General features: G+C 63.2%; 44 protein-coding genes. 25 read left to right on the top strand and 19 right to left on the bottom strand.

What is annotated here, in order from left to right; translation table 11 throughout:
• On the top strand, positions 1-411 hold a 411-nt coding region (locus AC3WN8_RS20100; protein ID WP_492671257.1), incomplete at its 5' end, for a calcium-binding protein.
• Positions 412-464: 53 nt separating this feature from the next.
• On the opposite strand, the gene AC3WN8_RS20105 is transcribed toward AC3WN8_RS20100, so the two are convergent.
• From AC3WN8_RS20105 to argJ, 7 genes are all read right to left on the bottom strand, one after another.
• A complete protein-coding gene (locus AC3WN8_RS20105; RefSeq protein ID WP_492671258.1) occupies positions 465-941 on the bottom strand; it encodes an SRPBCC domain-containing protein in 477 nt (158 codons plus the stop codon).
• Entirely contained in the window at positions 938-1282 is a 345-nt protein-coding gene (locus AC3WN8_RS20110; RefSeq protein ID WP_492671259.1) for an ArsR/SmtB family transcription factor, read from the bottom strand. The genes AC3WN8_RS20105 and AC3WN8_RS20110 overlap by 4 nt, the downstream gene beginning before the upstream one ends.
• Complete coding sequence (locus tag AC3WN8_RS20115) at positions 1279-1740, bottom strand: VOC family protein (protein ID WP_492671260.1); 462 nt, start codon at positions 1738-1740, stop codon at positions 1279-1281. The genes AC3WN8_RS20110 and AC3WN8_RS20115 overlap by 4 nt, the downstream gene beginning before the upstream one ends.
• A 109-nt stretch (positions 1741-1849) precedes the next feature.
• Positions 1850-2233 (bottom strand): SEC-C metal-binding domain-containing protein, encoded by a 384-nt coding sequence (locus AC3WN8_RS20120; protein ID WP_492671261.1) that lies wholly within the window; start codon positions 2231-2233, stop codon positions 1850-1852.
• Positions 2181-2975 carry an inositol monophosphatase family protein gene (locus tag AC3WN8_RS20125; RefSeq protein WP_492671262.1) on the bottom strand — a complete coding sequence of 265 codons (795 nt, stop codon included), beginning with the start codon at positions 2973-2975 and terminating at the stop codon, positions 2181-2183. The genes AC3WN8_RS20120 and AC3WN8_RS20125 overlap by 53 nt, the downstream gene beginning before the upstream one ends.
• Positions 2976-2989: 14 nt before the next feature.
• Entirely contained in the window at positions 2990-3601 is a 612-nt protein-coding gene (locus AC3WN8_RS20130; RefSeq protein WP_492671263.1) for a glutathione S-transferase family protein, read from the bottom strand.
• 4 nt (positions 3602-3605) lie between these two features.
• On the bottom strand, positions 3606-4838 hold the full coding sequence (argJ, locus tag AC3WN8_RS20135; RefSeq protein WP_492671264.1) for a bifunctional glutamate N-acetyltransferase/amino-acid acetyltransferase ArgJ: 1233 nt from the start codon (positions 4836-4838) through the stop codon (positions 3606-3608).
• Positions 4839-4957: 119 nt separating this feature from the next.
• Here argJ and AC3WN8_RS20140 point away from each other — a divergent pair, with 119 nt between their 5' ends.
• Both AC3WN8_RS20140 and secA read left to right on the top strand, forming a co-directional pair.
• Positions 4958-5251 (top strand): hypothetical protein, encoded by a 294-nt coding sequence (locus tag AC3WN8_RS20140; protein WP_492671265.1) that lies wholly within the window; start codon positions 4958-4960, stop codon positions 5249-5251.
• 114 nt (positions 5252-5365) lie between these two features.
• Entirely contained in the window at positions 5366-8104 is a 2739-nt protein-coding gene (secA, locus tag AC3WN8_RS20145; RefSeq protein ID WP_492671266.1) for a preprotein translocase subunit SecA, read from the top strand.
• Positions 8105-8252: 148 nt separating this feature from the next.
• Here secA and AC3WN8_RS20150 read toward each other — a convergent pair whose 3' ends face one another.
• A complete protein-coding gene (locus AC3WN8_RS20150) occupies positions 8253-9284 on the bottom strand; it encodes a LacI family DNA-binding transcriptional regulator (RefSeq protein WP_492671267.1) in 1032 nt (343 codons plus the stop codon).
• A 146-nt stretch (positions 9285-9430) separates the two neighbouring features.
• Here AC3WN8_RS20150 and AC3WN8_RS20155 point away from each other — a divergent pair, with 146 nt between their 5' ends.
• Positions 9431-11467, top strand: coding sequence for a S9 family peptidase (locus AC3WN8_RS20155; protein WP_492671268.1), 2037 nt, complete (start codon positions 9431-9433; stop codon positions 11465-11467).
• A 6-nt stretch (positions 11468-11473) separates the two neighbouring features.
• Here AC3WN8_RS20155 and soxR read toward each other — a convergent pair whose 3' ends face one another.
• The 7 genes from soxR to AC3WN8_RS20190 form a co-directional block, all read right to left on the bottom strand.
• A complete protein-coding gene (gene soxR / locus AC3WN8_RS20160) occupies positions 11474-11944 on the bottom strand; it encodes a redox-sensitive transcriptional activator SoxR (protein ID WP_492671269.1) in 471 nt (156 codons plus the stop codon).
• 14 nt (positions 11945-11958) lie between these two features.
• Positions 11959-12255, bottom strand: coding sequence for a DUF1330 domain-containing protein (locus tag AC3WN8_RS20165; protein ID WP_492671270.1), 297 nt, complete (start codon positions 12253-12255; stop codon positions 11959-11961).
• A gap of 42 nt (positions 12256-12297) precedes the next feature.
• A complete protein-coding gene (locus tag AC3WN8_RS20170) occupies positions 12298-12810 on the bottom strand; it encodes a nuclear transport factor 2 family protein (protein ID WP_492671271.1) in 513 nt (170 codons plus the stop codon).
• 35 nt (positions 12811-12845) lie between these two features.
• Positions 12846-13163, bottom strand: a complete 318-nt coding sequence (locus tag AC3WN8_RS20175) for a 2Fe-2S iron-sulfur cluster-binding protein (RefSeq protein WP_492671272.1) — start codon at positions 13161-13163, stop codon at positions 12846-12848.
• 44 nt (positions 13164-13207) lie between these two features.
• The gene (locus tag AC3WN8_RS20180) at positions 13208-14413 is read right to left on the bottom strand and encodes a M24 family metallopeptidase (RefSeq protein ID WP_492671273.1); all 1206 of its coding nucleotides are present in this window, start codon (positions 14411-14413) and stop codon (positions 13208-13210) included.
• 104 nt (positions 14414-14517) lie between these two features.
• Positions 14518-15600, bottom strand: coding sequence for a hypothetical protein (locus AC3WN8_RS20185; RefSeq protein ID WP_492671274.1), 1083 nt, complete (start codon positions 15598-15600; stop codon positions 14518-14520).
• 126 nt (positions 15601-15726) lie between these two features.
• Positions 15727-16590 (bottom strand): IclR family transcriptional regulator, encoded by an 864-nt coding sequence (locus AC3WN8_RS20190; RefSeq protein WP_492671275.1) that lies wholly within the window; start codon positions 16588-16590, stop codon positions 15727-15729.
• A gap of 171 nt (positions 16591-16761) precedes the next feature.
• Between AC3WN8_RS20190 and AC3WN8_RS20195 the strand changes: the two genes are divergently transcribed.
• From AC3WN8_RS20195 to AC3WN8_RS20220, 6 genes are all read left to right on the top strand, one after another.
• Complete coding sequence (locus AC3WN8_RS20195) at positions 16762-19143, top strand: TonB-dependent receptor (protein ID WP_492671276.1); 2382 nt, start codon at positions 16762-16764, stop codon at positions 19141-19143.
• 126 nt (positions 19144-19269) lie between these two features.
• Entirely contained in the window at positions 19270-20319 is a 1050-nt protein-coding gene (locus AC3WN8_RS20200; protein WP_492671277.1) for a Rieske 2Fe-2S domain-containing protein, read from the top strand.
• A 65-nt stretch (positions 20320-20384) separates the two neighbouring features.
• A complete protein-coding gene (locus tag AC3WN8_RS20205; RefSeq protein ID WP_492671278.1) occupies positions 20385-22325 on the top strand; it encodes an oxidoreductase in 1941 nt (646 codons plus the stop codon).
• Positions 22326-22345: 20 nt separating this feature from the next.
• On the top strand, positions 22346-22756 hold the full coding sequence (locus AC3WN8_RS20210) for an ester cyclase (protein ID WP_492671279.1): 411 nt from the start codon (positions 22346-22348) through the stop codon (positions 22754-22756).
• A gap of 62 nt (positions 22757-22818) precedes the next feature.
• On the top strand, positions 22819-23229 hold the full coding sequence (locus AC3WN8_RS20215; protein WP_492671280.1) for a MerR family transcriptional regulator: 411 nt from the start codon (positions 22819-22821) through the stop codon (positions 23227-23229).
• Entirely contained in the window at positions 23219-23932 is a 714-nt protein-coding gene (locus tag AC3WN8_RS20220; protein ID WP_492671281.1) for a glutathione binding-like protein, read from the top strand. Before AC3WN8_RS20215 ends, AC3WN8_RS20220 begins: the two co-directional genes overlap by 11 nt.
• Here the strand turns inward: AC3WN8_RS20220 and AC3WN8_RS20225 are convergent, their stop codons facing one another.
• Both AC3WN8_RS20225 and AC3WN8_RS20230 read right to left on the bottom strand, forming a co-directional pair.
• Positions 23933-24553, bottom strand: a complete 621-nt coding sequence (locus AC3WN8_RS20225) for a superoxide dismutase (protein ID WP_492671282.1) — start codon at positions 24551-24553, stop codon at positions 23933-23935.
• A gap of 56 nt (positions 24554-24609) precedes the next feature.
• Positions 24610-25071 (bottom strand): nuclear transport factor 2 family protein, encoded by a 462-nt coding sequence (locus AC3WN8_RS20230; protein WP_492671283.1) that lies wholly within the window; start codon positions 25069-25071, stop codon positions 24610-24612.
• A gap of 231 nt (positions 25072-25302) precedes the next feature.
• On the opposite strand from AC3WN8_RS20230, the gene AC3WN8_RS20235 reads away from it, so the two are divergent.
• From AC3WN8_RS20235 to AC3WN8_RS20250, 4 genes are all read left to right on the top strand, one after another.
• Positions 25303-25968, top strand: coding sequence for an EthD domain-containing protein (locus AC3WN8_RS20235; protein ID WP_492671284.1), 666 nt, complete (start codon positions 25303-25305; stop codon positions 25966-25968).
• A gap of 197 nt (positions 25969-26165) precedes the next feature.
• A complete protein-coding gene (locus AC3WN8_RS20240) occupies positions 26166-26915 on the top strand; it encodes an SDR family NAD(P)-dependent oxidoreductase (protein ID WP_492671285.1) in 750 nt (249 codons plus the stop codon).
• Positions 26916-26946: 31 nt separating this feature from the next.
• Positions 26947-28137 (top strand): cytochrome P450, encoded by a 1191-nt coding sequence (locus AC3WN8_RS20245; RefSeq protein WP_492671286.1) that lies wholly within the window; start codon positions 26947-26949, stop codon positions 28135-28137.
• 5 nt (positions 28138-28142) lie between these two features.
• A complete protein-coding gene (locus AC3WN8_RS20250) occupies positions 28143-28604 on the top strand; it encodes a pyridoxamine 5'-phosphate oxidase family protein (RefSeq protein ID WP_492671287.1) in 462 nt (153 codons plus the stop codon).
• A gap of 3 nt (positions 28605-28607) precedes the next feature.
• On the opposite strand, the gene AC3WN8_RS20255 is transcribed toward AC3WN8_RS20250, so the two are convergent.
• The gene (locus tag AC3WN8_RS20255; protein WP_492671288.1) at positions 28608-28943 is read right to left on the bottom strand and encodes a DoxX family protein; all 336 of its coding nucleotides are present in this window, start codon (positions 28941-28943) and stop codon (positions 28608-28610) included.
• Between the two features lie 88 nt (positions 28944-29031).
• A complete protein-coding gene (locus tag AC3WN8_RS20260) occupies positions 29032-29376 on the bottom strand; it encodes an SCP2 sterol-binding domain-containing protein (protein ID WP_492671289.1) in 345 nt (114 codons plus the stop codon).
• A gap of 332 nt (positions 29377-29708) precedes the next feature.
• Here AC3WN8_RS20260 and AC3WN8_RS20265 point away from each other — a divergent pair, with 332 nt between their 5' ends.
• The 11 genes from AC3WN8_RS20265 (at position 29709) to AC3WN8_RS20315 (ending at position 42391) form a co-directional block, all read left to right on the top strand.
• Positions 29709-30734: a 3-keto-5-aminohexanoate cleavage protein gene (locus AC3WN8_RS20265; RefSeq protein WP_492671290.1), complete on the top strand. Its 1026-nt coding sequence runs from the start codon at positions 29709-29711 to the stop codon at positions 30732-30734.
• A gap of 49 nt (positions 30735-30783) precedes the next feature.
• Positions 30784-31833 carry a hypothetical protein gene (locus AC3WN8_RS20270; protein WP_492671291.1) on the top strand — a complete coding sequence of 350 codons (1050 nt, stop codon included), beginning with the start codon at positions 30784-30786 and terminating at the stop codon, positions 31831-31833.
• Positions 31834-31849: 16 nt separating this feature from the next.
• Positions 31850-33064, top strand: coding sequence for an acyl-CoA dehydrogenase family protein (locus tag AC3WN8_RS20275; RefSeq protein WP_492671292.1), 1215 nt, complete (start codon positions 31850-31852; stop codon positions 33062-33064).
• A gap of 88 nt (positions 33065-33152) precedes the next feature.
• Positions 33153-33710: a carboxymuconolactone decarboxylase family protein gene (locus AC3WN8_RS20280; protein ID WP_492671293.1), complete on the top strand. Its 558-nt coding sequence runs from the start codon at positions 33153-33155 to the stop codon at positions 33708-33710.
• Positions 33707-34720 carry an ornithine cyclodeaminase family protein gene (locus tag AC3WN8_RS20285; RefSeq protein WP_492671294.1) on the top strand — a complete coding sequence of 338 codons (1014 nt, stop codon included), beginning with the start codon at positions 33707-33709 and terminating at the stop codon, positions 34718-34720. The genes AC3WN8_RS20280 and AC3WN8_RS20285 overlap by 4 nt, the downstream gene beginning before the upstream one ends.
• On the top strand, positions 34717-35832 hold the full coding sequence (locus tag AC3WN8_RS20290; protein ID WP_492671295.1) for a cupin domain-containing protein: 1116 nt from the start codon (positions 34717-34719) through the stop codon (positions 35830-35832). The genes AC3WN8_RS20285 and AC3WN8_RS20290 overlap by 4 nt, the downstream gene beginning before the upstream one ends.
• A gap of 2 nt (positions 35833-35834) precedes the next feature.
• On the top strand, positions 35835-36752 hold the full coding sequence (gene dapA, locus AC3WN8_RS20295) for a 4-hydroxy-tetrahydrodipicolinate synthase (protein WP_492671296.1): 918 nt from the start codon (positions 35835-35837) through the stop codon (positions 36750-36752).
• Entirely contained in the window at positions 36749-37450 is a 702-nt protein-coding gene (locus AC3WN8_RS20300; protein WP_492671297.1) for a dienelactone hydrolase family protein, read from the top strand. Before dapA ends, AC3WN8_RS20300 begins: the two co-directional genes overlap by 4 nt.
• A 45-nt stretch (positions 37451-37495) precedes the next feature.
• Complete coding sequence (locus AC3WN8_RS20305) at positions 37496-38947, top strand: NAD-dependent succinate-semialdehyde dehydrogenase (protein WP_492671298.1); 1452 nt, start codon at positions 37496-37498, stop codon at positions 38945-38947.
• Positions 38948-39074: 127 nt separating this feature from the next.
• Positions 39075-39272 (top strand): hypothetical protein, encoded by a 198-nt coding sequence (locus AC3WN8_RS20310; protein WP_492671299.1) that lies wholly within the window; start codon positions 39075-39077, stop codon positions 39270-39272.
• Positions 39269-42391 carry a TonB-dependent receptor domain-containing protein gene (locus AC3WN8_RS20315; RefSeq protein ID WP_492671300.1) on the top strand — a complete coding sequence of 1041 codons (3123 nt, stop codon included), beginning with the start codon at positions 39269-39271 and terminating at the stop codon, positions 42389-42391. The genes AC3WN8_RS20310 and AC3WN8_RS20315 overlap by 4 nt, the downstream gene beginning before the upstream one ends.
• Positions 42392-42473: the final 82 nt, after the last annotated feature.

A 42473-nucleotide genomic window follows, 5' to 3' on the forward strand; every position in this document is an offset into this window, starting at 1 on the left:
ATGACGATCACCACGCTGGCCGATGGCGTGCAGGTGGTGGGCGGCGGCCGCAGCGGCAATGTGCTGACCGGCACGGCGGATGAGGACCGGCTCTACGGCTTTGCGGGCAATCAGAGCCTCAATGGCGCGGGCGGTGACGATGTGCTGATCGGCGGTGGTGGCAACGACACGCTGACCGGTGGTGCCGGCAAGGATGTCTTCATCATCAACTTCCAGGACGGGCATGATGTCATCACCGACTATACCCCCGGACAGGATGTCATCGATCTTGCCGTCGGCATGGACATCCTGAGCAGCGTCGCCGCCGACACCAATGGCGACACCATCGTCGATCTCACCATCAATCTCGAACTCGGCGGCTCGGTCACTCTGCTCGGTATCTCCAGCATCGGGCAGGTCACCTTCGCCTGATGCTTTAACGCCCCTCCCGCTCGCGGGAGGGGGGGATGCCTGAGCCAGGCCGGTCAGGCGATATGCGCCCTGAGCGATGACAGCAGCATCCGCCACCATTCGCCGTGGCGCTGATCGAACAGCATGGCGGGCATGCCGTGCTTGGCGACATGGGTTTGCGGTACGCTGTCCCAGCCATAATGCTGCACCGTCACGCGGGTTTCGTCGCCGACCGGCTCGAAAATGATCTCGACCTCGGTGTGCTGATCCGGCCTGAATGTCGCCTGGCGCCAGCCGAACACAAGGCGTCGCCCGACATCCCATATCGCGACTTCGCCGATCAGGAAGGTCTTGCCGTTCGGCAGCTTCTCGACAAAGCGGCCGGGTGCGCCGTCGCCCGGTGGTTCGAATGCCACCTCACCGGGGCTACGCGGCGTGAAGCGGAACAGCGGGGCGTCGCGCCACCAACTGCCGATGTCCTCGGTGAAGACGCGAAAGGCGCGTTCGGGCGGCCCCGGCACGCGCATCGCCACCAGGATGCGCGAGGTCATTCGCCGCTGTCCAGCGCTTCGATATGCGCCTTGAACGCGGTGAGTTGACCGGCCCACATATCCTCGGTTTCCTGCAACCAGCGCGTCAGCTCCGCCATGGGTGCCGGCGTGAGTTGATAGACGCGCACACGCGCATCGAAGCCATCATGACGTTCCTCCACCAGCCCCGACGCACGCAGCGTGCGAAGATGCCGGCTCATCGCGGGCGGGCTCAACCCGGTCGCTGCAGCCAGTTCGCCTGCACGCCGTGGCTGTCGACGCAGCAGCTCGACGACCTGGCGGCGATGCGGATCAGCCAGCGCCGCCAATGTCCGGTCGAGCCGCGCAGCCGCTGCGCTCACGGCCAGATCTTGGTCTTCAGGCCGGTATCCCTGTCCCAATCCTCGGGCTCGACCTGTTGCACCGTTTGCCCGAAGGTCCAGATATGCCCTTCGGGATCGCGCGCGCGATAGGTGCGGTCGCCATAGAATTGGGTTTCGGGCTCCATCAGGATCTCCGCACCGGCATTGCGCGCATGTTCGCAATGGGCGTCGATATCGGTCGTCATCTGGAGATGGACGGTCTGGGTATTCTTGCCGCCCATATTGGCGGGGCTGCGATGATCGTCGCTCCATTCATTGCCGACCATGATCCAGCCGTCGCCGAAGATCATCTCGGAATGGGCCAGATTGCCCTCCGCATCGGTGATCAGCATCGCGGGCTCGAAGCCGAAGGCGGCCTGAAGCCATTCGAAAGCGGCCATCGCATCCTTGTAGACGATCGCGGAAACGACCGCCGGGCGTTTTGACATATCGACCATTTCGATTCTCCTATCTGTTAATATTTAACGCAGATGTAAACTAAATCGTCAAGAGCTATGACGCCGATCACCACCGGCATCCGAACTACACCGGTGGTGAAAGCGTTCACTAAGGCTCAATCGCGCCAATAGTCATGCCGCTCCGACCCATCGAAACCGGCCAGATGTGAGGCAGCAGGATTTGAAATCTCAGGCCCGAGCCGCAGGGGCAGGGATCCTTTCGGCCGAGCTTCTCGATGAGCTCGACATCGCCATGGACGAAGCGCAGCCCGCGCTTGACCTGAGTCTCGGAGGGGTAACCCTTACGCCGCTTCGCGATCACCTCGAAAGCAGGGCAGATCGGTGAAATCGTCTTGATGTGCCATGACGGCCTCCCATCGCTGATGCACGCCCGATTGCGCGCCGCGCGGCAATGGCGTCGGCGGTTGTGGGTGTAAAGCTCAGCCGAAGAGGATCCTGGCGCTTTCGTCCCACAGACGCGGCGATGCGGCACCGATCAGTCCTTTGCGGCCGTCGCCGACGATATAGGGCGATCCGTCGGGCCGGGCGATGCGGCCCCCGGATTCGGCCAGGAAGAGCGCGCCGGGGGCATGGTCCCAGGGCAAAGTGCGCTCGAACAGCGCGACATCGTTCAGGCCGAGCACGAGGCGGGGATATTGTTCCGCCGCGCAGCGCGGAATGTCGACCAGGGTCAGCCGGCCGCGCGCACGTTCGACGATGTCGGCGCGGCGCTCGGGCGTCATGAAATAGACGGCGAGCGCGGCGATGGGCAGGGCGGATCCGCTCTCCCGTGCCGATATGCGCTCTCCGTCGAGAAATGCGCCGCCGCTTGCCACCGCGTGGCAGATCCGGCCGTCGAGCGGATCGAGGATCCAGCCGGCCTGGATGGCACCGTCCGCAACCAGTGCCACCATCATGCCGAAGGGCGGGCGGCCTGCCGCGAAATTGCCGGTGCCGTCGATCGGATCGATGATCCAGTTGAGCCCAATGCCCGCGCGATCGAGGATTGCGGGATCGGCCGCGGCGGCTTCTTCGCCGATCATGCCGGCTTCCGGCAAGATTCGGGCAAGCCCCTCGATCAGCCGCAATTCGCTTTCCTTGTCGGCGATGGTGACGAAATCGTCGGCCGCCTTTTCGCTGATCTCGTCTTCGGCAAGATTCTGATAGCGCGGCAGGACAACGTCCGCCGCGACCTGTTCCATCAGTTCGGCGACCTGACGATAGAGGCTGTGCATGTGGATTACGGCTCCTAGGTCAGCGGAATCATGACCTGATCGGCATAGCCCGGGCGGGCCTGAAGCGCCGCATACCATCTTTGTACATTCGGCATGTCCGGACGCTCGATGTCGAGCGTCATCCAGCTATGCACATAGACACCCATTGGAATGTCACCCAGGCCAAAGCTCTGGCCGGACAGCCAGGGCTGCTCGGCCAATGCCTCGTCGATCCGCACCATCATCCGGGCGCATGATTGCGCGGATCGCGCGATCGCGGCCGGATCGCGCGCTTCGGGCGCATGGCGGATCAGGTTGAGAAAGGCGTCGCGTTGCGCATCGGCATAGCCGAACTGCCAGTCCATCCATTTGTCGGCCTGCGCGCGCAGGGCGGGGTCTTCCGGCCAGAATGCCTCCGGCGCGTAGCGTGCGGCCAGATACCGCAGGATCGCGTTCGATTCCCACAGCACCAGATCGCCGTCCTCGATCGTTGGGATCAGCGCATTGGGATTGAGCGCGAGATAGGCCGCGTCCATGCCGAACGCGCCGCCGACATCCCGGCGGACATGCGGAATGCCGATCTCCTGCGCGAACCAGGCGACTTTCTTCACATTGTGCGAATTGAGCCGGCCCCAGATCGTCAGCATCGCCTCAGCTCCGATAATCGGCGTTGATCGAGATATAACCGTGCGTCAGATCGCAGGTCCAAACCGTCGCACGGCCATCGCCCAGCCCGAGATCGACGCCGACCTCGATCTCCTTGCCCTTCAGATGCGCGGCGACGGGGGCTTCGTCATAGCCCTCGACCGCGAGGCCGCCCGTCGCGACCTGGGTCGTGCCGAAGCGGATGGAGAGCCTGTCGCGCTCGGCCGGCTCACCGGCTTTGCCGACCGCCATCACGACGCGGCCCCAATTGGCGTCCTCGCCTGCGATCGCGGTCTTCACCAGCGGCGAATTGGCGATGCTGAGCGCGATCCGGTGGGCGCTGTCGTCGGATTCGGCGCCGGTGACATTGATCTCGATGAATTTCGACGCACCCTCGCCGTCACGGACGACGAGATGGGCGAGCTGGCGGCACATGTCGGTGAGCGCGGCCTGGACAGCGTCCGCACCGTCGTCGTCGAACGACGCGAGCGGCGCATTGCCCGCCTTGCCCGTGGCGAAGGCGAGCACGGTGTCGCTGGTCGAGGTGTCGCTGTCGACGGTGATCGACGAGAAGGTGGCGCGATTGGCCGCACTCAGCATCGCCTGGAGCAGCCCGGGCTCGATCGCGGCGTCGGTGAAGACGAAGCCGAGCATCGTCGCCATGTCGGGCGCGATCATGCCCGATCCCTTGACGATGCCGACGAAGCTGACGGTGCGATCGCCGATCACCGCCCGTGTCACTGCCGCCTTTTCGAAAGTGTCGGTGGTCATGATCGTGGCGGCGGCATCCTGCCAGCCACAAGGGGCGGCGGTGAAGGCCGCATCGAGCCCGGCCTCCGCCTTGTCGATCGGCAGAGGCACGCCGATCACGCCGGTCGAAGCGACGAAGATGTCCGAAGGCTGGCAGCCGAGATGTCCGGCGGCGCGCGCGGCGATCGCCTCGACCGCGGCACGGCCGCGATTGCCGGTGAAGGCATTGGAATTGCCCGCATTGACCACCAGCGCACGCGCATTGCCGAGCGTCAGTGCAGCGCGGCACCATTCGACTTCGGGAGAGGGGCATTTGCTTTTGGTCAGCACGCCCGCGACCGACGTGCCCGGATCGAGCGTGACGAAGGTCAGGTCGCAGCGATCCCAGCTCTTGTAGCGCGCGCGTGCGACGCGCAGCGCAACGCCGGAAATGGCGGGGAGGTCGGGAAAGCCTTGGGGCGCGAGCGGGGAGCGTGCGGGTTGGGTCATGGTGACGTCGCTATAGCCTCGCTTCGGTGCGGATCAATGCAGCGTTAAGCTGGATACGCTATGGATATCCCGTCGACATGAGCTTTTGATTAGACGAACGGCACGACAGCACCTATGTCGTGGCGGTTCGAACCTGGGACGCGCATTTGCAACTGCTGCTTTTCCTTTCCGCATTGCTGACCTGTTTCACCGGCATCATCTCCGGTGAGCGGGTGGCGGAGCGTGTGCAGGTGCAAAGCAGCACAGCCGGTGCCGCCGTCGATGCTCTGACCGAAATCGCGGCGCCTATGCCCCGCATAGCGCACGATCTGGTTCGACCTGCCGCCGCCTTTCCCGCCGCCTTGCCACTTGCGCCTGTCCAGGCCGGTGCGCTCCGCGCGGTGCTTCTGGTGAACGGAAGCCGGCTGGAATAGCCGCCGGCCCGGCCTCGATTCAGGCCGTTCTTCTCGATATTTCGCGCGTGTCATGCGTGCAGGCGAAGCCGGGCAGCCGGCGTTCAAACTCTCGATTCAAGACAGGATTTCATCATGTTCGCTGGCGTTGCCAAAGCCATTTTCGGATCGTCCAACGATCGTTACGTCAAATCGCTCGACAAGATCGTCGCCCGCATCGCCGGCTTCGAGCCCGCCGTGTCCGCGCTTTCGGACGAGGATCTCTCGGCGCAGACCGCGGCATTCCGCGCCCGGCTCGAGGCAGGCGAAACGCTCGACGACCTTCTGCCCGAGGCGTTTGCGACGGTGCGCGAAGCGGCGAAGCGCGTGCTGGGGCAACGGCATTACGACGTCCAGATGGTCGGCGGCATCGTCCTCCATCGTGGCGAGATCGCGGAGATGCGGACGGGCGAGGGCAAGACGCTGGTGGCGACGCTCGCCACCTATCTGAACGCATTGCCCGGCACGGGCGTCCATGTCGTCACCGTCAACGATTATCTCGCCCGGCGCGACGCCGAATGGATGGGGCAGGTCTATCGCTTCCTCGGCCTGACCGTCGGCGTCATCGTGCCCAATATCGGCGATCAGGCGCGCCGCGACGCCTATGCCGCGGACATCACCTATGGCACGAACAACGAGTTCGGTTTCGACTATCTGCGCGACAATATGAAATATGAGCGCCAGCAGATGGTGCAGCGCCCCTTCAACTACGCGATCGTCGACGAGGTCGATTCGATCCTGATCGACGAAGCGCGCACGCCGCTGATCATCTCCGGCCCGACCGACGACAAGTCCGAACTCTATATGCGCGTCGATGTGGTGGTGAAGCAGCTCGTCGCCGAGGATTACGAAGTCGACGAGAAGCAGCGCTCGATCATCCTGACCGAGGACGGCACCGAAAAGGTCGAGCGGATGCTGGAAGCCGCCGATCTGCTCGAGGGCAGCAATCTCTACGATTACGAGAACACCCAGGTCGTCCATCACCTGAACCAGGCGCTGCGCGCCAATGTGCTGTTCAAGCGCGACACCGATTATATCGTCAAGGAAGGCAAGGTGATCATCATCGATGAATTCACCGGCCGCATGATGGACGGACGGCGCTGGTCCGACGGTCTTCACCAGGCGGTGGAGGCCAAGGAAGGCGTCAATATCGAACCCGAGAACCAGACGCTCGCATCGATCACCTTCCAGAATTATTTCCGCATGTATCCCAAGCTGTCGGGCATGACGGGTACCGCCGCGACCGAGGCGGCCGAATTCTACGACATCTACAAGATGAATGTCGTGACCATCCCCACCAACGTGCCGGTCAAGCGCGTCGATGAGGAGGACGAGTTCTACAAGAGCCTCGAAGAGAAGTTCGCGGCGATCTCCAAAAGGATCAAGGCGCAGGCCGAGAATGGCCAGCCCGTGCTGGTCGGCACCGTCTCGATCGAGAAATCCGAACTGCTCTCGGACTTCCTGACCAAAGATGGGGTGAAGCACGAAGTGCTCAATGCGCGCTTCCACGAAAGCGAAGCGCATATCGTCGCGCAGGCCGGACGCATCGGCGTCGTGACGATCGCCACCAACATGGCGGGTCGCGGCACCGACATCCAGCTTGGCGGCAATCTCGAGTTCCGCATCGGCGACGAACTGGCGGAAATGCCCGAGGGGCCCGAGCGTGACGCCGCGATCGAGACGATCCGCCAGGAGATCGAGGTCGAAAAGGCCGCGGTGCTCGCCGCCGGCGGCCTGTTCGTGCTCGGCACCGAGCGTCACGAAAGCCGCCGCATCGACAATCAGCTGCGCGGCCGTTCGGGCCGTCAGGGCGATCCCGGCCTCAGCCGCTTCTACCTGTCGCTCGACGACGATCTGCTGCGGATCTTCGGGCCCAACACGATGTTCGCCAAGATGATGCGGAGCAATCTGCAGGAAGGCGAGGCGATCGGATCCAAATGGCTGTCCAAGGCGATCGAGACCGCGCAGAAGAAGGTCGAGGCGCGCAACTACGACATCCGCAAGCAGGTCGTCGAATATGACGACGTGATGAACGACCAGCGCAAGGTGATTTACGAGCAGCGTTCCGACATCATGGATGCGGGCACGGTCGACGATGTCGTCGCCGATATGCGCGCCGAGACGGTCAATGGCATCGTTGCCGATGCCTGCCCGCCCGACACCTATCCCGAGCAGTGGAATATCGCGCAGCTCAAGGAACGCACGCTGGAAGTGCTCGGCATCGAGCCCGATTTCGATGCGTGGCTGACCGAGGAAGCGATCGATCCCGAACTGATCGAGCAACGGCTCCAGGCACTTGCCGACGAAGCGATCACCGCCAAATCGGCCGACATCGAGGCCGATAGCTGGGCGCAGGTGGAAAAGAGCATCCTCCTCCAGAGCCTCGACCACCACTGGAAAGAGCATCTTGCGACGCTCGACGCGCTTCGCCAGGTGATTCACCTGCGCGCCTATGCGCAGAAGACGCCGATCAACGAATATAAGCAGGAAGCGTTCGCGCTGTTCGAGCGGATGCTGTCGGCGATCCGCGAGGACGTCACCCGCGTGCTCGCCCATGCCCAGTTCATGCCGCAGGAAGCGCCGCCGCTTCCGCAGATGCCCGATTTCATCACCTCGCATTTCGATCCGCTGACCGGAGACGACAATAGCGCGGACATCGATGGCGGCAGCCTGGGCCTGATCACCACGCGGTTGCCGCCGCTCCAGATCGTCCAGCCAGATATTGCCGATGATCTGGGCGACGATCCCGCGGAATGGGGCGACAAGGTCAGCCGCAATGCGCCGTGCCCCTGTGGATCGGGCAGCAAGTACAAGCACTGCCACGGAGCGCTCTGAACCCGCTCATTGTCATTCCCGCATTCGCGGGAACGACATGGGGCGGGTCTGCGAGCCTACCGCCGAACCCCCATCTCTGCCCACGCGGTTGGAGCTTTGTGCTTCGGTCGAGGGCAGGCGGTATCGGCTCGGCCGGCCGCACGCAGCATCATTGCTGGAGTGGCGGCGCCACCGATGCGCGGCGGATGAGCGCCGACAGGAAAAGCGACGGTTCCCGGACCGCGCTGCCCGGTTCGATCGTGTCGCCGACCAGCTTGAGCGCGGCCGAGCGCGCCATCGTCGCCATCGGCCAGCGCACCGTGGTCATCGGTGGCCAGATATGCGCAGCGATCGGATTGTCGTCGAACCCGATGATCGACAGGTCGACGGGCACGTCCAGTCCGCGCTGGCGCGCCGTATGAAGCACGCCCGCCGCCATTTCGTCGTTCGATGCGAAGATCGCGGTGGGGCGGGGGAGCAGGTCGAGCAATCGCCCACCCGCATGCGTGCCTGAGTCGAACGTATAATTGCCGTCGGCGATCAGGCTGCGCGGTAGCGCGATGCCGGCGCCGGCCAATGCATCCTCGAAGCCGAGCCGCCGTTCCAGTGCCGAGCGGAAGCCGTGGGGGCCCTGTACCAGCCCGATCCGGCGATGCCCCGCCTTGATCAGATATTCGGTCGCCTCCCGCACCGCCTCGCGATCGTTCGAGGCGACGGTGTGTTCCGGATCGTCAAGCTGCGCAGAGCCCATGCGGACATAGCGGCAGCCGATTTCATCGCAGAGCCTGGCGAGCGAATCATTCTCGGAGATCGGGGGCATCAGCAGCACGCCGAACAGTCGCTGGCGTTCGAGGAAGTGGCGCAGGTCGGTGAGCATGTCGGGCGATCCGCGATCGACAGGGCGCACCACCAGTTCGAATTCGGTGTCGCGCAACGCTTCCAATATGCCCTGCTGCACGTTGAGCACGGTCTGCGCGTTGGGATTGTCGTGGACCAGTCCGATCAGGAAATTGCGGCGCAGCGCCAGTGCGCGCGCCTGCGGGTTTGGGATGTAACCCAGATCCTTGATCACGCCCAGAACGCGCGCTCGCGTGTCGTTATTGAGCAGGGGGGAGCGGTTGATCACCCGGCTGACCGTTTTTTTCGAGACGCCGGCGAGGCGGGCGACGTCGTTGATGGTCGGCTGCGATGATTTCTTCATCGGCGCATTTAGACCGAAGCCAGGGCGGCCGCCAATGACAGAAGTCGAGGAAAATGCTCGCTTTTCGAGGAAAATCATTGGACAATTGCCAAGCAGTCCGCCGCTCGCCCATATGATGCATATCGAAAGCCGATGCGGGAGAGGGCATGACGCGATCCATTTTCGGTGGCCTGGCGCTGCTTGCTTTGCCGTCAGCACTTGCAGCGGAGCCTGCACCGATCGCGCTGGAAGATTTTTACAAACTTGCCGACGTCGCCGGTCCAAGCTTCTCGCCGGACGGGAGCCGGATCGTCTATAGCGTGTCGTTGAGCGACGCGAAGCAGGATGCGGCGAAAAGCGATCTCTGGACGGTGCCGTGGCAGGGCGGCGCGCCGGAGCGGATCACCGATACCGCCGAGACCAGTGAATCGCAGCCGCGTTATACCGCCGATGGCGGCTGGATCGTCTTTCTGAGCGATGCGGGGCTGAAAAAGGCTGCCGCGGACGCCGATCCGGAGGACAAGAAGGCGGCGGCGGACGAGAATACGCAATTGTGGCGGATGCCCGCAAAGGGCGGCCCGGGACAGAGGATTACGACGCTGCCCGGCGGCATCAACGATTATGCGCTGTCCCCTGACGGCAGAAGGGCAGTGGTGGTGGCCGAGGTCGGCCGGGCCGTCGGCAGCACCGCGAAGACGCCGCCGCCGATCGAGACCGAGCGCTTCTTCTTCAAACAGGATGGTCGCGGTTATCTCGACGATCGCGCGATGCAGTTGTTCGTGGTCGATCTCGCCACCGGCAAGGCGCGCCAGCTCACCCAAGGCGCACGCGATCACTGGCATCCCGCATGGTCACCCGACGGTCGTCTGATCGCCTATGTCGCAAAGGATCAGGGTGAAGCCGATCGCACGCTCAACTACGACATCTTCGTCGTTGCGCCGGACGGCGCCGCGCCGCGCCGGATCAGCGCGTCGCAGGGTGCGGACGGCGATCCGGACTGGGGCGCGGGACCATCCTGGTCGCCCGATTCACGCCGGCTGGTCTGGCTGGAAGGGCCGGAGGACAAATGGATCTATTACGGACCGCATCAACTGGCGGTCGCCGACGTCGCGACCGGCGCGATCACGCGGCCGGCGCGGATCGATCGCTGGTTCTACCAGCCGCGCTGGACAGCTGACGGCAGGCTGCTCGCGCTGATCGAGCAGGACCGCGACACCTGGCTCGCGCGGATCGATCCGGAGAGTGGCGCGATCGCCTATCTCACCCAGGGCAAGCGCTTCGGCTATGATTATGCGGTGGCGGGCAATGGCAATATCGCGCTGCTCGACAGCAATGACCTCATGCCGTCCGAACTTTATGCACTCGGCAATGCCCCCGGTTCCTGGCGTGCGCTGACGCGGCACAATGCGTGGCTCGCGGATCGCGCGCTGGGTGAAGTGAGCGACATATCCTTCAGGAGCGGCGATGCCGGGATCCACGGTTTCCTGACGCTGCCGCCCGATTTCAATCCGGCAAAACGCTATCCGCTGATCGTCGATCTCCATGGTGGGCCGGTCTATCAGCACAGCCATGAATTCGATCTCGATGCGCGGCTTTATGCGGCGGCGGGCTATGTCGTGCTCAAGATCAACCCGCGCGGTTCATCGGGCCGCGGTTTCGATTTTGCGCGCGCCATCCATGCCGATTGGGGCAATCTCGATGCGAAGGACATCAGCGCAGGCATCACCCATGCGATCGATACCGGCGTCGCCGATCCGGCGCGGATCGGGGTCGGGGGCTGGAGCTATGGCGGCATATTGACGGATTATATGATCGCCAGCGATACGCGAATCAGGGCCGCGATCTCGGGCGCGGGCGCCGCCAATCCTCTCAGCCTGTTCGGCGTCGACATGTATGCCCGCGAATATCTGCTCGAACTGGGCGCGCCATGGGAGAATTTCGAAACCTGGCGAAAACTGGCCTATCCGTTCCTCCATCCCGAACGCATCACTGCGCCGACGCTGTTCCAATGCGCCGATGCCGACGACAATGTGCCGTGTGTGGGTGCCGAACAAATGTATCTCGCGCTCAAGACGCGGGGCGTACCGACCAGGCTGATCGTCTATCCCGGCGAAAATCACGGGCTGATCGTGCCGAGCTATCTGATCCACCGCATGCGCAGCAACATCGCCTGGTATGATCGCTGGCTGAAGCCGACCAAATGACGAGGTTCACAACGGATTGCACGATTGTTTCCGGTGAGACCCCGTCAATAGTCGCGGACCTGAACCTTGATCCGCCAAGGCATCGGAGGGGTTGCGTAGCGGGCAATCCGGAAGCGAGAGGCATCCGCATCCGATGCAGCTCTCGAGCTGGTCTCGCAGCTGCAAAAGGCTCGTGATCCGTTCATCCAGCAAAACGCGCCACGACTTTGCGAGACATTGCCAGTCCGTCGTCGACATGGTTGCCGGCATCCGGTTGAAATGTGCCTTGATCATCGCAAGCGGGATGCCGGCCTGTTGAGCGATGCGGATGACCGCCAACCGCCGCAGATCGGATCGTGCGAAGCGTCGCTGGTTCCCTTTCGTGCGAGATCCCGTGATCAGCCCCTTCGCCTCATAGAAATGCACCGTCGAAACGGCGATGCCGCTGCGTTTCGCGAATTCACCAACGGTCATTTGGGACGATATGTCGTCGAACATGGAAGCCGCCGCGATCAGTCCTCGAATATGACGATCCGTGTCTTGCCGGCCTTTTTGCGCAGCTCGAGCCAGGGTTCATATTCACTCGAATTGTAGAATTCGAGCAGCTTCTCCTTTGACGGAAACTCGACCAAGACCACCGGACCAGGTGTCCAGTCGCCCTCGATCACTTCGGCATCGCGGCGCTTCAGCAGGTATTTTCCACCAAAGGCTTCGACCATCTGCGGTACGGTCTGCCCATATCGGGTGATACCATCGATATCGGTATACCATTCGCCTTCGGGATCGAGTGACATCAGATAGGCTGGCATGATTTCCGTCCTTCGCAATGATTGTGGTCGGAGGCGTTGTCGCTAGACGGCCTTGAGGTCGGGCGGTGGCGCGCCCGCGACGACCAGCCCGCCCGCCGTCGTCACGTGCCGTTTCGCGATCAGCCAGCGGCCGTCGCGTTCCTCGAATTCGTCGGTCACGATGCCGAGTGCCGTCCAGTCGGCGGGCCGAAGATCGCCCCGGTCCGCGAGTGCGCGGAACCAGTGCAGCGCGAAGACATGCGATGTCAGGCTCGGGCGCGGACCGTTCCAGTCGAAGACGGTTTGTCCGACCACATGCGCGTGGATCTGGATCTGGTGCCGGGTGACGTCGAGGAGATAGCGGGTCATCTCATCCCGGTTCGAAAAACGCAGGACGGCGCCGGATCCCTTGTCCGGCATCAGATCATATTCGACGACCGCATTTTCGGTGAAGCAGTCGGGTCCGACCCGGTCATAGTCCCTGCCATCGACCAGGCGGAACATCCGACAGGTCGTTTCGTACATGGCGCCTTCGGATATCATCCGAAGAACGGCCTTTTCGATCGTTTCGTTCATCCAGGGACTCCGTTCTGACTGGCGCTGTTGCCGCATCATTCGCCCGGTGCGATCGTCACGCGCAGTCCGTCGAGCGCTTCGGAAAAGGGCAATTGGCAGGAAAGGCGCGAATTGCCGCGACGATGGCTCGAACTGTCCAGCAGGTCGTCTTCGTCCTCGCTGAGCGGCGGCAGCTCGCCGGCGAAATCATTGTCGACATAGACATGACAGGTCGCGCAGGAACAGCATCCGCCGCACAGCGCGAGCAAATCGTCGAAACCATTCTCGCGGATGATCTCCATCACCGACAGTCCGCCGGGGCTGTCGACGGCTGTTTCGGTGCCGTCGGGCGATGTAACGAATAAAGTGGGCATCATCTCTTTCCGTTGGGGCCAGTTTCCCGGCTGTCGGGCGGCTTCTAACGAAGCGCGGATGGCAGGGCAGGGCGCTGCCCGAGCCGCTCGGCGCCACCGGCCCGCACCACGACGGAGTCTCCCCACATCACCTTGCGCATGCCGTCGGTCGTCGCGACGGTCGGCTTCACCACGAAGACCGAATTCTCCTCGATGATCCAGTTCGCGGTCCAGTCGTCGCGCGGTCGGTTCACCAGGACCGGCGCGTCGAGGCCAAGGCCTCGACTATGGATGATCGGGCTGCAGACATAGGGCGTGTCGGCGGCGATCTCGGCACAAAGCGCGACAAGATCGGCCAGCTTCCGGCCCGGGCGCATCGCCTGCCACAATTGCGTGGTCGCATGATATTGGAGTTCCGCCATCTCGCGCGCGATAGCGTCGGGGCCGCTTACCCAATGCGTGGCCGCGCCATGCCCCAGATAGCCGCACCATTTTGCGTCGACTTCGACCAGCACGACATCTTCGGGCGCAAGGGCGCGCCGGGAGGGCAGGGTGCCGACAAAGGGGGGCAGGGGGTTGCCGGCGGTGAAGAGCAGCAATGACGACGGCTCGCTGCCCTGTTCGATCAAGCTTGCCACCATGCGCGCATAGACGGCGGTCTCGGTGACCCCTGGCCGCGCTTCCCGTGCAAGAATGTCGAGCGCGTCTTCGACCATCTGCACGGCGTGGCGGAGCATGTCGATTTCTTCGTCGCCTTTCACGACGCGCGCTTCATACATGAGCGACGTCGCATTGACGAAATCGGCCTGAGGCAGTTGTTCTCGCAAAAGCGTCATCGCACCCTGGCTGACCAGCCCGTCGGGTTCGCGCGCCACGCCTTCGAGGCCGGCAATGCCAATGCGTGCTCCGGCAAGTCCGAGTTCGCGCAGCCGCTCCACCACCATCGGTGTCGCATTGAAGAAGGCGGTGCGGATATCCTGCACCCAATGCTGCGACTGAAGCCAGAAGGGCGGCGCAGGGACCGGACCGGTGATCGCGGTCACGTCCCCGTCATGCGGAAAGATCACCGAAACCGACGCGCAATTGCCGCCGATCGACGACAGATAGCGGCCATTGCCATTGCCCTGGTCCCAGCTCGAGCTGTTGTTGAGCGCAAGGATGACGTCGATCCCGTCGCGGCGCATCAGCGCGCGCACCTTGCTCCAGCGCCGGTCGCGTTCGGCGAGCGAAAGCCTGGGCAGATCGGGCTGCGGATAGCTGCCCTCAGCCATGATCGCGGCTCGCCCGGGAAATGCCGAACGACGTCGGCGGGCGCATCACGGCGCGATGATCCATGCAATCCATCCTGGTTTTCCTGTTCCGAACGACCGGCGCATCACCGGAAATATCTGAGGAGCTTGGGGATGAGCCGCGTCGGCGCGATCAGATAGCGATCGTCGGGACGCAGCGCATATTCGCGCAAGCACGCCTCGGTGAACTTGATGGCATGTTCGTCGCCATGTTCGACCGCGCGAGCGATGAGCGCATCGGGAGGAAGGGCGTCGAGCCCTTCGGGTATGGTCCGTAAAATTTCGCCGGGATTGGCGGGTGCGAAATTGGCCATGATCGCTGCGGTGGCTTCCCACACTGCGAGATAGGACGGGATATGAAGCGCCTCGGGAAGGTGAGGGAGCATGAGCCGAACCGCAGCCGGGGCGGAAACGCAATGGACCAGCGGTATCGGAAACGTCTTGTCATGCACCAGATTCACTTGCGCATAGCCAAGCGTCATGTCGCTCAGCGCCGATTGCAGATCGGCGGGGCCGGCGAGGCGACTGACGGCGTCGGCCCAGCCGTTGAGCTGTGGCATGTGCGCGAACAGACCCTTGTCGCGCGTGCTGAGCTTCACGTCGGGGCCGATCCGGGGAATCGTCGCGATGATTTCTGGAAAAGTCGCGTCGCCCAGCAGGCGATGCGCGCCGGGCTGCTCGACATAGAGTGACGCCCAATAGGCCAGGCCAGCGGCGAGTTCGTCGAGTTGCGGTTTCGACGGTTTGCCGTCGGCCAGATCGATGCTGCGCACCGCATGCATCGTACGGATCAGCCCGTGGGTGAGGCCCGATGCCATGCCGGGCAAAAGGCGCGACCACCAGCGCACGAGCACGTCGCGCCATGGGGCTTCGTCTAACTCGCGTTCCATCAGCGCACGCCAGTCGGATGCGCGTGGAAACTGCCCGAGCGCCGAACGCCAGTCATTCTCGTTCGTCGGGTCGATCCTGCCCACCGAGACCGGCATCGGCAGATGCTTGCGCTTCTGCGGGTAGAGCGAGGCCCATGTATGGACCATATCGGCATGGCCCAGGCTGATCAGCGCTTCCGACGCCATCGCCCAATGGGTCGAGAAACCGGGCACCATCTCGAAGCCGAGACCGGAACAGATTTCCAAAGCATCGTGCATCGCATCGATCGGCTTGACCACCATGCGCTCCTTGTCTGCAGCGACATTGGAAAATCCAATGTGCTAATAACGGTGCATGTGTGCGATAATAGGCAATGCGTATCGCCTGTCAATCACCGGGATCGATCGATCTTCCGGATTTAGATCCTAGAGATGATTGCCGATCCGCGCGGCGGCCGCCTTGGCTGCCTCGATCAGCCGCGGAAGCTCCGCCTCCAGCCGGGCGGACGGCGCGGCGATGCTGAGCGCGGCGCGCGATGCGCCGTTCCTGTCGACGATCGCGACGCCGACCGATCCGACGCCGGCCTCGCTTTCCTCGTTGCTGACCGCATAATTCTGATCGCGCACGACCTGGAGTTCCTTGAGCAGATCCGACCGCGTGGTCAGCGTGTTGGGTGCTGTACGATCGAGGCGCAGGCCCGGGTACAGCGCCTTGATCTCGTCATCCGACATCTGCGCCAGCAGCGCCTTGCCGACCGAGGTCGCATGGGCAGGCAGCGACCGGCCGACGCGCGAGACGACTCGCAATGCCCTGGGGCTTTCGAATGCGTCGATGAACAGGACGTCCGAACCGGTCAGTATGACCAGATGCACGGTCTCCTGCGTTTCTTCATTGAGGTCGGTGAGGAATGGCCGGGCAATGGTCCGCAATTCGCCGCCGATCGTGGCCGCAAGCCCTACCAGCCGCGTGCCGAGCCGGTATCGGCCGACAGGGGAGCGATTGACGAACTGGCGGTGCTGCAGCGTCGCGACGAGCCTGTGCGCGATCGTCCGATGGACGTCGAGGGTCGTGGCGATATCCGATATCGTCATATCCTCCTGTGACGCGGCCAGGATTTCGAGAATCTGCAATCCCCGATCGAGAGTCTGGGACGTGTGGGTCGGCGGCTGCATTGTCGGGATTTTCCTTCTGATATCCGCATTTGATTGGGCTATAATAGCACGCAATGCAAGCTTAATCCCGGCGCATGGGCGGTCAGCGGGAATGGCTGTCGCTGGCGAGGATCGCATGGTTGTCCAGTGAGGAAATGAGAGTGGAAGGCCGGTTTGTCGTGAGGTCGAGTGCGGAATTGTGGGCTTGAGCGGCCAAATGTCGAGTCAATGATGTTCTAATATCGCACCTATTGTGCGATCATAGCATTGATGTTATGGCCGGAGAACAAGCCTAGGGAGAGGAAAAAAATGGGAATCAATAATCCCGCACGCCTGATGACCGCCGCCGGTGTCTGCGCGCTTATGATTGGGGGCATCGCAGCCCCGGCCTTTGCGCAGGCGGCCGCCGAATCCGCGACGCCGGAGACCGGCATCGAGGAAATCATCGTCACCGCGCAAAAGCGTTCGGAGCGGCTCAGCGATATCGGCATGTCGATCACCGCGCAGACCGGCGATCAATTGAAGGTGAGCGGTGTTTCGTCGATCGACGATTTCGCGAAGGTCGACACGAGTTTTTCCTTCGGCCTGTCGCAGTCGGGTACGCCGATCTATACGATCCGCGGCGTCGGCTATTATGACTTCGCGCTCGCAGCGCCGCCGACGGTCAGCGTCTATGTCGATCAGGTGCCGCTCGCCTTTTCCGCCCTCACCAAGGGCACGACGCTCGATCTGGAGCGCGTCGAGATCCTCAAGGGGCCGCAAGGCACATTGTTCGGCCAGAACTCGACGGGGGGCGCGATCAATTTCATCGCGGCGAAGCCGACCGCGTCGTTCCAGGCGGGGCTGGAGGCCAGCATTGCCCGGTTCGAGGCGGTCAGCGTCAATGGCTATGTCAGTGGTCCGCTGTCGGATACATTGCGCGCGCGCCTCGCGTTCGGCGCCGATGCCGGTGGAGCCTGGCAGCAAAGCTATACGCGCAAGGACAGTCTGGGTGACCGCCGGTTCCAGACCGCGCGCCTGCTACTCGACTGGACGCCGACCGATGCGTTGACCGTCAGCTTCAACCTCAGCGGATGGCGCGATCGGTCGGACACCCAGGCGGGGCAATTGACGGGCTTTCCGCTGCCGAGCGCGTTGACCGATCCGGCGAAGAACGTGCCGGTGAGTGTCCAGAACGCCATCCTCAATTACCCGCTGGCCCCCCGAAATGCGCGCGCAGCGGATTGGGGTCCGGAAGACCCGCGCGCCGACGAGGATTTTTATCAGGCATCGTTGCGGATCGATTATGCGCTGTCGGACGACGTCACCATCACATCGATCTCGGCCTATTCCGATTTCAGGACGAACAGCGCCTTCGATATCGACGGTCTCGCCATCAGCAACAACACCACCACGCTCGACGGTGACAGCCAGTCCTTTTCGCAGGAGCTTCGCCTTGCCGGCAAGGCGATGGACTCCCGGCTCGACTGGGTGGTGGGTGCCAATTACGCTTCCGACAAGACGCTGGACGCCCAGATCCTCGACATGTCGGTCAGTGCGCCGACCTATTCCTTCATCGGGTCCGGCGGACCGCATTGGGAATTCATCCGCAACCAGTCGAGGACCGATATCGAGACTATCGCGGCCTTCGCCAACCTCAATTACAAGCTGACCGACACGCTGAGCGCGCATGCCGGCGCGCGTTACACCAATTCACGCAACCGGTTCGAAGGCTGCACCTTCGATACCGGGGACGGGCTGTGGGCGGCGGGGATGAATTCGCTCCAGTTCGTCGTGAAGAATTTCATCCTGACCAATCCGTCACCCTTCGTCCCGATATTGCCGGGCGGATGCGCGACGTTCGACGAGACCTTCACGCCGGAACTCGTCAGGAGCACGCTCGAAGAGGACAATATCTCATGGCGCGTCGGGCTCGACTGGAAAGCGACCTCGGACATCCTGCTCTATGCCAATGCCAGCAAGGGCTACAAGGCGGGCGCCTATCCGACGTCGGGTTTTCTCTCGGCCGCAGCGACCGAACCCGTGACCCAGGAATCGGTCATGGCCTATGAAGCCGGTTTCAAGACCTTCCTCTTCGATCGTTCGCTCCAGTTGGACGGCGCCTATTTCCATTATGACTATCGCGACAAGCAGGTGAATGGCGCGGTTCCGGAGCCGGTGGTCTTCGGCGCGCTGTTCGGGCTGATCAACGTCCCCAAATCGAAGCTCGACGGTTTCGAACTTTCGGCGCTCTGGCGGGCTTTCGGCGGACTGACGCTGCGCGGCAACGTCACTTATCTCGACTCGCGGGTCGTTGGCGATTTCGTCAATGTGAACCGCGTCGGCCAGACCGCGAACTTCAAGGGCGAAGCATTTCCGTTCACGCCGAAATGGTCGACCCTGCTGGGCGCGACCTATGAATTCCCGCTGGCAAGCGGATCGGTCGCTTATCTCGGCGGCGATTATTCCTATCGTTCGGCCACCCAGAACGGTTTTGGCGGGCTCGGCTTCGAACGGATCAAGGGATATGGTCTGCTCGATCTTCGGGCTGGCATCCGCTCGTCGGACAATGGCTGGACCGCCGAACTCTGGGGGCGCAACGTGACCAACAGCTATTATTGGAACGACGCCACCTATGTCACCGATACGTCCTATCGGCGCACTGGCATGCCGGCGACCTATGGCCTTCGCGTCGGCTACAAGTTCCGCTGACGATCATGTCGGGCCGGCGCTTCCATCGATCCGTGCGACGCCGGATCATGGAGCGCGGGCCCGGCATCCGCGCGTTCGCGTGGCGTCGAAAAACGGCGGCCGTCACCTGTGAGGGAAAAGCGTAATATGAACTATCTCAGAAACACCTGGTATCAGGCGGGGTGGGCGGAGGAGATCGACGACGGCCAGATGCTCGCCCGCACGATCCTGGGGACGCCGCTGCTCTTCTTTCGTGATGCCAAGGGGCAGCCGACCGCGATACTCGATCGCTGCCCGCATCGTTTTGCCCCGCTGTCCGCCGGCAAATTCGCCGATGGCGTCGTGACGTGCGGCTATCACGGCCTGGCCTTCGGCGGATCGGGCCAATGCGTGCATAATCCGCACGGCAAGGCGGCAAAATCCATTCGCGTCGAGAATTTCGTCACGGCCGAACGGCATCTCGTGCTCTGGGTCTGGATGGGCGATGCGGCGCTGGCCGATATCAGCCGGATTCCGGATATGTCGTTCATCGACGAGACGCCGGCGACCGCGATCATCATGGGGCTGATGCCGACGCGCGCGGACTATCGGCTGATGATCGACAATATCATGGATCTCAGCCACGCCGACTATCTGCATCCGACGACCCTGGGCGGGACTTTCACCGACGCGAAGATGAACGTCCTCCAGACGGGCGATGCGATCGTGGTGGAATATCTCTCGCATGACTGCGAGCCCGCGCCCGCTTTGCGCGTCATGGTGCCGCCGCCGCTCAGGGCCGATGTCCGGGTCGAAGCGCGCTGGTATCCGCCGGGGGTCATGGTGATCGGCGTTTCCGCCTATCCCACGGGCACGCCGCGCGACACGAGGAACGACAATTTCACGCTGCACAGCATGACGCCCGAAACCGAGGGCAGCACGCATTATTTCTATTGCAGCACGCGCCCGTTCCAGACCGACGATGTCGAGTTGAGCGCATCGTTGAAAGTCATCCTCGAACAGGCTTTTGTCCAGGAGGACAAGCCGATGCTGGAGAAGCAGCAGGAGCGGATCGGGAACGCCGAATTCTGGTCGCTCAAGCCGCTGTTGCTGCCGGTGGATTCCGCCGCCGTGCAGGTCCGGCGCAAGCTCGAGCAACTGATCGAGGACGAGGCGGCCACGGGCGATGTCGCCGCGCGACGGCACGCCTCGCTCTGATCCCGCGAGTAGAGCCGCCGCCGCGCTGCCCGATATCATGACCCATGAATTTCAGGATAGAATCCATGTCGTCGAAAACTGAATCGATGCTGTTGTCGCCGTTGCGCGTGGGGAGCTTCGAACTGGCGAACCGGGTAGTCTTTACCGCCCACGGCACGCAGTGGAGCCCTTGGACCGATGCGGGATCGCCGCGTTACATCGAATATCAACGCCGCCGCGCTGCGAACGGCGTCGGCATGATCGTTGCCGAAGGACTATGGGTCGACCGCGATGCGACGCCCGAGGCGCTGTCTGCCGCCGCTGGGCCGATGACGCGCTTCAACACGGTATTGCATGACACCGCGCCACGGATCGCCACCGTCCTCCAGCTGGTCGGGGCAGGCGCATCGGGCTCGTCGGAATATTATCCGGGCGATCAGACGCTTGCTTCGTTCGGTGGCATGCAATCCTCGACGGACGGGGAAGTGACGCACCGCATGTCGCCCGGCGAGATCGAGGCCCTTGTCGAAAATCATGCGAAGCTGGCGCGGATGGCGGTCGACAGCGGCATGGACGGTGTCGAACTGCTCGCCGGCTATGGCTATCTGATCCATCAGTCGCTCAGCCCTTGGGGCAATGGACGGGATGATCGCTGGGGAGAGCCGCTTGCATTCGCGCGCGCTGTGATCGACGCCGTTCGCGATGCGATCGGGCCGCAGAAGATCCTCGGTTTCCGTATGCCGGTGGACGACGACCGGACAGCTTATGAGGGCGGCGGACGACAGGAGGAGCTGGCTGACCTTGCCGCGCAGATCGTGGCGGGCGGCGGCGTCGACTATCTCAATCCCTGCATGGGCAGCAAGGTCTATGCCTATACCGCGCGCACCGCACGATCCTATCGGCACCAGCCCGGTGTCGATCTGCCTTTGGCGGCCAATCTGAAGCGGGCGATCGGCGGCGCGGTGCCCGTGATCGGCGTCAATCGCGTGTTGACGCCCGAGCAGGGCGAGGAAGCGCTGCAACGCGGCGATTGCGACCTGATTGCGCTGACCCGGGCGCATATGGTCGATGCCGATCTGCTTACCAAATTCCGCGACGGCCAGAGCAAACGCATCCGCCGATGCGTCGGCGCGAATGATTGCGGGTCGGTGGCGTTTCTCGGCTTGCCGCTGATGTGTTTCCACAACCCCGAGCTGGGACAAGAGGCCGAACTGAAGATCGTGCCCGCCGAAAAGGCCAGGAAGGTCGTGGTGATCGGGGCCGGGCCAGCGGGCCTGAAAGCCGCCGAGATCGCGGCGCGACGCGGCCATGATGTGCTGGTGGTTGACGCGGCCGACGAGCCGGGCGGGCAGCTCCGCCATGTCCGCGCCACCACCGCCCACGAACTTTATGGCGCGATCGACTGGCTGGTGGATGAACTCAGCGCGCTCGGCGTCGCGCCTCGCCTTGGCGCACGCATCGACGGCGCTGCCCTGAAAGCGCTGGCGCCCGATGTCGTGATCCTGGCGACCGGCGCACACCGTCAGGCCTTGCCGGCGATCCCCGGCGCCGGCGGCGTTCGGCTGGTCTCGGCGATCGACGTCCTGTCCGGCGCCGATATCGGCAGGGATGTGCTGGTGTTCGATCGCGCCGGCGACATGGAGGCCAGCCTCGTCGCCGAGACGCTGATCCGTCGCGGGATCGCGGTGACCTATGTGACGCCGCTCGACTCGTTCGCGCCGCGGGCGGGATTTCTCCAGCATCTCGATCTGCTGCCGATCTTCGAACGGGCCGGTTGCGAGATGCTTGTCCGCCACGAGATCGAGTCCGTCGACGGCAATATCGTGTCGCTGATCGACCGGCGCGGAATCGTCACGCAGCGAAAGGCCGATACCATCGTCGCTGCCCGGGCGCCCGAGGCCGATACCGACCTGCTGCCCGCCGTTCAGGCGATGGCTGTACCCTATCATGTGATCGGCGACGCCGCCGCGCCACGCCATGCCCGCGCGGCGATTCATCATGGCGACACCGTCGCCCGCACGTTGTGATCCCGGAAAGGAACATGTTCATGTCAGTGACCGAGAACGCCCGCATCTTCCGCCGTTATATCGAGGAAGTCGACCCCACGTCCGATGTCGCGGCGCTGCCCGATCTGATCCATCCCGACATCGCGCTGCCCGCCGATACGATCCCCAATGGCCGGCAGGGGATAGACGGGCTGCGCGAGCATCTCGAGTTCCTGCGCGACAAGCTGAGCTACCGCTCAACGATCGAGGATATCGTCGTTCAGGAAGACAAGGTGGCGGCGCGCGTCATTGTGCGGGGCAGGCTGATCGACGATTTCATGGGGTTTCCGGCCGATGGCAGGGAATTCGCGATCGAGGAATTCCTGATCGCGCATTTCCGCGACGGGAAGATCAGCCAGATCTGGCGATTGGTCGACCTGATGTCACTGACCGCCCAATTAAAAGGCGAGTGAGTGCAGATAATGCTTGACCCTGACATTGGTGTCAGGGGCTAAAAACTGTCGCGGAGGTCGATATGAAGATCGGCGATGTGGCAAGACAGAGCGGCGCTTCGGTGCGCTCCATTCGACATTATGAGCGGGTCGGGCTGATCCGCGCGATCCGCAACGGGAATGGTTATCGCGATTTCGATAGCGATAGCGCGCAACTGGTCCGGCGTATCCGCGGGCTCATCACGCTCGGCTTCTCCACCGCGGAGATCGCCATATTCCTGCCGCAGCTGATCGGCGAGGCGTCGTTGTCGAGCGATTGCTCGGCCGTGACGGCCGCGCATCGCGCCAAGCTTCTGGAAATAGAGCGGCAGATCGCCGAGCTGGAAAGCCGCAGGCGGCAGCTTGTCGCGACTTTAGCTTCGCCTCCATCCGCATGCGTCCCGATCGCGCCGGACGCCGCATCGCCAATGAAGAGGATCGAACATGCTGAGTGACCGGACCCAATCGCAGCCCATCGCGCTCTATTATTATCCGACCGCGAACCCGAAAAAGATATCGATCATGCTCGAGGAGTGCCGTGTTCCCTACGCCGTCCATCTGATCGATATCGGCCAGGGGGACCAGTTTGCGCCGGACTTCCTGCGGATCGCGCCCAATAATCGCGTGCCGGCGATCGTCGATCCGGCGGGCCCTGACGGGCGGCCGATCTCGATCTTCGAATCCGGCGCGATCCTTCAATATCTGGGTGACAGGACCGGGCTATTCTATCCGTCCGATCCGCGCGCCCGCACGGCCGTCAACATGTGGCTGTTCTGGCAGGTCGGCGGACTCGGGCCGATGTCGGGCCAAGCGCACCACTTCGCTTTCTTCGCCCAGGAAAAACTGCCCTATGCGATCGGGCGCTATGCCGACGAAGTGCATAGGCTCTACGGCGTGATGGACGGTCGGTTGGGCGAGGCCCAGTATCTGGCGGGTGATTATTCGATCGCGGATATCGCAGCCTATCCCTGGATCGTGCATCATGACGCGCCGGGGCAGCCGGGCCTGGCCGATTTTCCCAATCTCAGGCGCTGGTTCGATGAGATTTCCGCGCGCCCGGCGGTGGTGAGAGGATGCGCGGTCGCCGCGGAAAGCCGGGGCCAGATGGACGAGACGGCGCGCGCCGTCCTGCTGGGGCAGCGCGCGCGCCGATCCTGACTATTGCTGTTGATCGGCCCGTGTAGCGCCCTGTCCGTCGAGGTTTTGAGACACGAAATCCCAGTTCACGATGTTACCGAGCACGGTTTCCGCAAATCTGGGGCGCGCATTGCGATAATCGACATAATAAGCGTGTTCCCAGACATCGAGCGTCAGTAGCGGCACTTCATCATGCGCGACCGGCGTATCGGCATCGTGATGGGATGTGATCTTCAGCGTTTCGCCGTGCAATATCAGCCAGGCCCACCCGCTTCCGAAGTGGCCGACGGCTTGCTCGACCAGCTTTTCGACGAGCTGGCCGGTCGAACCGAAGCTGGCGTCGATCAGCTGCTGCAGCTTTACCGACGGCCTAGTGCCGGGCGGCGCGAGGCAGTTCCAGAAGAAGCTGTGGTTCCAGATTTGCGCGGCATTGTTGAACAACCCCTTGTCCTGTCTGGCCTGGGCCGTGCGGATGACCTCGATCAGGCTCTGCCCCCGCAGGTCCTTCTCGTCGATCCAGCCATTGACCTTGTCGACATAGGCCTTGTGGTGTTTGCCGTGATGATAGTCGAATGTCTCCGCGGACATGTGCGGAACCAGGGCGTCCGCCGCGAAAGGAAGCGGCGGTAATATGAAAGGCATGAAATGCTCCGTGCGATTATGGTGTATCGACGCGCCTGAGGCGCCGCGGTTCGTGTTCAGCTGAAGAATTTGATGCGCTTTTCCGGGGGCGTGGCGAACTGCGTATGGTCGAAATATTCCCGGATGCGGACGATCTTTCCGGCGCGGACCTGGGCGGTCGCGCAGAAATCGATCTCGAAGATGCTGCCTTCGGCCGGCGTATTGGGATCCGATGAGAAGCCCTGGGCCACCACGCCCCGGTGGAGGAATTCGATGCAAAGGCGATCCGCGCTGCGGAAGGATTCCTTGATCTGCACCTTGGCGGCGTCGGAATGGCTTCGTGCCTGCTGGACCTTGTCGTTGAGAACGCGGATTTCATCGAGCCCGGAGAAATGCTCTCCCGTCGCCATGATCGACCATTCGCAATCCGGCGCGATGATGGAATAGAGGAGCGGCAGATCGTCGTCCGCGAAAACCTTGGTGAATTTCGCCAGCAGACCGTCGTGATCTGCGCCGTCATGGTCGCGAGCCGATGTCATAGAGTGCCTCCAATGTGTCGATGGACTCGTGATATCCGAATATAGCACGATTGGTGCTATATAAGCATTCCATGGAGTCGTGTGCAAGATTGAACGACAGTTGGGTCAAGGATTGAGCGATTATAGGACGTATAGTGCTATATATTGACGTCTGTGATCGGTTCGCTAACATGATGGCGAAGGCGGCGTCCATCTGGGGCAGCTGCTCCGCCACGATGAGGAGAGCCGGTCATGACAGGTGTCAAGGTTTTCGTTGCCCTGACTCGCAAGGATGATGTGTCCGAGCAGTATTTCCACGACCATTGGCGTCATCCGCACGCCACCTGGGGTCTCGGTATGGCAGCGCGCAAACATTATGTGCAGAGCCACAAGATTGCTACGGCGCATCTCGACCTCGCGCTGCAGCGTTATGACGGGGTTGCCGAAATCTGGTTCGAGAATGTCTCCGATGCCGGCGCCTACAATCAGGATCCGGTCTATAAGGAGAAGCTCGCGCCCGACGAACCGGGCTTTATCAGCATGCGCCATGTCCGGTTCCTCGTCGCGGATCAGGAGGTGCTGGTGTCTGGCCCGGCCGGAGAGGATCTTGGCTGGCGCGAACAGGACCGGCCGGTGACGACCAAGCTGCTCCAGTTCTTCGATCCCGCCGAGGCGGGCTGGGCGAGCGATCGCGACATCGCGCTGGGCGGGGCGGTCGGTGCTTTCCGTCATGTGCGATCCACCCCCAATCAACTGGTCCACGCCAAGGGCGCGTTCGTCTCGGGCATTCGGGAATTGTGGTGGCCGACGCTCACGGCCTTTGAGGAGGGGGTTTCGGCTGCGCCCGCGGCCTGGGCGGAGCTGACGTCGCGCCGGACTGTGGCATCGATCCTGGCCGTCGCCGAGCGGCATCTCTGACACGCTATTCGGTCGATGAACGATCAAATATAGCACTGATAGTGCTATATTTGAGTTTTTTTGATTGACTTCTGTGTCCAGGAAACCCTAGCTAGGCAGACTGTCGTATCCACGGGATTTTCGATGAAGGGCGCTTGATCGCCTCCACGCCCCAGGTGCCGCAGCATCAATCATCATGGCCTCAGGAGGGGATGATCGTGCGTTTCAAGGATCAGGTTGCCGTCATTACCGGTGGTGCGCGTGGACTCGGTTTTGCGACCGCGCAGAGGCTGGCGTCGGAAGGTGCCACCATCGCCGTACTGGATCGTGACGGCGATGGTGCAGCCAGGGCCGCGGCGCGGCTATGTGAAACCGGCGCCACGGCCTCCGCCTTCGCTGTCGATGTGGCGGACGAAGCCCAGGTGCATGGCGTGATGAAGGCGATCGTCGACGAGTTCGGTGCGATCCAGATCCTGGTCAACTGCGCCGCGATCTTCCCCTTTGTTCCGTTCGACGAGATGCCGCTGGCGGAATGGCGGCGCGTCTTTTCGGTGAATGTGGAAGGCACGCTGATCTGTTGCCAGGCGGCCTATCCGTTCATGAAGGCGCAGGGCTATGGCCGCATCATCAATTTTTCGACCGGATCTTTCTACGAAGGCACGCTGAATTTCGGCGCCTATGTGGCGAGCAAGGGAGCGGTCGTCGGGCTGACCCGTGTCATGGCCACCGAATGCGGGCCGCATGGCGTGACCGTGAATGCAATTTCGCCCGGGATCATGGCGACGGAAGGCACGATGAGCGTGCCCAACGCCGATCAGTTCCTGGCGTGGATTCAGACGGTGCAGCAGGTCAAGCGCCGCGGCGAGGCGTCCGATATCGCGGAGGCGATCGCCTATCTCGCCAGTCCCGCCGCCAGTTTCGTGACCGGCCAGACGCTCTCGATCGATGGCGGTGTCTGTTACCGGTGATGTGTTGCGTCCGAGATTCAGTGGAGTTTTTATGACCGAGCAGCCGTCCGTGACAGCCGAAGCGCAAGCGACGCCGACCTGGCATCCCTTCATTCCCATGCCGGTCGCGCATGCGCGCGCGGAACAGGCGGCCTTGCGGGCGCAATGCCCGGCGGCGGAGGTGATGCCGGGGCTGCTCTACGTGTTCGGTGCCAAAGAGGCCCGAAGGGTGCTGATGGACTATAAGAATTTCAGCAATGTCGGCAATTTCGGCGGCGATCCGAACATGCCGCCCTTTGTCACCCTGCTCGATCCGCCCGTCCATTCCGACGTCCGCAACATGCTGAACCAGGGATTCACGCGCAGCACGATCGTCGATGCGGCGCCGTGGATCGGCGAGATCGTCGATGAGCTGGTCGATGCCTTTGCCGGCCGGCGTCATGCCGATCTCGTTGCGGACTTGTCGATGCCGTTGACCGAGCGCGTGATCACCCGGCTCGTCGGCATCCCGCCCGAGGACAGCGCGATGCTTGCGGGCTGGTCGCTGGCGATCACCGCGATGCTGCCGCGGCCACGCTTCGATTCCGAGGAATGGTTTCGCATCGAGCGTTACATCGGCGAACTGCTGGCGGAGCGGGCCGCGCTCGCGGTGCAGCCCGACGACATGATCACCCGGCTGACCACGAGCAAGATCGAGGGACGCGATCTCACCACCAGGGAGATCACTGGCCATATCTGGCTGTTGTTCGTCGGCGGACTTGAAAGCACGGCCTATACTTTGTCCATCCTGCTGCACGAGCTGCTGGCGGACCGGTCGCAGTGGGAGAGCCTGCTCGCGGACCCCTCGCGCATTCCCAATGCGGTGGAGGAGGGGGTGCGCTACGCCTCGCCGCTACGCGCCGTCGAGCGCCAGATCGTTGCGGATGTCGATGTCGGCGGGTGCCCGGCGCACAAGGGGCAGATCGCGTTCATCGGCCTGGAATCGGCGAATGTGGACGAGGCGGTCTTCGGTCCCGATGCTGGTCGGTTCCGCCTGGATCGCGCCGATGCGTCGCGGCATATGGCCTTCGGCTTTGGTCGCCACACCTGTCTGGGCGCGCCGCTTGCCCGCAGCGAGATCACCACGGCGCTCCAGAAGCTGCTCCAGCGTCTGCCGGATCTCCGGCTTGCGCCGGATTTCCGTTTCGAAACCTTGCCGAGCCAATTCTCGCACATCCCCAAAAGCGTCGACGTGGTCTGGTGAGTGCCATGACTGAACCAGCCGATCCGCAGAGCCGCGTCAGTTTCACGCCGGAGATCTGCGCTCTGATCAATCGTGCACTGGAAAGCGGCAATCCATTGCTGCTTGCAGCGGTCGGCGCCGGCGGTGAGCCGCTATTGTCGTTCAGGGGATCGGCGCAGGTCTTCGACGAAGCGCGGATCGGCCTGTGGCTCCGCAACACCCAAGGCGAGACGCTGGACGCGCTTCGCCGGAATCCGAATGTGGCCATGATGTATCGATCGGCCGAGGTGCCGTTCCTGCAGTTTCGCGGCCAGGCGCGGATCGTCGAGGATGAGGCAAACCGCAATCGCGTGTTCGAGCTTTCGCCGGAACGCGAGCAGCGTGCCGATCCAGGCCGGACCGGCGTCGCGATCCTGATCGATATCCGGAAGATCGAGGGCGTTCTCGGCTTTGTCGAGGGCCGACCCAATCGCTTCACCATGGGCTGATCCTTACGCCTGGGCCAGTACCACGAACAGAAGCGCTGCGATCAGGGCGAAGCTTCCGGGGGTTTTTTTCCATTCGCGGTGGCGGACCAAAGTGGCCAGGGCGGCGAGCGTGACGGCGATGCCGCTGACGACCCCGATCGGCCGACCCGAAGGCCAGAAGAGCAGCGCGGCCGTGCTCGCGTGAACGACCGCGGTGACATAGTGAAAGCCGGCCGGATATCCCCAGCCGGCATAGGCCTTGCGCAGCGGAGACGGGCCGATGACATGGACAAGGGCGCCGATCGCAAAGGCGATGGCCAATCCATAGGCGGTGACGTGCTGGGCCGATTCGACGGTCATATCCTGATCTCCATGCGCGACGGCGGGTGCCATGCCGCGCGACGCGACGCGTCACGCGGGGCTGTCCGCGTCCCATCGGTGGTGAAGCTTACTCGCCGAAGATCTGCGCCAGCAGCATCGCCTTGCTATGGTCACCCTCGAGCGTAATGATCCCGCTGACATAGGCCTCGCCGCCGTCGAGCTCGTGATTGCCGAGGCGGACGAGCGATGCGTCGTCGACATAGACGGTGACATCGGGGGCGGGGTGCTTGCCCGCGTTGGCGGAGCCCGTGCCGTCCTTCGATTCGATCCACCAATGGCCACCCGAATCACCCTCCACGTCAAAAGCGAAGACGGTATCGATGCCTTCGGTGCGGCTGGGATCGGTTCTCAATGCCCGATCGATCTCGATCATCAGTTCGGCGGGGGTGGTGGGTCGCGATGAATCGGTCATCCGTGTGACTCTTCCTGTCTGGCCAATGCAGCAATGCGCCAACCCTATCCAACCCTCTTGGCAGGTCAAGAGGATAGTGCGAATATAGGATCAATAATGCTTTAAACGCACGATTCTGTATTGATCTCCATGGTGGATCCATGTGGACTTGCCCACTTCCGAGGCGCTGGGCGTCGGCCCCAGCGCCTGGATTCCGCTGTGTGGATGTTAGAAATCCTATATTAGCACGTATAGTGCTATATTGACACATCGCGATCGAATGCTATGGTCGCCGTCAGCCGGGCAGTGAGCTGGCCCGCTTGATCCACAACCCGTCCAAGGAGAGCGTTCCGATGTCGCGCGACTACCCAAAATCCCTCGATCTCACTCAGGACTGGAGCACGCTGCCGTCGCGCGCCGACTTGCTTGCCGCCCGTGGTGCGCGGGAGCTGGATGCGCCACCGTCGCCCGAGGTTCAGCCGCGCTGGGATATTCCCGAACTGCTCGTCGTCACGACCGCGGTCGCGGGGCGCGTGGCCCGGGAAGCGGGAACCGGTACGCCCGCCAGTTTCCCCGTCGATTTCGACGGCTTCAAGCAGGCGACGATCGAAGTGCTCGAAGCAGGCGCCTGTGGCGTGCACATCGATTTTGGCGGGCTGCCTGCGATCCAGGATTCGGGGCTCAGCGTTTCGGAAGCCTATCAGAAGCTGATTCCGGAGATTCGCGCGGCGACTGACCTGGACTGCGTTTTCGATACCAACGTGCTGCGCGGCCGGAACTTCGAAGAGAATATGTATCCGCTGACCGCCGGCCTTGCCGAGACCGTCCCGATGGCGCCGAACTTCCCGCTGCCCTGGATGGAGGCCGTCGCCCAGGTGGTGAAGCGGCAAAAGGCGCGGCTGTTCTTCTCGATCCACTCGACCGCCGAGGTCGATCTGGCGAACCGCCTCATCTTCCAGAAGGGGCTGTGCGAGCGCCCGGCCTGCTGGCTAATCCTGATCGGCTATCAATATGACGACGCGACCGACCGGCTCGCGACCTATCTGGCGCATCCCAAGGCGATGCTGACGGAATTGATGCAGGTCGTCGACCGCATCAGGGAAATCGACCCGGACGGCTTCATCCAGGTGTGCGCGGCGGGGCGGGCCGGTCATTATCTCGCGACGGCGGCGATCATGATGGGGCTGCATGTGCGCGTCGGCACCGAGGATACCGTCTATCGCTTTCCGCATCGGGACGAACTGGTCGAAGGCAATCGCGAGATGGTCGAGCGCGTCGCCCAGACTGCCAAGGTGTTGGGGCGTCGCCTCGCCACGCCGGCGGAATTCCGCGCCATGATCGGACTCGCGGCGCCTCAGCCGGCGTCCGTCGCCGCCTGAACCGGGCCGGCACGTCGATATCGCAAGCGCAGATCCTTGGAGACAGCAAATGGCTGATGCCGACCCGTCCAAACCCCATGGTCCGCCGCCGGGTCTTCACCTCTACACGCGTGAGGGCTTTGTTGGCAGCATGTGCGTCGCGATCCGGCCGCATACGATCTACGAATATCTGACGGTGGATGGCGTCCACGCGCCCAAGCGGCTCAATATTGCCGACATCGTCGCGGCCGATCGCGACGATCCTTGGGCGCTGCCGATACCGATCGCCTCCAACCGGCAGGGCGTCACGCTCAGCATCTCCGCACGTAGCGCGGGCATGCCCTATGCGTTTCGCAACACCGAATGCGATGAGATCCATTTCATTCAGCAGGGCGAAATGGAGTTCGTCACCGATTTCGGCGTGCTCCGCGCGACCGCCGGCGATTTCGTCGCACTCGGTCGCGCGGTCACGTACCGGGTGCGACCGATCACGCCGTCGAGCCTGCGGATCATATTGGAATCGCCGGAGATGCTGACGCTCAATCCGCCGGCACCCTTTGGCATGGTCAATTATGGCCGTGATCTGAAGCGCCCGGTGGTCGAAGACCTGCCCGATGAAGAGAGCGATCTCTGGCTGAAGTCGTTCGACGGCGTCACCCGGTTCCGCGTGCCGCACAATCCGCTGTCCTGCACCGCCATCGTCGATGGCACGGCACCGGTATGGAAGCTGAACCTGAAATCCGTGTCGCCGCTCGCCTATCCGAATTCCGGCGGGCCGCCCGCGCAATTCTGCCAGACACCATCTGCGGACGTGCTGCTGTACACGCTGAGCGCGCGTCCACCGGCGGTGCGACCGCCCCAGCATCACAACGCCGATTATGACGAGTTGATCTTCTACTTCGAAGGCCCGGGTCACTACGGCGAAATGAACACGCCGGGAGACATGATCTGGACTCCGAAGGGCGTCACCCATTGGGGTCCGCTGGAGGATGTTCCCGAGCGCTATTGGGCATGGTTGCTGGAAACGCGCGGCACGATGCGCCTGAGCGAAGCGGCGCTTGCCTGCGCTGCGGCGATGGAAACCGGAAATTTCGGCCCTCAAGCCGCGGTTCCGGCATGAGAGAGGATATGAGCCAATGAATTCGCTCCCCCTGCGCAATGCACCCGGCGCGGCCCCAGGCATCGCCGAAATGCTGGCGGCGACGCGCGCATTGGTGCCGCAACTCAAGGCCAGCGCCGCACGGATCGAGCAGGAGAGGGCGGTCCCCGCCGACATCATCGATGCCATCCGCGAGATCGGGCTGTTCCGCCTGCTGCAGCCGCGCATGTTCGGGGGGCTCGAAATGGGCTTTTCCGACTTCGTTCGCATCAATCTGGAGCTGGGGCGCGGCTGTGCCAGCACCGCATGGTGCGCATCGATCGCGATGATCCACAATTGGCTGGTGGCGCTGTATCCGCGCGAAGCACAGGAAGAGGTGTGGCACGATCCCGGCGCACTCGTCTGCGGTGCCTATGCTCCCAACGGCTCGTGCGAGCGCGTATCGGGCGGCTTCAGGGTGGCGGGGCGCTGGTCCTTTGCCAGCAATTGCGACAATTCGTCATGGGCAGTCATCTGCACGATGCTGCCGCCCGCGTCGGAAGGCGCGCCGCCGACACAGGCCTGGTGCCTGGTGCCGCAGGCGGATTATGTGATCGAGGATACGTGGTTCTCGGCCGGGATGGCCGGGACCGGCAGCAAGACGGTGGTGATCGAGGCGGCGGTGTTCGTGCCCGAGCATCGGATATTGCCCGTCGCCGTCATCAATTCCGGCGATGCACCAGGAAGCCGGCTCCACGACAATCCGCTCTACCGATTGTCCTTCACGGGCGCCGCGCCGTTCACCCTGTCGTCGGTGCCGGTCGGCGCGGCGGCCGGGGCGCTCGAGGACTTCACGGACATGGCGCGAACGAAGATGGCGAGCCAGCCCGGCGGGCGGCCGCGTCCCATGGCGGAGCTGCCCCATGTCCAGCTTGCCATCGCCGATGCGTCGGCGGCGACGGAGGCATGCGCGCTGCTGCTGCTGCGCGATACCGGGGCGATGGACGAGATGCTCGGCCGGGGCGTGCTGCCCGGCATCGACGAGCGGATGGTGTATCGGCGCGACCATGCATTCGCGGCGACGCAATCGGCGCGCGCCTGCACCATCCTGTTCGAGGCATTGGGCGCGAATGGCGGCGATCTCGGCAATGCGATCCAGCGTGCCTGGCGCGACACCAATGTGGCGGCACGCCACATCAGCCTCGCTTGGTCCTCCACCGGCAGCATGTTCGGCCGTCACCGGCTGGGGCTGGCGCCTGGCGGGACCTTCTAGTCGATTTGTGCGATAATAGAACGTATATTGCTATATTGACACGATTTGAGCTTTTATCGCATCCTGCATCTCTGATTGGAGTGGATGAATGTCCGGCCTGCGCCGCATCGAGTTTGACGACCTGCCGACCGAAATCGCTGCCCGGCTTGCACCGCGCGTCGAGCGGCTCGGTTATCTCGGGGAATTCTTCAAATGCACGGCGCATCAGCCGGCGGCGCTGATCGCGTTCATCGATTTCACCGAAGCGAGCAAAAGCGGCCTGCCCGAGCGGCTGATCGAAGTGATTGCGCTGACCTGTGCGGGCTGGATGGGCAGCGATTACGAACGCCATCAGCATGAACGGCTGTGCACCAAGCTCGGCTTCGGCGAAGCCTGGGTGCGCGAGGTCAATCGGCGCACGCCCGACGCTGCGGGGCTGCTCGACGACGACGAACGGCTCGTGCAGCGGCTGGTGCTCGCGATCCTCGAGACCAAGGGGGCAGGCGCCGGGGATTTGTTCGAAGCGGCCGTCGCCTGGCTGGGTCAGTCGTCCGCGGTCGCCATTCTGATGGTGACGGGGCGTTATGTGGTGCACGCGCTGATCGTGAACAGCCTGGCGCTTGCGCCCCCTGTTCCCTCGATCTTCGACGACGGGGCCCAGGCATGACGGTCCGTGCGCCGCTATGGCTGAGCGAAGCCGATGTCGTCGCGCTCATGGATCTGCGCGAGGCGATCGACGCGCTCGAGGCCGGGCTGCGGCTGCAGGCCGGCGGGGCCGCCGCCAATATGAGCAAGACCCATGTGAGCTGGGGGAACGGCAACACGCTTCACGCCATTGGCGCGGCATTCGACGGAGCCGGCATCGTCGGCACCAAGAGCTGGGCGCATACCGAGGGTGGCGCGACACCGCTGCTGCTGATGTGGAGCGCCGAGACCGGTGCACTATTGGCGATCATCGAGGCCTTTGCGCTCGGGCAGATGCGCACGGGCGCCATGTCGGGCGTTGCGACGCGCTGGATGTCGGCGCCCGACGCCGATTGCCTGGCCCTGTTCGGCACCGGCAAGCAGGCGCTTGCCCAGCTTGCCGCCGTCGCCGCGGTCCGGACGCTGCGGACGGTGCGGATATGGGGCCGTGACCAGGCGAAGCGCGCGAAACTCTGCGAGGCGGCGGCGAGGCTCGGTTACGGCTTTGCGATCGAGACGCCCGATACGGTGCAACAGGCGGCCGATGGCGCGTCGATCCTGACCCTGGCGACACGTGCGCGCGAACCGTTCCTGACCGGCGCGGAGGTGTCCGCAGGCGCCCATATCAACGCGATCGGCGCGATCACGCCGGAGCGTGAGGAATTCACGCAGGACATTCTCGGCCGCGCCGATCTGGTCGCCGCCGACGAACCGGTCGCCGCGCGCAGGCTGTCGCGCGAATTCGGCCGGTTCTTCGGCCAGTCGGATGCGGCCTGGGCCAGGCTTCTGTCGATCGGCGAGATCGTTGCGAACGTGTCGATGCGTCCGCCCGGCAGGGATCTTTCGGTCTTCAAGGCGATGGGCATGGGCGTCTCGGATCTGGCGCTGGGCATCGAAATCCACCGGCGCGCGATCGCGAACAATATCGGCCGCGCATTCGATCATCCGCGCAGGGCATCCGCGCGACTGGGCAATACAGGGGAAGTATCATGACCGATTACAAGCTTGCATTCGGGCCCGCCGAAGCGTCATTCACGGATCGGAGCGGCTGCCTGCCACCGGCCAATGAGCCCTGGGCGCCGGTTACGATCACCAAGGAGCAGATTGACGCGGAAATCGAGCGGCTGGCATCGCTGCCGGCGCCTGCGGATGGCCGTCGCCAATCCGTCATCGTCCATCCCAATGCGCTGCCCTGGGCGGCCGGGTTGGCGCCGGGCATCCAGGTGACATTGTGCGTGCTGAAGCCGGGGGAACGCACGCGGCCCTTTCGCCACAACGCAACCGACGTGAATTTCTGCATCCGGGGCAGCGGCCATGCGCTGGCCGGCGGGCGCGAGATCGGGTTCGGCCAGTTCGACGTCTGGAACACGCCGTCCTTCACCACCCAATATCGCGTCAATGACGGCAACGACCTCCAGGTGTGCCTGCATTATTCCAACGCATCGCTGCTGCAGTTCATGCAGGTCTATATCTGCGAAGACGATCCCGCGCCTGCGCCGGAGGCAGCGGAAGAGGATGCGCATGCCAGCGACGATCCGCGCCGGAAAAGTCCGTTCGGATCGTTCGAGCTCGGCGACGGCGCGATGCTGATGCCCTATGAACTGCTCATCAATCCGCCGCCGGTGCGCTCGCTCGCGCTCTATTGGCCATGGGAAAAAGTGCGCGCCGAACTCAAGAAACTCGAGGATCTCGGACAGGATTATGTGGGGCGTCGGCTTTACCTGCTCTACAACCCGATGACGGGCCGGACCAACGGCACCACGCCCAATTTCTTCGCCACGATCACGATCCGGCCGCCGAATATCGTCGATCGCCCGCACCGGCACGTCTCTGCCGCGATCAACTATTATTTCCATGGCACGGGGCGCAGCTCGGTCGCGGGCAATGTCTATGAATGGAAGGCGGGCGACCTGATGCTGTCAGCGCCGGGCTGGGCCGTCCACAATCACGCATCCTATGGCGAGCCGGTCTACGAACTCACCATCCAGGATCAGCCGCTCAACATCGCGATGGAATCGCTGCTCTGGCAGGAAAGCATGAAGGCTCCGCCAGCGCTGCTGGGCGCGCAGACCGGATTTCAGACCAATCGCGGCACGGGACGCTGATCATGATCGACCTCGAACAGGATTTTCTCCGCGGATCCTATCCGCCCGTCATCACGCCGTTCCTGGAGGATGGCCGCGTCGATTATGCGACCTATGAGCGGCTTGTCGATTTCCAGATCGGCCAGGGCAGTCACGGGATCGTCGTCAACGGCACGTCAGCCGAACCCAGCGTATTGACCGTGGAGGAACGGCAGGCGCTGCTCGAAGCCGCGTTGCGGGTATCGAGCGGCCGGGTGCCGGTCATGGCGGCCACCGGCTCGCAAAGCTTCGCGGAGACCGCCGCCCTGACGGATCATGCAGCGAAATCGGGCGCCGATGCACTGCTGGTCGTCACGCCCTATTATGTCCGTCCGCCACAGCGCGGACTGGTCGCCTATTATCAGGAGCTTGGCCGACGCAGCGATGTGCCGATGCTGATGTATCACATTCCGGGGCGTGCCTCGGTCAGTGTCACGCTCGATACGCTCGCCCGGATCGTCGACACCGTCCCGCATTTCGTCGGCATGAAACATGCCAGCTTCGAACTGACGATCGTCACTGAGGCGCTTGCCCGTTTCGGTCCGGAGTTCCGGATCTTCGTCGGGCTCGAGGAACTGAGTTTCCCGATGCTGACGATCGGTGCGTGCGGCATGGTGAATGCGGTCAGCAATATCGCGCCGAAGCCGGTGATCGCCCTGTACGACGCGGTGGCGCGGGGCGATCTGGCCGCGGCGCGCAAATGCCATTTCGATCTGTTCGATCTCAACCTGGCCGTCTTTTTCGACACCAATCCGATCGCGATCAAATATATGGCGAAGCGGCTTGGCCTCCTTCCCGGCAATCATCATCGGCTGCCGTTGCTGCCCGCCACCACGGAGGTCGAGGCGCGGCTCGATGCGGTGATGAAGACAGCCGGGTTGCTGACGGATCAGGCGGCATGACCGGATCGATCGAACGCGGGTCGTTGAGCGTCGACATGCCCGACGGCGTCTTCTCCGCCTATGTCAGCAGGCCCGCGACGATATCGGCACCATGTCCGGCGGTGATCGTGTTCCAGGAGATTTTCGGCGTGAACGATTTCGTGCGCGGCGTCTGCGATCGGCTTGCCGCCCATGGCATGATCGCGACCGCGCCGGACATTTTCTGGCGACAGGAGCCCGGCGTCGAACTCGCCGAAGACGAGCGGGAGCGTGCGATGGCGCTGATGCAGGGGCTCGATCAGGCGAGGGCGGTCGACGATGCGCAGGCGTTGCTCGATGAACTGCGATCGCGTCCCGATTGCAACGGGAAGGTCGGCGCCGTCGGATATTGCCTGGGCGGCAAGCTTGCCTATCTCGCGGCCATCCATACCGCGATCGACGCGGCGGTGTCCTATTACGGCGTGGGCATCCACGGGGCCCTGGATGAGGCCTGGGGCATCGGTGTGCCTTTGCTGCTCCATCAGGCGCGCGAGGATGTGCTCTGCCCGCCCGCGGCGCAGGCCGAGATCGCGGCAGCCATGGATGGTAACGCACTGGTCACCATCGCGACCCATGATGCCGGTCATGCGTTCGCGCGAACCGGGAGCCCCGTTTTTGTCGAGAGGTGTGCGCGGATTGCCGACGCACGAACGCTGAAATTCCTGGCCGAACATCTCTGAATCCCAGACCCGGCGTGATTGCGCCGCCATCGAAAGCGCTGAACAATGTCCTTGAAGAAGGAAGCCGCCTTCATTGGCGGAGCATGGCTGTCGGCCGGCGATGGGCCGTCCATTCCGGTGCAAAACCCGGCGACGGGCGAGGAAATCGGCCGGGTACCCAGTCTCGATCGCGCGGCGACCCGGCATGCCATCGCGGTCGCAGCCGATGCGCAGGCGATGTGGCGCACCTGGACGGGCAAGGAACGCGCCGCCGTTCTGCGATCATGGTTCGATCGCATCGTCACGCACCGAGACGCTCTGGCCGAACTGCTGACCGAAGAGCAGGGCAAGCCCATCCGCGAGGCGCGGAGCGAGATCGATTATGCCGCCGGCTTCATCGAATGGTTCGCGGAAGAGGCGAAGCGGATCGACGGGAGCATCGTTCCGGGCCATCAACGCGACAAGCGCATCCTGGTCCTCAAGCAACCGGTGGGTGTGGTCGCAGCGATCACGCCATGGAATTTCCCATCGGCGATGGTCACGCGCAAGCTCGGCCCGGCACTGGCGGCGGGGTGCAGCGTCGTTCTGAAGCCGGCAAGCCAGACGCCCTTCTCCGCGCTGGCGCTGGCCGCACTGGCGCAGCAAGCGGGCGTTCCCGACGGGCTGATCAACGTCGTCACCGGAACGCCCGGTGAAATCGGGGCGGAACTGACCGAGAATCTCACCGTCCGCAAACTCACTTTCACCGGATCGACCGAAGTCGGCAAAAGACTGATCGTGGCGACCGCGGGCAGCGTGAAGCGCCTGTCGCTCGAACTGGGCGGCAATGCGCCCTTCATCGTGTTTCCGGACGCGGATCTCGATGCCGCGATCGAAGGCGCGCTGCAGAGCAAGTTCCGCAATGCGGGGCAGACCTGTGTCTGTTCGAACCGCCTGCTCGTGCATGACGAGATTTACGATGCGTTCGCGCGGCGGCTCGTCGAACGGGTGAGGCAATTCCGGATTGGTGAGGGGCAGGCGGAAGAAACCGAGATCGGCCCGTTGATCGACGCCGCGGCGGTGACCAAGGTCCAGTCGCATGTCGCGGATGCGGTCGCGCGGGGCGCCCGGCTGCTTTGCGGCGGAGAGAGCAGCCCGCTGGGCGCGAATTATTTTACGCCCACGGTCGTCGGCGATGTGACCGATGCCATGTTGCTGTCGCAGGAGGAGACGTTTGGACCGGTGGCGCCGCTGATGCGCTTCAGCTCCGAGGAAGAGGTCATCGGGTTCGCCAACGCGACCGAGTTCGGGCTGGCGAGCTATATCTACACCAACGACGTCAATCGCCTGTTCCGCGTTGCCGAAGCTCTGGAGTTCGGCATCGTTGGCGCCAATACCGGTCTGATCTCGACCGAGGTCGCGCCGTTCGGCGGCGTCAAGCAATCGGGCTATGGCCGCGAAGGGTCGCGCCACGGCATCGATGACTATCTCAACATCAAATATCTGTGTCTGGGAATGGCCTCGCCGATCCAGGGGTGACGGCGGGGCTGCCCGCATGACGCGGTCACCTTCGGCTCGGCCCGGCGCCGTCTGACCTCAATGGCGACTCGCCCCGAGGGCGGGGCTGGTGCCGTCAGCCGGCCGATCCGGCGGGCGACAGCATCCGGTGGCGGAATTGCTCAATGCCGCATCGCCCGCCCGCGCGGCCGTCATTCGTGGCGGCGCAATCGGCGTATGCCTGCACTTTCCTCTCGAAGCGCCGGGCGCCGACGATAGCGGCTTTTTGTTTGCGCTTGACATTAACATTATAACGGTAATGATATTTGAAAATCATACCGCAAAGAAATGGGGGGACGATCGATGACCGATGAAAACAGAAATGGCCGTGGACTGGGTGGCGCGCGCGCCGAATTCGCGAAGGCGGATCGGCAGCGCAGGGGGAGATGGTTCGCCGGATCCTCGATCGCCGCGGCGGTCATGTCGCTGGTTATTTCCCCGGCCGCCTATGCGCAGGCCGACGCTTCAAGCCCGGCCAGGGACGATGCGGGCATCGGCAATGTCGATGACGGCGCCGTCTCCGACGCGGATATCGTGATCACCGGTACGCGGCTGTCGACATTGAGGAACGCCCCGAACCCGGTTCAATCGCTGGACGCCAAGGAGATTTCGCAGACCGGGCGGACGACCGCGCTGGAGATCCTGCGGCTGATGCCGCAGACCAACAACAATATCGGCGGCAACACCACGTCCAACTATGTGAACGGTGCCGGGCTCAATATTGTCGACCTGCGCGGCATGGGGCCATATCGGACGCTGACCCTGGTCAATGGACGTCGGCAGATCGGCAGCATGGGCGGACTCGGCAATTCCGGCCTGACCTCTCAGGTCGATATCAATCGCATCCCCGTCGCGCTGATCGAGCGGGTCGATGTGGTGACGGGCGGAACCTCCGCGCAATATGGCGCGGATGCCGTTGCCGGCGTGGTGAACTTCATTCTGAAGGACCGGTTCGAAGGCGTCGATATCAGCGCCACGCAAAGGCTGACGCAGGATGGCGGCGGCAGTTCAACCTCTGTGAACGCGGTGTTCGGCGCGAAGTTCGCTGAGAATAGGGGGCATATCGTCGTCGCCGCATCCTTCGATCGCACCTCTCCCATCTATGCGAGCCAGCGCGACTTCGCGATGCGCAACATCTCGCTGCTCAACAATCCCGCCAATGGCGGCCCCGCCGACGGTATCCCCAATCGCGTGTCTGTCTGCTGCACGCTTTCGTCGACCACGCCGGCCTCGGGAACCGGCCTGATCCTGACGCCGATCGGATCGGCCAATCCCTTCACATTGACCTTCAGCCCCGATGGATCGCATCTGATTCCGTTCAACCGCGGAACCCAGCTCAACATATCCTCGGATCCGCGCGATCCGAGCAGGACCGGCGATACGGTTTCGGTCGGCGGCGACGGTATCAATTTCTCGATACCGCGGGTTCTCCAGACCCCGTATCGGCGCCTCAACGGCTATATGGTCGCCGACTATCTGGTTTCCGACAGGATCGGCATCTTCGATGATATCACCGCCTTCACCGAGATGAGCTATTCCGAGACCCAGGTGAAATATGACAGCGCCGCCTATTCGAACGGCACCAACCTCGCCAATCCGGCGTTCGGCGCGCTGACGATCCAGGCGGACAACCCCTATGTCCCGGCGGACCTGCGGCAGTTGCTGGCCGCGAACGGCCTGCAATCCTTCCAGATCGCCAGGGCGAACTGGATCGATCAGCCATCCTATCAGCAATTCGCGCTCTACCGCGTGTTCCAGGGAGTCTGGGGCCTCAAGGCGAAGATCGGATCCTGGAACGTCAGAGGATCGGTCGGCTACGGCCATAACGACACGACATATCGGCACACCCGCCGATTGTTCAACAATTTCAACCAGCAGGTCGATGCCGTCATGCTCGACGGAAACATCGTCTGCAGAGACCCGGGCGCGCGCGCGGCCGGCTGCGTTCCCCTCAACGTCCTGGGGGCGGGGCTGAACCTCGCTTCGGCCTATAGCTATTCGCGCGGCGACTATGCCGAGAGCAATATTGCGGACCAATATATCGCGACGGTCGATGCCACCGGCGATCTGTTCAGCTATCGCGTACCTTTCTCCGACGTCTCCGCGCCGATCTCGGTGGCGGTGGGTCTGGAATATCGCAAGGAATCGAGCGTTTCGACGCCGAACGACCTTGCCAGGTCGGGCATAACTGCCATCGTCGTCGATCCGTTCTCCGGCTCCTTCAACACCAAGGAAGCCTATATCGAGACGAATATTCCGCTGCTGCGCGATCTGTCGTTCGCGCAATCGCTCGATCTCAACCTCGCGGCCAGGCTTCAGAAATATTCGACGACGGGGACCTCGGTGACCTGGAATGCGCGTGCCGTCTGGGTCGTGAACGACAGCGTCCGTTTCCGCGGCGGCTTTGCGCGGTCCATTCGCGCGCCTTCGATCGACGAATTGTTCGCGATCGGCGTCGACAGCCGCGAATCGGTGCCCGATCCCTGCGATTACCGCAACATTCCCGGCGCGGCCGATCCCGCGGTCAGGCGGCAGAATTGCGCCGCCGCCGGCGTCCCCGCGAATTTCGATTCGAGCTCGTCCCTGCCTTCGATTGTTCGGGGCGGCAATCCGGACCTGAAGCCGGAGGTCGCGAACAGCTTTACCGCGGGCCTGGTCTTCTCGCCGCAGTTCATGCGCGGCCTCTCCCTGACCGCGGATTATTACAAGATCCGGATCAAGGACGGGATCCAGAGCTATGGACTGCCCGTGGCGAACATTCTGTCGGATTGTTACGACACGCCGGGCGGGAGCTCGCCATATTGCAAGTTCCTGACCCGGGCGCCCAATGGCGAGATCCAGCGCGTGTTCGCCAATGCCGCAAATGCGGCGAAGGAGCGCGTCGAAGGGATCGACGTCAATCTGAGCTACCCGCTAGCCCTGGATAATATCGGTATCGACAATGGCGGCACCTTGAGCCTGGCGGTCGCCGGAACCTATCTGCTGAAGAACGAAACCTCCATTTTTCCGACGGATCCGTCTTTCGACGTCTATCGCGCCGGAGTGGTCGGTTTCCCGAGAGTGAAGGGCTATGTCCAGGCGGGTTATACGCTGGGCGGAGTCACATTGACCTGGGCCGCGCAATATATCGGAAAATCCAAGGCATTTTCCGACAAATATAATCCGGAACCCGAATATGCCGATTTCGACCGGATCGGTGCGGTCTGGTACCATGATGTCTCGCTGGCGGTATCGACCCATGGTTTCCGCTTCGTCGCGGGCATCAACAATCTGCTCGATCGCGATCCGCCGCGCCTGCCGTTCCTCTATCAGGGGCTGGGCGGATCGACCGCCGGCGCGAACAACAATCCGAGCCTGACCGACAGCGGTAGCCAGTATCGCAATCAGGGCCGGACCTTCTTCCTGACGGTCGGCAAGACGTTTTAGGACATTAAAAAGCCCGTCCTCACGAAAGCGGAGGCGGGCTACAGGCTATCGGCCGACCTTCTTTCTCGTCGTTACGGCAAAA

Source organism: Sphingobium sp. FW305-3-2-15-F-TSA7 (assembly GCF_058787155.1).

Bases quoted from the DNA above. Each gene is read 5' to 3' on its own strand.
- AC3WN8_RS20105 (WP_492671258.1), bottom strand. From the start codon at position 941: ATGACCTCGCGCATCCTGGTGGCGATGCGCGTGCCGGGGCCGCCCGAA.
- AC3WN8_RS20155 (WP_492671268.1), top strand. From the start codon at position 9,431: ATGACGCGATCCATTTTCGGTGGCCTGGCGCTGCTTGCTTTGCCGTCA.
- AC3WN8_RS20230 (WP_492671283.1), bottom strand. From the start codon at position 25,071: ATGACATCGGCTCGCGACCATGACGGCGCAGATCACGACGGTCTGCTG.
- AC3WN8_RS20215 (WP_492671280.1), top strand. From the start codon at position 22,819: ATGAAGATCGGCGATGTGGCAAGACAGAGCGGCGCTTCGGTGCGCTCC.
- AC3WN8_RS20170 (WP_492671271.1), bottom strand. From the start codon at position 12,810: ATGAACGAAACGATCGAAAAGGCCGTTCTTCGGATGATATCCGAAGGC.
- AC3WN8_RS20175 (WP_492671272.1), bottom strand. From the start codon at position 13,163: ATGCCCACTTTATTCGTTACATCGCCCGACGGCACCGAAACAGCCGTC.
- AC3WN8_RS20190 (WP_492671275.1), bottom strand. From the start codon at position 16,590: ATGCGATCCTCGCCAGCGACAGCCATTCCCGCTGACCGCCCATGCGCC.
- AC3WN8_RS20130 (WP_492671263.1), bottom strand. From the start codon at position 3,601: ATGCTGACGATCTGGGGCCGGCTCAATTCGCACAATGTGAAGAAAGTC.
- AC3WN8_RS20250 (WP_492671287.1), top strand. From the start codon at position 28,143: ATGACTGAACCAGCCGATCCGCAGAGCCGCGTCAGTTTCACGCCGGAG.
- AC3WN8_RS20255 (WP_492671288.1), bottom strand. From the start codon at position 28,943: ATGACCGTCGAATCGGCCCAGCACGTCACCGCCTATGGATTGGCCATC.
- AC3WN8_RS20265 (WP_492671290.1), top strand. From the start codon at position 29,709: ATGTCGCGCGACTACCCAAAATCCCTCGATCTCACTCAGGACTGGAGC.
- AC3WN8_RS20280 (WP_492671293.1), top strand. From the start codon at position 33,153: ATGTCCGGCCTGCGCCGCATCGAGTTTGACGACCTGCCGACCGAAATC.
- AC3WN8_RS20225 (WP_492671282.1), bottom strand. From the start codon at position 24,553: ATGCCTTTCATATTACCGCCGCTTCCTTTCGCGGCGGACGCCCTGGTT.
- AC3WN8_RS20220 (WP_492671281.1), top strand. From the start codon at position 23,219: ATGCTGAGTGACCGGACCCAATCGCAGCCCATCGCGCTCTATTATTAT.
- AC3WN8_RS20180 (WP_492671273.1), bottom strand. From the start codon at position 14,413: ATGGCTGAGGGCAGCTATCCGCAGCCCGATCTGCCCAGGCTTTCGCTC.
- AC3WN8_RS20245 (WP_492671286.1), top strand. From the start codon at position 26,947: ATGACCGAGCAGCCGTCCGTGACAGCCGAAGCGCAAGCGACGCCGACC.
- AC3WN8_RS20200 (WP_492671277.1), top strand. From the start codon at position 19,270: ATGAACTATCTCAGAAACACCTGGTATCAGGCGGGGTGGGCGGAGGAG.
- argJ (WP_492671264.1), bottom strand. From the start codon at position 4,838: ATGACCCAACCCGCACGCTCCCCGCTCGCGCCCCAAGGCTTTCCCGAC.
- AC3WN8_RS20315 (WP_492671300.1), top strand. From the start codon at position 39,269: ATGACCGATGAAAACAGAAATGGCCGTGGACTGGGTGGCGCGCGCGCC.
- AC3WN8_RS20205 (WP_492671278.1), top strand. From the start codon at position 20,385: ATGTCGTCGAAAACTGAATCGATGCTGTTGTCGCCGTTGCGCGTGGGG.
- secA (WP_492671266.1), top strand. From the start codon at position 5,366: ATGTTCGCTGGCGTTGCCAAAGCCATTTTCGGATCGTCCAACGATCGT.
- soxR (WP_492671269.1), bottom strand. From the start codon at position 11,944: ATGTTCGACGACATATCGTCCCAAATGACCGTTGGTGAATTCGCGAAA.
- AC3WN8_RS20125 (WP_492671262.1), bottom strand. From the start codon at position 2,975: ATGCACAGCCTCTATCGTCAGGTCGCCGAACTGATGGAACAGGTCGCG.
- AC3WN8_RS20150 (WP_492671267.1), bottom strand. From the start codon at position 9,284: ATGAAGAAATCATCGCAGCCGACCATCAACGACGTCGCCCGCCTCGCC.
- AC3WN8_RS20165 (WP_492671270.1), bottom strand. From the start codon at position 12,255: ATGCCAGCCTATCTGATGTCACTCGATCCCGAAGGCGAATGGTATACC.
- AC3WN8_RS20275 (WP_492671292.1), top strand. From the start codon at position 31,850: ATGAATTCGCTCCCCCTGCGCAATGCACCCGGCGCGGCCCCAGGCATC.
- AC3WN8_RS20300 (WP_492671297.1), top strand. From the start codon at position 36,749: ATGACCGGATCGATCGAACGCGGGTCGTTGAGCGTCGACATGCCCGAC.
- AC3WN8_RS20260 (WP_492671289.1), bottom strand. From the start codon at position 29,376: ATGACCGATTCATCGCGACCCACCACCCCCGCCGAACTGATGATCGAG.
- AC3WN8_RS20305 (WP_492671298.1), top strand. From the start codon at position 37,496: ATGTCCTTGAAGAAGGAAGCCGCCTTCATTGGCGGAGCATGGCTGTCG.
- AC3WN8_RS20195 (WP_492671276.1), top strand. From the start codon at position 16,762: ATGGGAATCAATAATCCCGCACGCCTGATGACCGCCGCCGGTGTCTGC.
- AC3WN8_RS20235 (WP_492671284.1), top strand. From the start codon at position 25,303: ATGACAGGTGTCAAGGTTTTCGTTGCCCTGACTCGCAAGGATGATGTG.
- AC3WN8_RS20115 (WP_492671260.1), bottom strand. From the start codon at position 1,740: ATGGTCGATATGTCAAAACGCCCGGCGGTCGTTTCCGCGATCGTCTAC.
- AC3WN8_RS20290 (WP_492671295.1), top strand. From the start codon at position 34,717: ATGACCGATTACAAGCTTGCATTCGGGCCCGCCGAAGCGTCATTCACG.
- dapA (WP_492671296.1), top strand. From the start codon at position 35,835: ATGATCGACCTCGAACAGGATTTTCTCCGCGGATCCTATCCGCCCGTC.
- AC3WN8_RS20270 (WP_492671291.1), top strand. From the start codon at position 30,784: ATGGCTGATGCCGACCCGTCCAAACCCCATGGTCCGCCGCCGGGTCTT.
- AC3WN8_RS20285 (WP_492671294.1), top strand. From the start codon at position 33,707: ATGACGGTCCGTGCGCCGCTATGGCTGAGCGAAGCCGATGTCGTCGCG.
- AC3WN8_RS20210 (WP_492671279.1), top strand. From the start codon at position 22,346: ATGTCAGTGACCGAGAACGCCCGCATCTTCCGCCGTTATATCGAGGAA.